The 57,671-nt window shown below is 50.6% G+C and carries 43 protein-coding genes, 2 tRNA genes and 1 pseudogene (1 of these 46 running past the window's edge); 23 read left to right on the forward strand and 23 right to left on the reverse strand.

Going from position 1 to position 57,671, the window contains the following annotated elements; translation table 11 throughout:
- The first annotated feature begins 370 nt into the window (after positions 1–370).
- A complete protein-coding gene (locus HYT76_07860; GenBank protein ID MBI2083473.1) occupies positions 371–733 on the forward strand; it encodes a recombinase family protein in 363 nt (120 codons plus the stop codon).
- Positions 730–1,146 (forward strand): annotated as a pseudogene (locus HYT76_07865) (recombinase family protein). Before HYT76_07860 ends, HYT76_07865 begins: the two are co-directional and overlap by 4 nt.
- A 186-nt stretch (positions 1,147–1,332) precedes the next feature.
- On the opposite strand, the gene HYT76_07870 reads toward HYT76_07865, so the two are convergent.
- The 5 genes from HYT76_07870 to HYT76_07890 form a co-directional block, all read right to left on the reverse strand.
- Positions 1,333–1,539: a hypothetical protein gene (locus tag HYT76_07870; GenBank protein ID MBI2083474.1), complete on the reverse strand. Its 207-nt coding sequence runs from the start codon at positions 1,537–1,539 to the stop codon at positions 1,333–1,335.
- A gap of 273 nt (positions 1,540–1,812) precedes the next feature.
- A tRNA-Glu gene (locus HYT76_07875) sits at positions 1,813–1,885 on the reverse strand.
- Positions 1,886–1,890: 5 nt separating this feature from the next.
- Positions 1,891–1,966, reverse strand: a tRNA-Lys gene (locus tag HYT76_07880).
- A gap of 169 nt (positions 1,967–2,135) precedes the next feature.
- Positions 2,136–2,951, reverse strand: a complete 816-nt coding sequence (locus HYT76_07885; GenBank protein MBI2083475.1) for a hypothetical protein — start codon at positions 2,949–2,951, stop codon at positions 2,136–2,138.
- Between the two features lie 41 nt (positions 2,952–2,992).
- Positions 2,993–8,122, reverse strand: coding sequence for an AAA family ATPase (locus HYT76_07890; protein MBI2083476.1), 5,130 nt, complete (start codon positions 8,120–8,122; stop codon positions 2,993–2,995).
- A gap of 118 nt (positions 8,123–8,240) precedes the next feature.
- On the opposite strand from HYT76_07890, the gene HYT76_07895 reads away from it, so the two are divergent.
- From HYT76_07895 to HYT76_07910, 4 genes are all read left to right on the forward strand, one after another.
- Complete coding sequence (locus HYT76_07895) at positions 8,241–8,621, forward strand: response regulator (GenBank protein ID MBI2083477.1); 381 nt, start codon at positions 8,241–8,243, stop codon at positions 8,619–8,621.
- A gap of 32 nt (positions 8,622–8,653) precedes the next feature.
- On the forward strand, positions 8,654–9,604 hold the full coding sequence (locus tag HYT76_07900; protein MBI2083478.1) for a hypothetical protein: 951 nt from the start codon (positions 8,654–8,656) through the stop codon (positions 9,602–9,604).
- Between the two features lie 151 nt (positions 9,605–9,755).
- Positions 9,756–9,965, forward strand: coding sequence for a cold-shock protein (locus HYT76_07905; GenBank protein ID MBI2083479.1), 210 nt, complete (start codon positions 9,756–9,758; stop codon positions 9,963–9,965).
- A gap of 105 nt (positions 9,966–10,070) precedes the next feature.
- Complete coding sequence (locus HYT76_07910) at positions 10,071–10,577, forward strand: cupin domain-containing protein (protein ID MBI2083480.1); 507 nt, start codon at positions 10,071–10,073, stop codon at positions 10,575–10,577.
- Between the two features lie 150 nt (positions 10,578–10,727).
- Here HYT76_07910 and HYT76_07915 read toward each other — a convergent pair whose 3' ends face one another.
- The 4 genes from HYT76_07915 to HYT76_07930 all read right to left on the reverse strand — a co-directional run bounded on the left by HYT76_07915 (position 10,728) and on the right by HYT76_07930 (position 16,118).
- Positions 10,728–12,944: a hypothetical protein gene (locus HYT76_07915; protein MBI2083481.1), complete on the reverse strand. Its 2,217-nt coding sequence runs from the start codon at positions 12,942–12,944 to the stop codon at positions 10,728–10,730.
- A 20-nt stretch (positions 12,945–12,964) separates the two neighbouring features.
- A complete protein-coding gene (locus tag HYT76_07920) occupies positions 12,965–14,056 on the reverse strand; it encodes a hypothetical protein (GenBank protein ID MBI2083482.1) in 1,092 nt (363 codons plus the stop codon).
- A gap of 154 nt (positions 14,057–14,210) precedes the next feature.
- Positions 14,211–15,614 (reverse strand): aldehyde dehydrogenase family protein, encoded by a 1,404-nt coding sequence (locus tag HYT76_07925; GenBank protein ID MBI2083483.1) that lies wholly within the window; start codon positions 15,612–15,614, stop codon positions 14,211–14,213.
- Positions 15,615–16,118 (reverse strand): hypothetical protein, encoded by a 504-nt coding sequence (locus HYT76_07930; protein ID MBI2083484.1) that lies wholly within the window; start codon positions 16,116–16,118, stop codon positions 15,615–15,617.
- An 84-nt stretch (positions 16,119–16,202) separates the two neighbouring features.
- Here HYT76_07930 and HYT76_07935 point away from each other — a divergent pair, with 84 nt between their 5' ends.
- Positions 16,203–16,586: a response regulator gene (locus tag HYT76_07935; protein MBI2083485.1), complete on the forward strand. Its 384-nt coding sequence runs from the start codon at positions 16,203–16,205 to the stop codon at positions 16,584–16,586.
- Between the two features lies 1 nt (position 16,587).
- Here the strand turns inward: HYT76_07935 and HYT76_07940 are convergent, their stop codons facing one another.
- From HYT76_07940 to HYT76_07955, 4 genes are all read right to left on the reverse strand, one after another.
- Complete coding sequence (locus HYT76_07940; GenBank protein MBI2083486.1) at positions 16,588–18,258, reverse strand: MASE1 domain-containing protein; 1,671 nt, start codon at positions 18,256–18,258, stop codon at positions 16,588–16,590.
- 109 nt (positions 18,259–18,367) lie between these two features.
- Complete coding sequence (locus HYT76_07945) at positions 18,368–19,837, reverse strand: hypothetical protein (protein ID MBI2083487.1); 1,470 nt, start codon at positions 19,835–19,837, stop codon at positions 18,368–18,370.
- A gap of 9 nt (positions 19,838–19,846) precedes the next feature.
- Positions 19,847–20,692, reverse strand: coding sequence for a TIGR02147 family protein (locus HYT76_07950; protein MBI2083488.1), 846 nt, complete (start codon positions 20,690–20,692; stop codon positions 19,847–19,849).
- A 220-nt stretch (positions 20,693–20,912) separates the two neighbouring features.
- A complete protein-coding gene (locus HYT76_07955) occupies positions 20,913–21,122 on the reverse strand; it encodes a hypothetical protein (GenBank protein MBI2083489.1) in 210 nt (69 codons plus the stop codon).
- Positions 21,123–21,262: 140 nt separating this feature from the next.
- On the opposite strand from HYT76_07955, the gene HYT76_07960 reads away from it, so the two are divergent.
- The 5 genes from HYT76_07960 (at position 21,263) to HYT76_07980 (ending at position 28,470) form a co-directional block, all read left to right on the forward strand.
- Positions 21,263–21,943 carry a response regulator transcription factor gene (locus HYT76_07960; protein ID MBI2083490.1) on the forward strand — a complete coding sequence of 227 codons (681 nt, stop codon included), beginning with the start codon at positions 21,263–21,265 and terminating at the stop codon, positions 21,941–21,943.
- Positions 21,944–21,975: 32 nt separating this feature from the next.
- Complete coding sequence (locus HYT76_07965) at positions 21,976–23,337, forward strand: hypothetical protein (GenBank protein ID MBI2083491.1); 1,362 nt, start codon at positions 21,976–21,978, stop codon at positions 23,335–23,337.
- Positions 23,338–23,404: 67 nt separating this feature from the next.
- On the forward strand, positions 23,405–25,807 hold the full coding sequence (locus HYT76_07970) for a sodium-translocating pyrophosphatase (GenBank protein MBI2083492.1): 2,403 nt from the start codon (positions 23,405–23,407) through the stop codon (positions 25,805–25,807).
- A gap of 3 nt (positions 25,808–25,810) precedes the next feature.
- On the forward strand, positions 25,811–26,020 hold the full coding sequence (locus HYT76_07975) for a hypothetical protein (protein MBI2083493.1): 210 nt from the start codon (positions 25,811–25,813) through the stop codon (positions 26,018–26,020).
- Between the two features lie 44 nt (positions 26,021–26,064).
- Positions 26,065–28,470 (forward strand): hypothetical protein, encoded by a 2,406-nt coding sequence (locus HYT76_07980; GenBank protein ID MBI2083494.1) that lies wholly within the window; start codon positions 26,065–26,067, stop codon positions 28,468–28,470.
- Here HYT76_07980 and HYT76_07985 read toward each other — a convergent pair.
- Positions 28,451–29,758, reverse strand: a complete 1,308-nt coding sequence (locus HYT76_07985) for a KamA family radical SAM protein (GenBank protein ID MBI2083495.1) — start codon at positions 29,756–29,758, stop codon at positions 28,451–28,453. The genes HYT76_07980 and HYT76_07985 overlap by 20 nt on opposite strands.
- Positions 29,759–29,871: 113 nt before the next feature.
- Here HYT76_07985 and HYT76_07990 point away from each other — a divergent pair, with 113 nt between their 5' ends.
- The 3 genes from HYT76_07990 (at position 29,872) to HYT76_08000 (ending at position 35,369) form a co-directional block, all read left to right on the forward strand.
- Positions 29,872–32,391 (forward strand): M36 family metallopeptidase, encoded by a 2,520-nt coding sequence (locus tag HYT76_07990; protein ID MBI2083496.1) that lies wholly within the window; start codon positions 29,872–29,874, stop codon positions 32,389–32,391.
- 47 nt (positions 32,392–32,438) lie between these two features.
- Positions 32,439–33,485, forward strand: a complete 1,047-nt coding sequence (locus HYT76_07995) for a DUF1646 family protein (protein MBI2083497.1) — start codon at positions 32,439–32,441, stop codon at positions 33,483–33,485.
- A gap of 129 nt (positions 33,486–33,614) precedes the next feature.
- Positions 33,615–35,369, forward strand: coding sequence for a hypothetical protein (locus HYT76_08000; protein MBI2083498.1), 1,755 nt, complete (start codon positions 33,615–33,617; stop codon positions 35,367–35,369).
- Here the strand turns inward: HYT76_08000 and HYT76_08005 are convergent.
- Genes HYT76_08005 through HYT76_08015 form a run of 3 tightly spaced genes read right to left on the reverse strand, consistent with a single transcriptional unit; the run spans position 35,349 to position 38,630 of the window.
- A complete protein-coding gene (locus tag HYT76_08005) occupies positions 35,349–36,032 on the reverse strand; it encodes an ABC transporter ATP-binding protein (protein ID MBI2083499.1) in 684 nt (227 codons plus the stop codon). The genes HYT76_08000 and HYT76_08005 overlap by 21 nt on opposite strands.
- Positions 36,019–37,641 carry an iron ABC transporter permease gene (locus tag HYT76_08010; GenBank protein MBI2083500.1) on the reverse strand — a complete coding sequence of 541 codons (1,623 nt, stop codon included), beginning with the start codon at positions 37,639–37,641 and terminating at the stop codon, positions 36,019–36,021. The genes HYT76_08005 and HYT76_08010 overlap by 14 nt, the downstream gene beginning before the upstream one ends.
- Positions 37,641–38,630, reverse strand: a complete 990-nt coding sequence (locus HYT76_08015) for an ABC transporter substrate-binding protein (GenBank protein MBI2083501.1) — start codon at positions 38,628–38,630, stop codon at positions 37,641–37,643. Before HYT76_08015 ends, HYT76_08010 begins: the two co-directional genes overlap by 1 nt.
- A 110-nt stretch (positions 38,631–38,740) precedes the next feature.
- Between HYT76_08015 and HYT76_08020 the strand changes: the two genes are divergently transcribed.
- Together HYT76_08020 and HYT76_08025 are read left to right on the forward strand one after the other, a co-directional pair.
- Positions 38,741–39,205: a DUF4442 domain-containing protein gene (locus tag HYT76_08020; GenBank protein ID MBI2083502.1), complete on the forward strand. Its 465-nt coding sequence runs from the start codon at positions 38,741–38,743 to the stop codon at positions 39,203–39,205.
- A gap of 153 nt (positions 39,206–39,358) precedes the next feature.
- Positions 39,359–40,165 carry a hypothetical protein gene (locus HYT76_08025; protein MBI2083503.1) on the forward strand — a complete coding sequence of 269 codons (807 nt, stop codon included), beginning with the start codon at positions 39,359–39,361 and terminating at the stop codon, positions 40,163–40,165.
- Here the strand turns inward: HYT76_08025 and HYT76_08030 are convergent.
- From HYT76_08030 to HYT76_08040, 3 genes are read right to left on the reverse strand one after another with little or no spacing between them, the layout of a single operon-like run.
- On the reverse strand, positions 40,162–40,881 hold the full coding sequence (locus HYT76_08030) for an ABC transporter ATP-binding protein (GenBank protein ID MBI2083504.1): 720 nt from the start codon (positions 40,879–40,881) through the stop codon (positions 40,162–40,164). The two genes, HYT76_08025 and HYT76_08030, sit on opposite strands and share 4 nt — an antisense overlap.
- Positions 40,882–40,886: 5 nt before the next feature.
- Positions 40,887–42,500: an iron ABC transporter permease gene (locus tag HYT76_08035; protein MBI2083505.1), complete on the reverse strand. Its 1,614-nt coding sequence runs from the start codon at positions 42,498–42,500 to the stop codon at positions 40,887–40,889.
- The gene (locus tag HYT76_08040; protein ID MBI2083506.1) at positions 42,500–43,516 is read right to left on the reverse strand and encodes an extracellular solute-binding protein; all 1,017 of its coding nucleotides are present in this window, start codon (positions 43,514–43,516) and stop codon (positions 42,500–42,502) included. The genes HYT76_08035 and HYT76_08040 overlap by 1 nt, the downstream gene beginning before the upstream one ends.
- Before the next feature lie 110 nt (positions 43,517–43,626).
- Here HYT76_08040 and HYT76_08045 point away from each other — a divergent pair, with 110 nt between their 5' ends.
- On the forward strand, positions 43,627–47,106 hold the full coding sequence (locus HYT76_08045; protein ID MBI2083507.1) for a proline dehydrogenase family protein: 3,480 nt from the start codon (positions 43,627–43,629) through the stop codon (positions 47,104–47,106).
- A 71-nt stretch (positions 47,107–47,177) separates the two neighbouring features.
- Positions 47,178–50,198: a hypothetical protein gene (locus tag HYT76_08050; protein MBI2083508.1), complete on the forward strand. Its 3,021-nt coding sequence runs from the start codon at positions 47,178–47,180 to the stop codon at positions 50,196–50,198.
- Here the strand turns inward: HYT76_08050 and HYT76_08055 are convergent.
- Positions 50,188–50,769 carry a MarC family protein gene (locus HYT76_08055; protein ID MBI2083509.1) on the reverse strand — a complete coding sequence of 194 codons (582 nt, stop codon included), beginning with the start codon at positions 50,767–50,769 and terminating at the stop codon, positions 50,188–50,190. The two genes, HYT76_08050 and HYT76_08055, sit on opposite strands and share 11 nt — an antisense overlap.
- Positions 50,770–50,818: 49 nt before the next feature.
- On the opposite strand from HYT76_08055, the gene HYT76_08060 reads away from it, so the two are divergent.
- Positions 50,819–52,051, forward strand: a complete 1,233-nt coding sequence (locus HYT76_08060) for a nucleoside transporter (protein MBI2083510.1) — start codon at positions 50,819–50,821, stop codon at positions 52,049–52,051.
- Between the two features lie 58 nt (positions 52,052–52,109).
- Entirely contained in the window at positions 52,110–53,786 is a 1,677-nt protein-coding gene (locus HYT76_08065; GenBank protein MBI2083511.1) for a carbon starvation protein A, read from the forward strand.
- Here HYT76_08065 and HYT76_08070 read toward each other — a convergent pair.
- Both HYT76_08070 and HYT76_08075 read right to left on the reverse strand, forming a co-directional pair.
- Positions 53,764–55,137 carry a HAMP domain-containing protein gene (locus tag HYT76_08070; protein MBI2083512.1) on the reverse strand — a complete coding sequence of 458 codons (1,374 nt, stop codon included), beginning with the start codon at positions 55,135–55,137 and terminating at the stop codon, positions 53,764–53,766. The genes HYT76_08065 and HYT76_08070 overlap by 23 nt on opposite strands.
- Positions 55,134–56,057 carry a PhnD/SsuA/transferrin family substrate-binding protein gene (locus HYT76_08075; protein MBI2083513.1) on the reverse strand — a complete coding sequence of 308 codons (924 nt, stop codon included), beginning with the start codon at positions 56,055–56,057 and terminating at the stop codon, positions 55,134–55,136. The genes HYT76_08070 and HYT76_08075 overlap by 4 nt, the downstream gene beginning before the upstream one ends.
- 29 nt (positions 56,058–56,086) lie before the next feature.
- Between HYT76_08075 and HYT76_08080 the strand changes: the two genes are divergently transcribed.
- Positions 56,087–56,491 carry a Rieske 2Fe-2S domain-containing protein gene (locus HYT76_08080; protein ID MBI2083514.1) on the forward strand — a complete coding sequence of 135 codons (405 nt, stop codon included), beginning with the start codon at positions 56,087–56,089 and terminating at the stop codon, positions 56,489–56,491.
- Position 56,492: 1 nt separating this feature from the next.
- Positions 56,493–57,671 carry the 5' portion of an ATP-dependent helicase gene (locus HYT76_08085; GenBank protein MBI2083515.1) on the forward strand. It continues 663 nt past the right edge of the window, so only the first 1,179 of its 1,842 coding nucleotides appear in the window; it begins with the start codon at positions 56,493–56,495; its stop codon lies off the right edge, out of view.

The raw sequence follows: 57,671 nt of genomic DNA on the forward strand, positions 1-57,671 counted from the left end.
TCGAAAAAAATATTTTCCAATCATCCAAAAAATCCCGTCCAATTTTTCTATAGATTTTCCTCGTAAAAGGTTCGAACTTGGGCCACTAATTCACGCAAATTGCAAAACGGGGCCGCCGCCGCCAAATGCGACCACGGCAAGTTATAGGAAAAAAAGAGGGTTTTGGCCGCCAGCCGGAAGTTCCAAATCTCCCTGCGGGATTTATCCGGTCCCTTCGGGACCTTTGGCGTCTCCGCCGGTGGCGGATCCGCGAGCCGATTCCTCTTGTTGAAAAAAAGGATTCTAAATCTCCAGAAAATCAGATAGAGATCGGGGGCCTTTCACCAACTGCCCAAAGGCGACGAGATTTCAAATTGAAAGGGGGGCCGTCATGGCGACAGAGTTCTTTCTTTACGCAAGAAAATCGACCGATACCGAGGAAAAACAGGTCCTCTCCATTGAGGCCCAACTTGTAGAACTCCGCCAATTCGCCTCAAAGGAGAGATTAAAGATCAAGCAGGAGTTCGTCGAGGCCATGACGGCCAAGACTCCCGGCCGCCCCATCTTCAATGAGATGATCTCAAGGATTGAGAAAGGCGAGGCGGAGGGGATTATCGCCTGGCATCCGGATCGCCTCGCCCGAAATTCTATTGATGGCGGCCGGATCATTTACCTTTTGGATACCGGGCACATATCAAATTCCTCAAATTTCCCACCTTTTGGTTCGAGGCGACCCCCCAAGGTAAATTCATGATGAATATCGCCTTTGGGCAGTCCAAATATTTTGTCGACAATCTTTCGGAGAACGTGAAACGAGGCCAGCGTCAGAAATTACGCCGTGGTGAGTGGCCCTCATTTCCCCCGATCGGTTACGTCAAGGATCCCAATTTCCGAAAGCTTGTCGTCGATCCGGTGAAAGGCCCCCTTGTTAAAGAAATCTTTGAATCGTACGCGACCGGCCAATACACCTTGAAAGACTTAAGGAAGGCCTCTTTCCAGTGGGGCCTGGTGAGCCGGACGGGGAGGCCACTTTTCCAATCCCAAATCCAGCGGATGCTGGGCAGCACCTTCTACTATGGCCTCATGAATTTTAACGGCGAGATCCATCAAGGGAACCACGCACCGCTGATCTCCAAGGAGCTATTCGACGACGTTCAGAAGGCCCTCGTCCGAAACGGGAAGCCCCATAAATATAAAAAGAACAAATTTCCCCTCCTTGGCCTTGCAACTTGCGATCGGTGTGGTTGCTCCATCACGGCAGAGCGACAAAAGGGTCACCACTATTATCGGTGCACCAAGAAAAAGGGGGAGTGCACCGAACCGTATGTCCGAGAGGAAAAATTAGCCGGGCAACTAAAGGACGCGATCGCCAAGGTCGCTCTGCCAGCAGACACCTATCAAAAGGTTTTGGTCGAACTGGCCAAGGAGGCGGCCGAGGCAAGCCAACCCGTTGCCGCCATGAAGGCCAATATCCAGGAGAAACGCTCCGAGGTTCAAGGCAAGCTCGATCTTTTGCTCGATGCCCATCTCAATCGGTTGGTCACCCAGGGAGAATATCAAGCGAAACGGGAGGCGTTACTCAACGAGAAGATCGAGGCAGAGACTAAAATGGCCCAATTAGAGGCGGGGGCAACGGGTTGGCTCGAACCGACTCAAAGGTTCTTCCAAGCGGCTCACCAGGCCGATCAGGTGGCGGCGAGTGGAGATTTAGAATCCTTCAAAGAAATGGCGGGAAAAATCGGCTCGAACTTCCGGCTGGCGGCCAAAACCCTCTTTTTTTCCTACAACTTGCCGTGGTCGCATCTGGCGGCGGCGGCCCCGTTTTGCAATTTGCGTCCCCTACGGGATTCGAACCCGTGTTACCGGCTTGAAAAGCCGATGTCCTAGGCCTCTAGACGAAGGGGACCTTTATGGTGGGTCGGCCGGGGCTCGAACCCGGGACACCTGCCTTAAAAGGGCAGTGCTCTACCGACTGAGCTACCGACCCGGGGTTGACGAGAAAAGTCCATCTACTTCGTCGCCTATCCTCGGCACTCCTTGCGACGTACATTACAGTACGCCTCAGTCGGCCTCGTCAGGCTCCTTGTATCTGGACTTTTCTCGTCAACCCTCCCTTTAGTTTGAGGTCGACTAGCATATCCAACCAATTCGTCAACTCATCGGATTGATTCTGCGATCGCCTCTCCAAAATAGCCGGCAGCGACGACGGCAAGAGCCGGAGTTAAATAAGAGGCGAGCGAAACGAGACATGTTAGAGCGCCCAAAATAGGCTCTTTACCTGTTCCGAGTCTTGCCAGATGAAGCAGGGCAAAAGAACTAGCCCGTATCTCCTCGTACAAAACGGGGCCGCTATAAACAAGCGCCAGGAGGGACCCGAGTAACCAGGGAGAGGAGTTGTCAGCTGTTGGATCGGTTCGACAGTAAAAGAAATTAGCTAACGAAAAGACTCCTATCGCCCCTAACAATCTTATTTTCCCTTGGCGATGAAAGAAACCTCGGATCTCATCTGTAATTTTAAGATATCCCTTTGGGACACAATGACCCAACTCATGCAGCTGTGAGAAGGCATGCGAGCTGCCGTGAGGAATGACGACAATGTTGCCGGTTCTAAGCCGGATAATCTGTTCTGCCTCCCCTCCATAGAGGATTCTCACTGACTCCTTGAGTTGATATCTTGTGAGGAAATCCTCCCTATGCCGAACAAACCGTCTCCCTTCCTTAGATGTCATAAATTGGGTAAATCGAGCATCAGGAGAAACAAACGGATCCCGTGTAAAATTCAGCGTCCCTCCCTGCCGATGAAAACGGAATATTTCCCCTGCGGGAGAGATGTAGCGATCAGCCTCTTCGGTCAGTACCGTTTCAAAACGGTTTGAAATCGCATTTACCGCCTGATTGAGTCCACTGTAGATCTTCAGGGATCCAAGAGCAGTAAACACAGTAAGAAGACCTTCGATGGCAAAGAAATTCATCTTGTCTTCTTGATCGATCCTGTCGTGGAATTAGTTGCTTGCTACCTCTTCTGCTCGGGAGGAAACGGGAGGGTCGCGATAAATCGGCTTCCCCCTCCGGGTCGGTCTTCCGTCCGGATCTGCCCCGCATGGAGGTCCATGATCTTCTTGCAGATCGCCAGTCCCACTCCAAATCCACCGGTTTTCCAGATCCCCTGATGATAAGCCTGACTGAAAATCTGGAAAATCTTCCCTCGATCTTGCGGCTTGATACCGATTCCAGTGTCCTCGACGATCACCTCATACCCCTCGGGCAACTTCCTGGACTCGATCCGGACCTCTCCTCCAGCAGGGGTAAACCGGATCGCATTTTCAATCAGATTCAAAAAAACTTGCAGGATACGCTCCGGATCGCACCAGACGATCAGCGGATCGGGAAGGTCGATTTCAAAATGGATCTCCCCCTTCTCGATTTCAGGCAGGAGAATCGAATGTGCCTCACGGACGATCTCTGCCAGATCTTTCAAGCGGAAATGCAGAGGCCCGAGACTCGAGCCGAGTTTCTGAAAATCGAGGACATTATTGATCATCCTCCCCAGTCTTTTGATGTTTTTCTTGACCCTCGTCAGAATCTCCGCCTGTTCCTGATTCAACAAATCGCTGATTTTTTCCAACGTCAGATCCAGTCCTTCCGTAACGACGGCAAGGGGGGTGCGAAGTTCGTGAGTCACCATCGTGATGAACTCATCTTTGATCCGCGAGAGACCTTCTAACGCCTCATTTTTTTCCTTGAGGATCCCTTCGATCGACTTTCTTTCCTCATTTTCCTCCCGGAGACTTGAATAGAGGCTCGCATTTTCGAGTGAGATCGCCGCTTGGGGAATGAGCAAATTGAGGATCGCATTTTTCTCCGGCGTGAAGGCCCCGGAAACAAGGTTATTCTCCAGATAAACAAGGGCGGTCACCGCCATCCGCCGGATAATCGGAAGACACAAGACAGATTTCGGCCTCACCTTCCGGATATAGGGATCGGCAGAAAAAATCCCATCATCAGGGGAACCGGTCAAAAGGACTGATCCCTGCGTCTGGACCGCATGTTGGAGAATAGAAATGGGCAAAGAGGCGGATGATACCGGGACGCTTCGAAACGTCCTGGTCCGGATAGAGGCCCCCTCCACCTCCGCCGCGGCCTGCAAAAGAAAACCGTTGTTCTGAACGAAAACAAAATACCCCCTCTCAGCACCGGCCTGTTCCAGAATAATCTGCAGAAGTTTTTCCCAGAGTCTCGAAAGAACGATTTCGCTAGAAATCGCCTGCTGCGCCTTGGCCACCGAAAGCAAGTCGATCGCCCCGGCCTCTGTCACGAAAGTGGGACTTGGAACCGGCCCCTTTTGGGGAACCAAATGAGGGAACAGCCTGTCCAATTGCCTGACCTTCCCAACCGCACCCCAGAGGAGATAGCAACCCCTGGATCTTCGCAAATAAGCCTCCGCTGTCGTCGAGAGGCCAGATTCGTGATGGAAGCGGGCCGCCATCTCGCACACAATCGCCTCGATCTGAATCAGACCGTAACTTCGGGCCACCGCAGCCGCTTCTTCATAAAGACGGATCGCCTCGATCTCTTTTTTCTGGAGTCGGGCGATCTCGGCAGAAAGGTGCACTTTTTTGCAGAGAAAATTTTCCGGGCAGATTTTTGACCATTGTTCGAATTTTCGGTGACATTCCATCAAGGTCTCAAGGACCTTTTGTTGTTCATCCGGCGAGAGCGAGGAGAAAGAAGAGGCGAGAATCAGGCCCATATAATAATAGGCCTCTGGGAGGAGGATATTGGCCTGCGTCGGTATCAGCGCCGTCTGCATCTTCCGGGAAGTCTGGTAAGCCTGAGGGAAATCTCCGAAGATTAATTCCGCTTCCATCTTATGGACGTAGTGAACCCAGAGCATGAGGGGAAAATGAGTCTTCAGGTGAGCCTCATAATCCTTCAGCTCATCATCATTTAGATCGGAGAATTGGGTCGTTCGTCCCATCAAGAGATCGATCTGCCGATGCAACGAGACCAGCGCCTGATTATAGTCCTCAAATTTTGCATTTTGAACAAAATCGAACCTTTTTTCGAGTTCCTCGTTAACCTCATTTAAAGGTTCCCCACGATTGAACCGGAACAAAACCCGGTTTACCGAGGAATAACAGGCGTAGTTGAGATCTCCAGCAAGCGAAGAGATCTCAATCCCGGTGAGAAGGTAATCCGCTCCTGTGGAGTAAGGCTGAGTCCAGAAGGAGACCATCGCCCCAAAAATGAAACAAACTTTTCCCTGCAAATCCGGAATCCCACGCTTCTCTGCCATATGACAACCAAGCCTAGCAAAACGATACCCCTCCTCATACCTTCCAAAGACAGGCCCCAGGATCACTCCCAGGGAGGCATAGATCGGGGCAGCGGCTGGAGACTGCCCATATTGGAGAAAAAGATTGGCGGCACGAAAATGAATCCAGGAAAAAAGGTTCATGTTCCCGAAGTAGGCAGGAGGGATCAGGGCAAACAGGATCTCGGTAATAGCAATCATCTCAGGATCGGTCATTGCAGGCAGATCAATCAAATTCTCAATCTGCCAATCCCCGAGACGATGCCATAATGTTTCATATTCGTTCCGGATTTCAATTTCCGACGGTCGGGGTGAGACCTGAATTCCAAAAACCCGGATCGCCTCAATCCCTGCCTCAAAACAGCGGCTCGGCTCCCCCCTCGTCATACCCATTTCGATCTTTAGACGATACACCTTCGCCTTGGCTATCTTGGACCCGCTCTCTTCCAGAAGTTCCGGAAAAAGACTCTCCGCCTTCTCAAAATCACCCGTGAGGTAGGAACATTCGGCACACCCAAAAATAAGATCGAAGGCAAGCTGATGATCTCTTGACCACGCCTCTTTCCCCAACAAACTGATTCCAGTTTCCAAATAACCGAGGGCCGTCGCCCAGGCTGTTGATTCTTTCGCCTTTCGCCCTGCTATGCAAAAGAGGTTCGCGAGGTGGTGTTTTTCATCGGGATCGGTCAGGAGTGAAAGTGCTGCATGGTATTGATTGATGACCTCGAAAACCAGGGATTCATTTTCTTCCGGCTTGAGAACCGCATAAAGGAGCCGTCCCATCTGCAGGTGCGTCTCTCCCCTCTTCTCTTCAGGGATCAAGGAGTAGGCGGCCTGCTGAACCCGATCATGAAAAAACTGGTAAGAATCCTCTGTAGAGAGAAGAAGCCCTTCTTTAAGCGCAGGGGCTAGTCTTTTCCGAACTTCCCCCGCTAACTGAGATTCGATGAAGGACAACGTCTCCAAAGAAACCGAACCTCCCAGGCAAGCGACCTTTTTGACAATTTCCAGCGTTTTGGGTGGAAGCCGGCTTAATTTTTTGACCATCAGGTCGATCACATTTTCGGCAAACCCTACTTTCTTCAGTTGCTCCGCCTCCCACACCCAGCCCCCTTGATCCTGCCGGATCAACTCTTCCTCACAAAGAAGTGACAGAAACTGGATGGTAAAAAAGGGATTCCCGAGTGTCTTTTGCTCGGTCACGAGGGCGAGTGATCCTGCCCTCTTGCGGGAGACATGAAAGGTATCGGCAATGAAATCGGTCAGGGCCTCTCGAGACAACGAGTTCAGGTGAATGGATGTGATCATCTTTTTCTTTGTTTTGATTCTCTCCAGCATCTGAAAAAGCAATTGAGAGGAATGGGGATCATCATCCCGGTAGGCACCGATAAGGAGCAAATGGGGAATCGGGATCAGAAGGTATTCTATCAATTGGAGGCTGGCGGGGTCTGCCCACTGCAGGTCATCTAAAAAAAGGATCAAGGGATGTTCGGGTTCCGCAAACGTCCCAAGAAACTCTGAAAAGACACTGCGGAAACGCGCTTCGGTTTCGGCCGGGGAGACCTCTGGCAAGGGGGGAGGTCTGCCGATCGTCAACTCCAACTCCGGCATCAGTTGAACGATAATCTGCCCGCTGACCCCCCATCTCTTCGCAAGCCTCTTTTTCCAGCCATCTATTTTTTTCTCTCCGCTACTTTTTATATCCTGAACCAGATCCCTCAACGCCTGGATCATCGGGGCATAGGGCCTGTCATGTTTGAATTGGTCAAACTTTCCGGAGGCAAAAAAACCTGATTTTTCGGCAATCCGTGTTTTCAGTTCCTGAATCAGGGCCGACTTGCCGATACCGGCGGCCCCGGAAACGAGGACAGGTGCCACCTTCCCTTTTTCGATTAACTCGAAAAACTTTTTTTGCAACTGTTCGATCTCTTTCTCCCGACCATAGAGTTTCTCCGGCCAGGAAAACTTTTGATCTTTCTTTCCCAAATCAAAAACTGGAATCCGCTGACCTTCCTTCCAGAAATGAAGGCAAGCCTCGAGATCTTCCTTGAGACCGGATGCCGTTTGATAGCGATCCTGAGGCGCCTTGGACAAAAGCTTCATGACAATATTCGAAAGAGTGACCGGAATAGAGACTCTCCTTTCGTAAGGGGAAGGCGGGACACGCGCAATATGGCAATGAATCCACTCCACAGGATCATTCGCCTCGAAAGGAAGAGATCCCGTTAGCATCTGATAAAACGTAACCCCCAACGAGTAGAGATCGGAACGAAAATCGACCGCCTGGCTCGTTCGACCGGTCTGTTCGGGGGACATATAGGCAAGCGCCCCTTCTACCAAACGGTAATTCCTGATCCCGGCAAATTCACGCCCCTCCCTGGAGGCGATCCCAAAATCGATGATTTTGATCCCATGGACAGGGGTCACAATAATGTTTTGCGGCTTGATATCATGGTGAATGACCCCTCTTCGGTGAAGATCCGCTACCGCTGCAGAGAGTTTGATCGCGAGGTCCAGAAACATCCCGATATCCATCGGAGACTCCACGAAATTTTCCAATGACTTGCCACTGCAGTCCTCCATGACAAGCGCCTGCTGACCGTCATAAAGGCCCAGTTCATACGGTTTTACCACGTAAGCACTCTTCAACTCCTGTTCAATTTCATATTCGTGCTGCAGACGCGCCACCATTTCCGGTGGAGAATTCTCCCGCAGAAGCTTGATAATGAAGGGACGTCTGTTTTTTTGATGAATTCCCCGAAAGAGGCTAATCCACCCCTCTGTTTTCAGGGTTTCCGTAATGAGGTAGGGACCAATTGTGGAAAACATAACCCCCCTAGGCTTGATTAAGTTACTCCCCGAGCCCGGGACTGTCAAACTGACAAAGATCATTTAAAACCTTGAGAGGTTATCCTATCTGGCATAGAATTCCTCGCTGGAGAAATTGATGTCCCAGAAGAAGATTCTGCTTGTTGATGACGAACCTGATTTTCTGTATTTGACAGGAATCTGTCTGAAGGATTTTGGATTCCTTGTCGAATTGGCCGAAAATGGAAAGAGCTGCCTTGAAAAGGCGGCGGCCTTCCAGCCGGATGTGATCCTCCTGGATATTCGAATGCCGGAAATGGATGGATGGAAGGTCTGCGAAGAACTCTTGAAATTTCCAAACACCCAAAAGATCCCTGTCTATTTCCTCACAGCGCTCGTCGGAAGGGATCTGGAGGAACGGGCCGTGAAGACAGGCGCCAGAGGAATTCTCCGGAAGCCTCTGGGGTCCAATGAACTTTTACAGTCAGTCAGACAAATTCTCGGCGAAATATCGCCTTGAATTTTTCATGGCAGACGCGTTAGGTGCAGATGATGTCTTACCCCTTAACAGAGGCGCTGGTTTTTCGAGAGGCAAGCCTCTCGCTCGGTAACCTCCTCGCAGAACTCCAAAGAGAATTCGCCGAAAAACCCTGGCAAGAGGCGGTCGAGCGCTACAAAAGTTCTATTCAAAGAATGCCGAAGGCATTTCGCTGTCATCCGTTGGTCAAGAGATGCCTCGAAGCGATCGAATCATTTGAAAGAGATCGTTCCTCACGCGATCTTCATGAAAAACTTCGCCATGTCGCCTCGCTGATTGCCGAACTCGAGACGAGCCCCCTGATGCAGAAAATTCTGCGAGGAGAACCACTCCTCCCCAATAAAAAGGTGATCCAGTGGAGGAGAAAATTAACCCATATCTCGATGGGACTCTCGTTTCTTTATCTCTTTGTCTATTCGGGATGGTCAGAGACGATTATCTGGGGAGTCACAGGACCGTTTATTCTCTGGGCCTTTGCGCTCGAAACGATCCGCCACTTGAATCCGAAGGTCAATCGATGGGTCTTACGATTCTTTGGCTCGATCATGAGGGAGGGAGAAAACGAAAAGATCACCGCAGCGACCTTCTATATCCTCTCGATGGCGATTGTTTATTTCATCTTCCCGATTGAGGTCGCGACGTTGACACTTCTCTTTATCGCCGTCGGTGATCCGCTAGCGGGTATTGTCGGAACACTCTATGGGAAACACCGGATTTCACCCCATGTCAGTTGGGAAGGATCCCTCATCTGCTTTCTCGTCTGCCTCGGGTTGGCGGCACTTTCCGCCGGAAGACTCTTTCCTGATCCGATTGGTGGGTGGTCACTGATAGCGTTTTCAATCTTGAGCGGGCTTGTCGGTACCCTGGCCGAGGCTTCTTTCAAGAGACTCGATGACAATCTCGTGATGCCTCTCCTCTCGGCCCCTGCTCTGTGGGTATTGATGAAGCTCTTTTCGATCCTGTAAAAAGGATCCTGTGAAAAGGAACTTGCTATTTTCTCTGGATGCCTGTACGGTGCGTCACAAGTTGTACTCAGGAATTCGAAGTTTTCGGTAATCCTACCTTAAATCAGATCGCAATCCCAGAGCAGTACAGCAAGAAATAAGGAGGACATTTATGTCCAAAAAACAAGGAACCGTCAAATGGTTCAGTGATAGCAAGGGGTATGGTTTTATTACCCCTGAGGATGGTGGCAAGGATCTCTTCGTCCATCACTCCAACATCCAAGGTGAGGGTTTCAAGACACTCGCCGAGGGTCAGAAGGTCGCTTTCGACGTCGGCGTTGGGCCGAAGGGTGAACACGCGACTGAAGTCAGCGCCGCTTAAGTTTAAAAGAAGCGCATGATACAAAAAATGGCGCCCCGCCACTGGTGGGACGCCATTTTTATTTTCTGGCTTCTTGTTCCCAGTTTTCCTAATGAACGAGGTGAGATGAACCGCTCAAGCCTCACCGCTGCTAAAATCATCCAGTTGTTCGATCTCAAACCCCACCCGGAAGGAGGCCACTATCGCGAGACCTACAGGGCTGTTGAGAAAATTTCGAAATCGGCCCTCCCTTCTCGATTCGTCGGAGATTGCGCTTTTTCAACTGCGATCTATTATCTCCTGGCCGAGGGAGAAAAATCAAAACTCCATCGTCTCAAGACCGACGAGCTCTTTCATTTCTATCTGGGAGATCCACTCATTGTTGTTCAGATTTTTCCGGATCGTGTTGAGAAGGTGACGCTGGGTCAGGATATCCTGACAGACGAGAAGGTCCAACATCTGATTCCCGCCGGCTGTTGGTTCGGTGGTTATCCCGCGAAGGGAAGCCGGTTTAGTTTTATCGGATGTACCGTCGCCCCCGGCTTTGATTTTGCCGATTTTGAAACGGCCAACACCAAAAGGCTTTTGAATGACTTCCCCCACGCCAAAGAAGAAATCCTCAAGATGCGCTAGTGTAGTGTCCCATAAATTCCTTTACGCTTCGTTGCCCACTCCCTCGCGATCCTCACGTACCACAAAGTACGCTCTGGTCGCTCGCTCGCGGGCGCCTCGCTTAAAGAAATTTCTGGAACACTACTGTAAAGAAGTGTTAGGGACAGTACACTAGCTTCCAGTCAGCTCCCCTTTAATCACAGCAGGATCAGCAGTAACATCCGGCATCGCACCAACATCTGGATCAGTATAATCTTGAGCAGGTGTCGTGAGTGTCTCAAATGTCAAATCAGAACATTCGCTGGAATCATCCTCAGACATCCTCTGTTCCATTTCGAGGGCCCGAACATAATAAGGGGTTCCGTTTTCACCGGTTACCTCTGTTCCATCTGCAATGGTCAGTTGAGGATACCAGCGATCGGTCCCTTCGACCTGTGTCCATGGAATCCCCTGCAATTCGCCGAAGCCGGCATATTCCAGGCCATACAGGACCCCATCCGTATGTTTGTAATTGAGTCGCAGAGGAGGATCAAAAGCGACCGCCTTGTTGTCTTTATCGAGAAGTCCCATGAACCGGTTCCAATCGTTCGGACCTGTCTCCCAGGTGTAGTAGACAGACTGTCCCCAGACCTCCCAGGTATTCCTCAGATCTGATGTCGATGTGAGCATCGGTCCAGATTGAATCCCCCACTGATTGGGTCCGGAGGCGGTAACCCCCTCTTTCACTCGAACCACTTCCCCTCCATAAGTCAGCGTCATCGTCGATGGATCAAAAGAGTATTGATACGCTTCGGTCACACTCATGGAATCATCAAAATAAGGTCTCGCTCCTTGCCAATTGATTTGTGCCTCGGTGATCTCGGAACGTAGACAATCCTGATAGCAGAAGAGTTTTACAGAACCATTCGTAAAGTCACTCTCTTGACCGGTCATGATCTGCGTCTTGTCAAAGGTAATCTTCGTGGAGTTGCTCAAGGCGACGGCCGGATATTCAAAAAAGACCCCTCCCAAACCATCGCGCCAGAAATTTAACCATTCACCCACATTCGCCGTGAGATTCTGCGCAGTCACCTCCTGCCAGCTACAAGGGGCGTTCGGCTGACAGACCTGCACGGCATCTTTGACGAGACTGGTCCCGTTCCAGGTCACACGATAGGTTTGCCCCGCCGTGTTATCCCAATAATTCATCGGGGCCCCCTTGATATCTCCAAGTGTAATCTCCGTCTTCGTATGCTTGACCAGTTTTCCAGGACCAACCCTGACGGTGTACGTTTCCCCTGAAGATTCGTCATTATTCGAACGCTCGACGGCGAGCCCATTCACAAGCTCTACCTCCTCCGGAAACCAGATCCCCCAGTAACCGGCCCAACCATAGAAATCGTTGTACTTGATCCCAAAACCGGGGTTCGTCACCGCCACGCGACTTCCATCGGCATTGTAAACACCGTAACGAAAGACGTAGTTGTCAAAATTCTGCCTATCGAGGCATTTCCTTTCTGCCAAAACTGAATCGCTCGAAAAATAGTGGGCCTCATCAAAAGCAACCTGAAAGGCCCCTTGCTCCGTATGCCCGCCAAAACTAAACTCAAACGAGGTCAAGGCATGACCTGCCGTCCCATCAACAGTTGTCACGACATGGGCATTCTCACTCACAGGGAACTGATCCCCACCTTTCATCGAAAATTGGAATTCGATCAGGTCGTCATCCCGATCGACCGTCTCCAGATAACCCTGTGCGATCGGCGGATCGGGAAATAACGGATCAACCATTTCGAAATCCATGTGGAATGATCCATAAGGCCGTGTATCACTCTTTCCCTCGGTAATAGTCATTTTTGCCTGAATAATCATCGCCGGCTCAAATTCAGTCGCCTCTTGTTGGATCCAGGCCTTCACAATCTGTGGTGAATCATTGTCAACTCGACTGGAATTCAGAACCCACGTCTCGAAACTTTCAGCGGCACTGGCGGATTGATCGTTTTGGTCAGAGCTATGATCAGTATCCTTTGAACACCCCTCAATATCAATCAGGGCGATATAATCCCCCTTGTTCACCATGTCTGCATATCGGGTCTGATCAAAGGAGCAGAGGATTTCGTTGATGATGCTTAGAGATTCCATCGATTCATCGAAGACCCAGACATCGAGAGGATCTGTATAATAAGGAGTCAGCTGATCTGCGGTGATCCCTCTTTTGATCAGTGAAGCAAGGACTGAAAGTGAACCGCTGGTTGTCCCTTCTTGCGCCTCAACAAGAGACATCTGGCTCGCAATTTCCAACCCCTCCACAGCCGTGCCGGTGGCAGCCCTCGTGGCAGCGGTATTCCCGCAAGCGGACAAGAGAAAACCGCTCAGAATAACAATCAACAAACCGTTTCTTTTTTTCATAGATCCCCCTCTTCGTTAGTTTATTCCAGACTTTCAGGCAGCGTCGTCGTCTCCAGATAAAACTCGCTTGGCACAATCCAATCTGTCGCCGGACCATAATCCGCACTCCCTACCGCGGCATCCAGAGAAGAGCAGTCATTGTCCCAAACCGCATCGAGAGTCGAGGTCGGGTTGCAAAATGAATTTTTATAGTTCGAGGTCTTATCCTTTGTCGAAAAATTAATCGGGAATCGATCCATCCCGAAATCCTCTATATCAGACAAATCACTCTTGGTACGCGGCAAGAGATAGACACTCGCCTTCGCTGCCACATCATTGGCAACAAAATCGGTGTAGAAATTAATCGCCAATGCATCTGATTCTGAAGTAGAGCAAGAAACGTTATCGGCCTTCCATCGTCCATTGTAAAACATCGCCTTTCCCTTCCAAAAATCTTCAGTCCTGGCGACACGGATATGAATCCTTTCAGGGGCACGAGGATCCGAGGAGTCACAATCCATTCCGGAAATGAAAATCACGATCGACCAGGATTTTTCACCTTCATAGGTCACCACGATCTCGAGCTTGCCGGAGGCATCCCCCGCCTCTTCGAGTTTATCCAGATCCATCTTCAGTGTGTAGACAGTCTCGTTCACATCAAAGTAAGCAGCGGATCCTCCCGTCCCCTCAAGAAGGAGTGAAAAATGAGATGCCGATTCCTTGGAATAATGAACCGTCTGCCCCTCAAGTGTCTCGGTTCCGCTGCTTCCATCGGAGAGACTTCCGAGCCCTGAACCGATCTCTGAAACAATCGTTTTCGTCATATCAAGAAATTGCTGGGCCATGTCGATATACATGCGAAGAAGAATCGGCTGACAGTCATAAAGATCAGCCGCATCGGCACAGGGATCATCACCAACATTTTTGGTCAATGCGCTCAGAGCAGCCGATGCCTTTGTCTCGAGGGAATCCGGCGTAAAACCGTTGCTGATCGTTTCGAGATTCGTTGCGACATCTGAGGTTGCACTGTCACCACTGCCAGAGGCCCCTCGCGTTGTCCCCTCCGGGAGGAGACACCCATAAAAACTGAGCATCATAAGAAGGGCCCCTGTTTTATAGATAAGATGATTCATCATGTCTCCTTTACCCCGAGGTTAACAATGCAAGAGAGATTCCAGAAACACTAAATACGTTAACCTTTTGAAATGTAAATACTTTATCAGTTGATTTATCTGCCTTTATGGGTTCAATACTACCCCAATATCCGTCATATTTTTGACAGCCACGTTAGACCAGGTAACGTGTCGCCCACTGAATGAATTTCCGAACCCGCCTTGTATAGGGGGGATAAAACAATCTCAGCGTATCAATAACCCCATGACGGAGGACAGCGCGCTCATGCGAAAAGGTGCGAAATCCAAAAAACCCGTGGTAGTTCCCCATTCCACTCTGTCCGACACCACCAAACGGGAGATCGGGATTGGCCAGATGAATGACAAGGCTATTCACACAGGTCCCGCCGGCTGATGTGGATCTCAAGATCTCTTCGATCGCCCGATCGTTCCTTGAAAAAACATACAGGGCCAGCGGCTTTTCCCTCTTCCGGATGATCTCAATCGCCTCATCCAATGTCTGATAGGTCAGGATAGGAAGGATCGGACCAAAGATTTCTTCTCTCATAACCGGAGAACTCTGCGTCACTTGCGTCAAAAGGGTCGGCGAGAGATAACGATCCTGCTGATTGATCTCTCCCCCGATCTCGACCTTCGCCCCTTGACGAACCGACTCGTCCAAAACCTTTTTCAACCCTTCAAGATGCCCATCACTGACAATCCGGCAAAAATCGGGACTCTGCTGACGTCCTTCTTCTGTCTTCCCGTAGCGATGGGCGATGACCTTCTTCGCCTCCAGCAGAAATTCTGGCAGGCGCTTTTCGTGGATCAGAAGATAATCAGGGGCGACACAGGTCTGACCGGCATTAATAAATTTCCCCCAGACGATTCTTGCGGCAGCCTTTTTGATATCGGCAGATTCCTCGACGACAACAGGAGACTTCCCCCCCAATTCCAATGTCACCGAAGCAAGGTGCTTTGCCGCAAAACCCATCACCTTCTTTCCAACCCCAGGACTCCCCGTGAAAAAGATATGGTCGAAGGGAAGCTCCAGGAGTTGATCGGCTACCTCGTGATCCCCCTCAAACAACGCGATCTCCTCTTCCGGAAAGAGATCGGAAATAAATTTTTTCATAAAATGAGCGGTATGCAGCGTCTTGGCTGACGGCTTCAGCACAATACAATTCCCGGCAGCGATCGCCGTAATCAGCGGCGTCATGAGGAGCTGAAACGGGTAATTCCAGGGGGAGAGGATCAGGACAATCCCTTTTGGCTCGTAACGAATCTCGCTCCGGGTCCCGAAAAGGACAAGCGGGGTCTTGACCGGATGCGGCTTCATCCATTTTGGGAGATGACGAATCGTATGATTGATCTCCGAGATGGTTGGATAAACCTCGGTCAGATCAACCTCTCCCGGATTTTTTTTAAAATCGTCAAAAATCGCCTTCTGGAGCTCACCCTGCCGCTCCAAAAGAGACTCTCGGAGCTTCCGAAGCTTCGCAACCCGTTCCTCAGCCAACGTCCGTGCCACACGCCATCGATTTTCTCGTTGTTTTTCAAAAACCTCGTGGGCAGTCATTTAGAAATAGAATCTCCCCCCCAAGCCACCTGTCAAATCAAATTCTGTCGCCGGTGTCACCTCAACACCGGGTGCCAGTTCGAGAAAAACCTCGATCGGGTAACGGGCCCACTGCCCACTCAATCCGACAGGGATCCGAATCGCCCCAGAGGTTTCATCCCCACCCCTTCTTTGCTTATTGATAGCGACCTTTCCCCCGACTCCTGCATAAAAAGGGATCGTCACGACATTCGTATCGACAGGCAATTCGACGAAATCATGCGTGACATCTCCGATGATCGTAAAGGCCTCTTCGATAAACGACCAAGAGAGATGGGTGTCGATAGCGAGACGAGGAGCCAGGTAACCTTTCCCTGTCAATCCCGTAGGATCCCCGAGGATAATACCGAGTCCAAACCGCTTCTGCTCGGGACCATAGGGAGCGACCGCTCCCGAGAATCCAGTTGAAGAAACGGACAGTTGGAGAAAGAAGACGACGAATATAAAAAGAGTTATTTTTTTCATATCCTCCCCCCTTTCGTTTCGGGTACTTTACTCCGAAATTCCTCTCTTGTCACTCGACTTAAAAAAGAATATTATGACACCGCTATGGAGACAAAGGAGACAAAAAAAAAGAAGGTCCTCCTGATCGATGACAGCCCTGAAACACTTCAATTGGTAAAAGAAATTCTTGAAGATCATTCTTTCATCTGTCTCACGGCACCCACCGCCATGAAAGGTTTGGAAGTCGCCAAAAAGACGAGACCCGACTTGATTCTTCTGGATCTCATGCTGCCCCAGATGAGCGGTTTTGGTTTTGTTCGTCAGTTAAGAGGCAATACGGAACTTTCAAAAATCCCTATTGTTGTCTTAACGGCGGTCGGTGACGAAGAGGTCGCCAGGGAAGTGATCGACATGGGGGCCAATAGCTATCTCCGAAAGACCTGTGGAACGCGAGAACTTGTTTCCACTATCAGTAATTACATTGCCTGATTCAGGCGTTCGCCCTTTTCAGTCTGGTCGGAACTGTCGGGAGAATCACGGTAAAAACAGTTCCCTTTCCCAGTTCGCTGCGAAACTGAATCTGCCCCTTGTGGTGTTCAACAATCTTTTGACAAATCGCAAGACCGAGTCCGCTTCCTTCAAATTCCTGTCTTGGATTCAACCGCTCAAAAGGTTTGAAGATGAGATTTGAAAATTTTTTGTCTATTCCGATCCCGTTATCCTCCACATGAATAGCGATCGATTCAGAATCAAGCGGTCCACTCGAAATCTTCACGCGAGGTGACGTATCTTGCTTGCGAAACTTGAGCGCATTTGAAATCAGATTCTGAAAAAGCTGGTGTAATTGCAACCGATCTCCATAGACATCCGGAATTTCTCCGATTTCAACTCGGGCCCCCGTCTCTAAAAGACGAACCTGAAGATCGGCGACAAGCTCCTGAATGACTTTTTTAAGTGAAATCACCTCAAAAACAGCCGGCTTTCGGGTCACGCGTGAGTAGGTGAGCAGTCCATCAATCAATTGACTCATACGCCAGGCAGCGGTCCCGATCCGATCAATGTAATCTCTTCCCTTCGACTCAAGAGAATCCTCGAGCTTGAGTTTGAATCGCTCAACAAATCCGATGATGGTATGGAGAGGCTCTTGAAGATCATGGGAGACCATATGGGTGAACTGTTCCATTTGAAGGTTGGAGAGACGGATCTCCTCTACTTTCTCTTGAAGATCCTCGTGGGCCTTCTTCAGATGGATCTGACCTTGTCTTGATTCATACAAACTTGAAGAAAGCAGCAGACCGGTAACCACACTGACCCCGATAAAAGCCTGTAAAATAAGAAGTGCGGGGTTCAGAAATTCAATCATTAAAGACCCGGCCATTTGAATAGTCGTGAGAATCGCCAGGAGTGAAATGATCATCGTCACAAACACCATCGTAAACTGGCGAAATCGAAGGGCGGCCCAGGCAACAAAGGGAATATAGGGGAAATAAAGCGGGATCGGAACAGTGAACACCCCTGATCCCATATGAATCAGCGAGGATGTCCCAAAAAGAAGGGCAAGAAAAAGAGAAAATTCCCAACTCTTTTTCCATCGAATGGAAAATTTTCCTTTTATCTCCTGCTTCCAAGTCAGGACAAGGGGGGTAAAAAGGAGAACGCCCGCAGCATCACCGAGCCACCACGTCAGCCAGTTCATCCCATAAACGGCAGAAGAAATATAACCTCCCACCAGTAATGAGGTCGTTCCAATAGTCGCAGCAATCAGGCAGCAAGAAAACCCAATCAAGACAAAACGAAGGACATCCGCTATTTTTTCAAAAATAGAACCGACAAACTGACGTATCAGATAGGCGCCTGCCATCGCCTGAAGCGTCGACCCAGCGGCAATACTAGAAGCGATGACGAAAGATCTGGCAACATCAGAGAGGGTTGATGGTTCGTAGAGCGTCCCGATATTCACAAGAACCGATCCCAAAAAAACACCAGGCCAGATACGATTCCCCCAAAAAAATAACGCGGCCACCGCCATACCTGAAGGGGGCCAGACCGCAGTGGCAACCCCGGGAGGGATCGCGAACATCGTCCCAAGTTTTCCTGTCACAAAATAGGCAAGGGCGACGATAAAAATCCGAACAAACCGGTTTTGTAATAATTGATTCATGGAATTCGGATGATTGTACTTCTTCGAGGGAGGGCTTTCAATGACGAAGTCAAAAAGGGTCGGTGCCAGGCTTTTGCTTTCAAGCCTGGCACCGAATAAGGGGGGTTATTTACTTACCGCAAGTTCCACTCGCCTCATCAATACCGGGAAAATACCGCATCCCTAACTTGTCATCATAAGAAACAGCGAAATGACAAATCTGGGTTGTTTTCACCTGATCGAGCTCTGATTGACTCAACGACCCGGTCGCTTGGGAGACCTTCCACTCAATATCTCCGGATAGTGCTGAACTGGGAATGGTAAACCCTACGGCACGACTTGAATCGTTGTTAATATAAAAGGAGATAAATCCACCATCATCATCCACGAGAAGCTTCAATTCTGTCTCTGAAGCAGCGGTCCAGCCCTCTGCAGTCTTTTTCATCCATTTATAAGAGATGGAGGAAAGGGTGCAGTCCGTTTGGCAACTCGAGTCTTTCTTGTTGAACCGGATGAGTGGAAAAATTCTCCCGATCGGGGCCTTCAACTCAGCCAGTGTTGGTGTCTTGACGTTGGTGAAGGTCAATTCCTTCCCACCAAACGAGAAGACGATCTCTCCCGAAGGCAACTCAGAGGTATTGACGATGTTCGGACCATACTGATTGTAATTGGCATAAGGGCTCGAGGTCACCGCACTCGTTTGTTTGCCAGCAGGAATAGAACCCCCCTCTGACGTTGTCACACTGGAATTCACAAAGGTTACCGATCCTTTCGACGCCGATGAAAAACTCTTCTGATAGCCGACATAAACACCGGTCATATCGTACTCTGTCGTTAGTTTCGTTTCGTCAACAAACCGGTCGATCAGATCAGCCACAGTGACTCTTTTACTATTTTCATAGGTATTGAAACGAACATGAAAATCGAGCCGAAAATCATGATCGGTTTGACCACAATCCAGCTCTCCATCACCATCGACATCAGGATTGGAATACCGGGAGGCGAGATCATCGAGATCTCCCAAATCCTCTGCGGTATCTGATTCCAACCCGAGTCCTTGAAGAATCTCCTCGTGATCCTGATCCGAGGCTGCCTCACCGGCATCGGTGTCGATCGTCACGGTCCCAAGATCAAGCTCTCCCTCATCTTTATTGGCAACAATAGCATCGGTCGTCGAGGAGCGGAATCGCCCCAGGAACATTTCGCGACCGATTCGATACCGATTGATAAAGAAAACAGACCAGAAGTTCTGCGCCGTGATTTTGGCATCGAAAGTCCCATCCTTTTCTACCTCAACCGTTTTGCAAGAGACATTTCCGGTCTCAGGATTGGCCAGGTAAACATCTGTCACCTCTTCGGAAACAGCAAGCGCCTGGGAATCACCGGATTCCAGTGCAAGTCCTTGGGCAGAAATCTGCCCCTTCACATGAAACCCGTTAGCGGTTGTTCCGTCTGAATCACCATCACTGGTATCCTCTTCATTACCGGGGTTGGTCGAACCGGTTTCAGTTCCCCCTCCCCGTTGTGTCTGTTCCAGACATCCGACCGAAAGACCGAGCACGAGCATCACAACAAGTAACCGACTGATAACCGACCTCATAAAGACCTCCTATTTGTCTTCAACCCTTGTCACCGGGAAAAGCTGCATATTAAGCAACACAACCTCCTCCGGTTCCACGTCCGCTGAAGCAAGTTTTAGTATTTCCTGCCGAAACTCACGAATCTTTGTCCGAAGCTCTCCCAAGCGTTCCCGTTTCACACCAAGTGTAAGCGAGCTCACATCGCGATATTGCAAAGAAAGCTGATCCATGACCTCTTTTGAAAGATCCAAGAGACTCTTATGATAATTGTGAACAACGACAGAGGTCAGCTCAGGCCCGGTCGAGACAAGCGTACTCACCTGCTCCCACCGTCCATCGCCATTCTTTCGGATAAACTCCATCTTCTCCAAGAGCTCGATTGACTTTAAAACATGGGCTGGAGCAACCGAGGGGAAGATCTTTTTTGCAATCCATTCAGGTGTGCCGTCGAAATCTTTTGAAATAACCAACTCACGGATGACCGGGTGATACCAGGTCGAATAGTATTCGTATTCTTCCTTCTCGATCGGCTTGAGCTGGTTTAATTTTTTCGATTGCAGGAGCTTTTGATAATAGAAATTCTTGTCGTGGTGTGTTTTTGCCTGATTGAAGAAGACAAGATTCCTGAAAAATTCTTGCTCCTGTTTATTAAGACCGAGCCCCACAATGAACTTCTTGAGGCTCTCCTCTGTCAGGTTCCTTTTTCCCTGAATCACAAGCATCAGGAAGTTACTGGTCTGAAACCCCGCCTTCTTAGCAAAGGCCCGAAATGAAAAAGAGCCCCTCGCCTCTTTGGCCGCCTTGTACCAATCACGAAGGAAGACCCGATAATCCCGATACTCAAAAACGCTTACTGGGTTTTGGTTCCGATTCATGCCCCTGATTGTAGAGGGATCGAAAAAGGAAAACAACCGATAAAAACAAAAAATGTGTTCATTTGAACACGTTAATAATTATAAATATTTGAATTATAAAAGTTTTTATTAACTAAGTTTAATGATAAACAAATAAAGAACACATTATTGGCGTCCAAACACAAAGGGCCCCGTTTACGGGGCCCTTTGAATCTCTTTAAAGAGAAAACCGGAAAAGCAATTACTGAGCCTTCTGCTCGGTTGGCTTCTTCTCGGCAACCTTGAGCTCTGAATCAACGCAGGCCTCGAGGTCCTTGCCAGTCTTGCCCTCCTTCGTGCATTTCTCAACAGCCGCCTTTCGGGCTGGATTCTCAGCCTTCTCTTCGGCAATCACGCTGGCGCTCATCGCGAAAACGACTGCGAGAGTCACAGCAATTAAAATCTTCTTCATGGTGTATTCACCCCCTTCCTTTCCTTTTTAGGTTTGAGCCTTATAAAGGAGGCGTATGATTCTAATATGATTAGGGGATTAATTTTTTTTAATGCACACCCCTTGCATTCTTTCCCTCAATATTAGATAGATGCGCCGTTATGAAAATTTTGGTTGCCGAGGACGAACCCAAGGTCCGCAATTTCATCAAAAAAGCGCTCGATGATGCCGGATTTGTTACCGATACCGTCGCAGAGATCCTCGAGCTCCTGACGAGCCTTAAATCAACCCCCTACGACATATTGGTACTGGATCGCCTCCTGAAAGGACGGGATTCACTCGATTTCCTTTCCGACATTCGAAGGTCCGCTAGCGGGACGAAGGTTTTGATCTTAAGCGCCCTTTCCGATGTGGAAGATAAGGTGAAGGGTCTCACGGAAGGAGCCGATGACTACCTCTCCAAACCGTTTCATGTGGCCGAATTGATCGCCCGGATCCGGGCGATGCTCCGACGTGACGAACAGAGAAAAAAGGCGATCAAGGATACGATCCTTGTCTTCGAAGACCTGAAAATCGATCTCGAAACTCAAAGGGTCTATCGAGGCAATAAAAAGGTCGACCTCACCGGAAAGGAATTTCGGATCCTCTACCTACTCGCCAGAAACCCGGGCCAGATCTTTTCAAAAACAAGCCTCCTCGATCAGGTCTGGGATATGAATCACTATCCGGAGAGCAATCTTGTCGAGGTCACGATCGCCAATCTTAGGTCCAAGATCGATCGAGGGTTCAAGGCGATGATTCAGAGCCGGCGTGGGTTAGGTTATTGGCTCGGCGAACCGTGAAATTTTTCCCTAAAATACGATCCGATTCCTCTTTGGCTTCCAGAATTACGTTGACCATGTGGGTCATGACGACAGTCAGCACCTTGACCGCTGCCCTCTTGATCGGGAACCTCCTTGTTCGGAGTCATCGCGAATCGATCCAGGCGCAGCTTCAGGCGACCGCCACGAGTCTTATTACATTAGGCATTTCTGATTTTTCCGAATTGAATGATTTTGAACAACTGGATCGCTTCATCGAAGATGCGCTTCAGATGGACAAGGTCGACAAGATTGTTCGTATCTTCAACCGATCAGGCAAACTCATTTTTACGACGGTCAAGCTCGGTTATGACCATCTCTCCATCAAACTGGGGGACAAAAGCAAAAAACCATATTTCATCCCGCTCGAAGGAAGCACACGAAAATATGAAAGCCTCGTTGTCCCTTATGAAGAAGGGGGCCGACTCAAATTTTATCTCCAGATCGCCATTCCACTCCCGAAATATCATGAAATGCTCGCCTCCCTCTGGTGGCAGGCATTCCTGATCCTGGGACTGTTGGTCGGTGTCTCTCTCTTCCTCGCCAGACAGCTGTCGGCACGTCTCTTGAAACCGGTCACAACGATCGCCACCCATCTGCAAAAGATTGATCCGGAAAAAATGGACGAGTGGAAACCGCTCCCGATGGATGAAAAGGGGTATTATTTGAAAGCGATCATCGATGGGATCAATCTGCTCGTCGCCAAAACAACCGCAGCGGTCAGGCAACTCCGCAAGATGAGCCGGTATGTGGCCCACGAAATGAGGACTCCGCTGACCGTCCTGCAGGGCGAGGCCGAAACGGTCCTTCAAAACCAGGCCGCTTCCAGAGACGACTATGCAAAGGTCCTGAAGAGTTCATTAGAAGAGGTCCAGAGGATGTCCGAGATTGTCACGACGGTCCTGACTTTGGGCGAATCAAAAATCCGACAGAGCCTCCCGATACTTCAGCCCGTGAGTCTGATCGCCTGGACAAAAGACAACCGACCGTTGTGGGAAAAAACCCTCGGTCGACCCCTGCAACTCTCTCTTCCAACTTCTCAAGCAGGGGTGGTTGTTCCGATGGAACCTCATCTTCTTTTTCAACTCGTCGATAATCTGATGCGCAATATTGAAGAACATACCCCGTCACAGACATCGTGTACCGTTGCTATCGAGTCGTCTGAAAAAGAGATTTCCCTGATTATCGGTGACGATGGTCCCGGACTCCCGGCTCCCCTTCTTCAGGCATTAAATGCAAACGACATCACCGATGAAAAGATCGGTATCGGTCTCCACCTCTGCCAGAAGATTGCCGAGACCTGCGGACTTAAGCTTCATTACAGTTCTGGCGCCGATGGAAAGGGACTCCGTATTAAAGTTATTTTCCCATTTTAACTTTTGACAACTTCAACAAGACTGATAAAAAGTCCCAGCTTTTAAAACTGAGGAGGATTTCATGAAAATGAACCGATTCTTCACCTTCATCCTGTTCGTGGCGGTTTGTTCCCTCTCAAGTGCCGCTTCTGCAAGTGAGGTGGAACTCAAAATCCCGGAGCTCCTGACAACCTATTCTCTTTTCGGACACCTGATCGCCGGAACCACCTTGCTCAAATGGGGTATCGGTATCTGCCTCCTCGGGATGCTTTTTGGTCTTTGGGAATATTCAAAGATCAAACGACTCCCGGCCCATCAGGCGATGCTGGATATCTCGAGCCTCATTTATGAAACCTGCAAGACGTATCTTCTGCAGCAGGGAAAGTTTCTCGTTCTGCTTGAGATTTTTATCGGCGCCGCCATTTTTTATTATTTCCTTATTCTACAACACCTCGCTTTCCCCCGTGTCCTCATGATTTTTCTGTTCTCGATTTTGGGGATTCTCGGCTCGTATGGAGTCGCCTGGTTTGGGGTCCGGATCAACACCTATGCCAACAGCCGGACCGCCTTCGCCTCCCTCTCTGGCAAGCCTTACCCCGTCATGGATATCCCGCTTAGGTCCGGCATGTCGATCGGTGTCATGCTGATTTGCGTTGAATTATTCATGATGATCTCGATCCTGCTCTATGTACCGAAAGAGAGTGCGGGAGTCTGCTTCGTCGGGTTTGCGATCGGTGAATCGCTCGGCGCCTCGGCCCTCCGGATCTGCGGTGGTATTTTTACGAAGATCGCCGATATCGGATCGGACCTCATGAAGATCGTCTTTAATATTAAGGAAGACGATGCCCGAAATCCTGGTGTCATTGCCGACTGCACCGGAGACAACGCCGGTGATTCGGTCGGACCGACCGCCGACGGTTTCGAGACCTACGGTGTGACCGGCGTCGCCCTGATCAGTTTCATCGTGCTCGCCGCCGGGATGGTTTTCGGAACCGATGGTAAACTGGCGGCAACCGCCGAGGCGAACGCGATTCAGTCCAACCTGATCATCTGGATTTTTTCGATGAGGGTCTTGATGATCGTCACCTCGATCGGCTCCTACGCGCTGAACAAGGTCGTCTCTCACACCCTTTACGCCGGAAAATCAAAGTTCAACTTTGAGGCCCCACTCACGACACTGGTTTGGATGACCTCTATCCTTTCAATCATCGTCACATATACGGTCAGCTACCTTTTGATCTCCGATATGGGAGATCTCTGGTGGAAACTCTCGACGATCATCAGCTGTGGGACACTGGCCGCTGCGATCATTCCTGAATTCACGAAGATCTTTACCTCCGCAAAATCCAAACATGTTGCTGAGATCGTCAGCGCCGCTCGAGAAGGAGGGGCGTCACTCGCCATCCTTTCGGGTCTTGTCGCCGGAAATTTCAGTGCCTTCTGGAAGGGGATGGTAATGGCGGGATTGATGCTCGTTGCCTTCATGACCAGTCTCACTGGGCTCGATGCCTATATGGTCTATCCAACTGTCTTCGCCTTTGGCTTGGTCGCCTTCGGATTTCTTGGGATGGGGCCTGTTACAATCGCAGTTGATAGTTATGGACCGGTTACCGACAATGCCCAATCGGTTTTTGAGCTTTCCCAAATTGAAACCTCACCAAACGCCTCTCAAGAGATTGAGCGACAATTCGGATTCAAACCGAACTTTGCGCAAGGAAAGCATCTTCTCGAGGAGAATGATTCTGCAGGAAATACCTTCAAGGCGACCGCCAAGCCGGTCTTGATCGGCACCGCGGTGATCGGGGCAACAACGATGATCTTCTCGATTATCCTGCTCCTGAATCTCCGACTCGATCTGTTGGATCCACGTGTCTTGTTGGGACTGATCTGTGGGGGAGCGGTTATCTATTGGTTTACCGGCGCGTCGATGCAGGCGGTCACGACCGGGGCCCATCGAGCGGTCGAGTTCATCAAGAAAAATATCCGGCTCGAATCAAGCGAAAGCGCATCCGTCAAAGACTCAAAGGAAGTCGTGAAGATCTGCACACAGTACGCCCAGTCCGGGATGTTGAATATCTTCGGCGTGATCTTCTCGTTCACATTGGCCTTCGCCTGTTTTGATCCGACCTTTTTTGCGAGCTACCTGATCTCAATCGCCGTCTTCGGTCTCTTCCAGGCGATCTTTATGGCGAATACCGGTGGCGCCTGGGATAATGCGAAAAAGGTGGTCGAGGTCGATCTGAAGGAAAAGGGAACCCCGCTTCATGCCGCAACGGTTGTCTGCGACACGGTCGGAGATCCTTACAAAGACACCTCATCCGTTGCACTGAATCCGATCATCAAGTTCACGACCCTCTTCGGTCTCCTCGCGGTCGAGATCGCGGTCTCGGCACACGATATCGCCCTGAGAATTGGGGTTGTGCTCTTCATCGTCGGTCTCTTTTTCGTCTGGAGATCATTCTACGGGATGAGAATTGGAGCGAAGGGGTAATCGATGTCTTCTCGGAATCAGACACAGCTCCTCGAAAAAATCTCCAAGCGGGATCCGTTTGGTCGCACCCTCTTTCGTACCTCACGACCAAAAAGTACCTTGGCCTCCGCAAGGCAGGCCGGTTACTTTCTGGTCAATAAAAAAGAGCCCCCTGCAAGCAACGTCGCCCCTAAGATCCAGTTCCAAGGGCAGATGATCCTGCTTAAAAAATAGAAAAACACAACTTTCCGTATTGATTGCCGACAATGAGGCCATCTATGAGTCTGGAAATCGGCCCTTTTTATCGACACTCCTCTATTGCCTCTTTACCCGCTATCCCTTTTGACAAGGTAATGGGTACTGATGATCTTATCGATCTGGGAAAACAATTTCTCGATTGGCTACAACCTCCCTGTTCGTCGGTACAAATCTCTCTTTATTCCTCTGCCTCTCTGATCGGTCTCCTGACGGGATTGGTGACCGGCAAGATCACCCACTATTTTACCCGCTCCTCGGCAGGATCTTTAGGGGTAGGGATCACTGTGGGACTGCACCTTGCCTTTCTGATTCCGATCCTCTGGAATCATGATCTCTCACCCCTTAATCCTCCTATCTTTTCAGAATTCCCCTGGAATCATTCCGAAGGAGAGCCTGTTGAGGGTCAACAAGAGCTGCCGATTGAACCAAAGAAGAAAATTAATCTTAGGACTCACCTCTCATTCAGCAAAAAACCAAGAACCCAAAAAGAATTAATCAAGGTAGCCCAAAAAGCGCTAGAGGAGTGGAAACAGGATCGCTCCAAACAACATGACATTGGTCGTTTTCTGATCGAGGCCGAAATGGCTGCTGAAAAGAGCCGTTCGAGAAGGGCCCTGTATGGGGCCTATCTGGAGCGTTGGGAAGAAGGGATAGAGACGATACGGACCGACCTGCAGCATCTTCGAGATCAGGACACAAAACGAAGTTGGGAAGATGATCTGGAATTCATGATTGGAGCTCTATTCGACGAATTTCCCGCCCTTCATTCCTACCAAATTGGAAAGGCAAGAATCACCGGTATTCTCGGCGGGGGGGGAGGAAAATGTAACGCCCACTGCCGAACAGAAGTTTCTGCAGGCTTGGCCCTCCCGTTGACACTCCCTCCCGGATACCTTTTGGCATTGCAACGATCAGAAAATCCCCACTGCCAGGCGATTGTTTATGACCAAAAGGAAAAGAGACTTCGAGACCCGAATATTCCAGAGAGAAACTGGAGCACAAAGATTGAGGCAACCATCTTTGATCCACATGTCATCTATCATGGCTACCTGAAGGCACTCTATGCCCAAGGGATTAGAGAGGCGATCTCCCCACTCCAGGATGAGGATTTTATTCTGGCGGAACCAAACATGGAGACAGAAGGCCAACCGGTCCTCTCTCGTTCCGATGATGACATCCTGATGCTTCCTTCCTCAAAGGGATTTTTGTCTAACCTTCCGAACTCAAATCCTGAGGAAGGGTATACTCCTAACCCCTATAGGTCAATCGTCCCCAGTGCGAACCGCTCTTCAGGAACTGCCCTTGTCGCCAGATCGCTCAGCTCACTCCCGCCTGACTCAAGTTTCTTAAGTGAGATGGAAAGGAGCAAGGCCCCATTTATCATTATTAGCAATCGGGATGGTAATCGATCGGAAGTACTTTTCCGCACCGATGAGGAGGTCAGACACTACAATGAAGAAGGAAAAGATTTTTACTTCCCGCTCCTTTTGAGATCCCTCGACGAGAGATTCTCATCTTCTTCCACAAACGACCTCTTAAGATTTCTTGAAGATCCAACAATCGCAATGAACTACCCTCTTCAAAGACTGTGGGAGATTTTTGGTCTCTTAAATCAGATCAGCTATCTTGTGACGACCCTCTATCCATACGCCGCTCAAGGCAGTAACTATTTGACACTGGATCGAAAAGAGGCCATCGCCTTCTTCCGCCATCATCACCCATTGTTTCGAACCGTTTCGGAAAAGGCAGAGGCGCTCCATTCAAAAATGACCCGAAATCCAGAAGATCTGATCCTGCTCCTGGATCAACTCTCCCAGGAACAACGTGACGTAGCGCTCACAATCTTCTCACAGGGCTTTTCGTCAGTCGTTCCCCCCAAGGACCCACGGATCGATGCACTGCAGAGGTCATTGCGAAGGACGATCGAGGACCCAACCCTCTTCGGTATTGGGGATAAGGTGGCCACAAGAATAGAGGAAACTGACAAAACGCCGGAGGTTATCGGCAATAGACCTCAAGGATTTCGTTTTATTCGAGCCCGATTGGAAATCGATCCGAAGAGAAAAATTCAGGAATGGGCTGATCAGGGGACCACCCGCCATCGTATCTCCGCGGCAACCCTGCTTGATCTGATCTTCTATACCGATGCACGCCGATGGAATGAAAGACTGACCGATGAGATCATTCGAAGTGATCGGAAAGGACGTTATGATGACTCTTTCATAAGACATTGTTTTGCTTTAAACCGGCTCGTCCCGTTGGAGGCGAGAACCCACTTTATCACCACTGAGGAGAGACAGTTTTTACTGGAATTTGGTTTTGATCGTGAAGATCTGAGGGTCTTGAGAGACCATCGCGGACGTCTGCGTCTCTCCCCTGATTTGGCACGAGCCCTCCAGACGATTCTCAAACGCCAAAAGGCTTAATTTGAAGCGCCTCCTCTACCATCTTCTCATGCTCAGAAGGATTGGCCCAACGGGCCTGACCCTCCTTCGGAAGCAGGTGGATCGGGTCGAAATAAAGATAGAGCTGGTTTGGATTGATATTCGGTGAGCGATAGACACTGATCCCGGTTGTCCGGTTGTAATATTCATAGGAGTGCACTTCCCGTTTCCCACCACCACCCGGCGCATCGACGACAAAGGTCGGCGTGTTGTAGCCGGCGGTCGCCCCACGCACCTCTTTTTCTAATTCGACCGCCGTCGCAACAGTGGTCCGGAGGTCTTCGACCCCCTTCACCATGTCATGCTGATACACGTAGTAAGGGTGGATATTGAGATAACCCAATTTTTTGATCAGGAGTTTCATCGTCTCTACATCGTCATTGATCTGCCGCAGAAGAACCGACTGGTTCCGAACCACAACACCATCCTCGAAAAGCTGATCCATTGCCCGCTTCGTGATCCCGGTCATCTCGTTTGGATGATTAAAATGGGTATGGAGGACAACATCTTTATGCATCTTTTTGCCACGAGTCACGACACCGAGGAAGGCATCATACCACTCACGATCGGTCAGGATCTTCATCGGCATGATCGCGAGCCCCTTCGTCGCAAATCGCATCCGCCGGATATGTGGGATATCGAGAAGCGTATTCCCGATCAACGTAACCTGATCCGGCCTGAGATTGTAGGTATCTCCCCCACTCACGACAACATCCTCAATCTTCTCATGCGCACGCAGATAATCAAAAACCACCTTCCATCTCTCAAAGGTGCCACTGACGTGGATCTTCTCGACCTCCTCCGTATCCAGACCGACCGCATAACTCCGCGTACAGAAGCGACAATAAACAGGACATTTATCCAATGTCAGAAACAGAACCTTGTCCGGATAGCGATGGGTCAATCCCGGGACTGGTGAGTCTTTCACCTCCGACAGTGAATCGAGACGAAGCTTCGGGTGATCCGGCATCAAGACAGAATTGAACGGCAAAAACTGGCGGCAGAGAGGATCCCCATAGGGATCCTTCCAATCAATGAGCGAAATCAGATAAGGGGTCATCCGGACAGACATCGGGACATGATGCAACCCCTCCGCGATATCGGCATAGACCGGCTCTCCGATCAACTTGCCAATCGTCTCACGAAGTTTTTCGACATTCGTCACCGCATGACGCGACTGCCAGTGACTATCGAGAAATGTTTTTTCGTCAACCTCTGAATAGGCAGGGATCTTCCGCCAAAAACCCCCCTCGAGAAATTGACGATGCATAACTCAAATTTATTCCCTCCTCCAAAAACTGTCCAGCTCAACTTTTTATCGTGCAGAATTTAGGCCGAAACTCTTCTGGTCAAAAATCGAATGAGCTGATAGGGGGACAAAAAATGGGTTCGATCTCCGGACTCGGCTTCGATCTTCCGATGGGTTTCACCCCACGGTCCGATCTGCCAACTTATCAGCCACAACCAACAAACTATCAGGTCACGACTGGTCTTTTGGCGGCAAACCCTTATTTCATACAGAGAAGGGAGGCAGATCACTTCCTCGCCTGGTGGGAAGGTTTCAAGGCACGCCTCACAACAAGAGAAGGGATCTACGAGTCTGCCAAGCTTGTCATCGGCCTCAATCTCGGGATGAAACTTGCGATGAAGGGGATCCTTTTCGGTCTCACAAAGGCATTTTCGGCCAATGGGAGACAGACCCCTAAGGGTCTCTATTGGATCTCGAACCTCCTCCTCTGTGGCGTTATCTCCGGAGCGATGACGTTCTATCAAAGAAAAGGAGATAGGTCTCACGAAGAGGGGTTTCTGAGGCAATGGGCTGTTGCATTCGGCTCATCTCTCCCCTCGATGCTGATCGGCATGAGGGCTTTGCCAAAATTTGGGCTTCGCGCCACGATCCTCCAGGATGCCGCCCTTGAGATCCCTCAGGCAATTGCCGCGATGGGGGCTGGGTATCTCCTCGAGGGGGTTGGGGCAAAAGAGGAAATGAGGATGGGATTTGGTGAAAGATTTCTGATGGAAATAACCGAAGGGCTCTTCTTCATGGGGGCGGGACATGCGGTTGGGGCAACGCTTGATCTCACCTCAATCATTCCAATTCCGGACATTCCGATCCCGGACAGGATACGACGGGGAGGAAGAGAGTCGGCCGGTGTCGCGCCAGGGGAACCAAAGAGTTTCAAGGCCTGGCTCCCTTTTGGAGGACTCTACCCTGCCCGTCGGCCCCAACCGGTAAAAAGGGTGCAGAGTCCGGGACCGGAGGCGGTCGTCTTCAGCAAAGAAAATCTCGTCTCAAGCCTTCAAGAGGGTCCTGACGGAAAACAGCAACTCATCATGCAGAAGGTTTATCTCCCGGACCTTCCTCCAGACGCCACAGAACTCCAGGGGGGATATATCCATCTCGTCGGTCAAAAGGAATTGAATGGAAAATTCAATCAGGAACCGTTTGAACCGGGAACGACGACGCTACGAGATGAATTCGTCCAGGTACAGGCGTATTACTATCTTTCGAAGGCGATCCATCGGCTCGAGGAGCTGGGATTCAAGATCAAAGAGATTCATGGGTCGATTCATAACGGTCGACTCCATGAAATCCGAGTCATCATCAACGCCTTCGATGAGGCAAACGCCTTTTTCAGTCCACCAAAAGACTTTCTCGCCTTCGGCATGCATGTCGGTTCCGATGGAGATGTTGTCGTCCATGAGTTCGGTCACAGCCTGCTGCATCATGCCGATCCCCGACTCATCTCCGAATTCGGGGGGGAGGCAGGGGCGATCCATGAAGGGACAGGGGATGCTCTGGCGACATTGATCCATGACGATCCCCACCTCGGAGAATTTTTTGCTGCCGCATTCCTTGGACAAAAACCGCGACATGACAGCGGACTTCGACGTGTCGATCATCACAAAAAACTAAGTGAGGTGGGCACAGAGGTTCATGATCGCGGAGAGGTCTATGGTGGGTTCTGGTGGTCCCTGAAACAGCGCTTCATCGAGAATTTGGGGCTATCCCGTCAGGAGGCGAATAGTCTCGCATTACGTCTGTTGATTAATCATGCCTTCAGTTATCCGACGGCAAGCCCGGCCCCTCATGATTTTGTCGATGCGATCCTGCGTGGCGCGCGTGGGGTGGAGAGGGCTGGATTATTACCGAAAGAGTCGTCGATGATGGAGACAATCAATAAAGAGGTCCTCGCCGAGGCGACCGCGCGTGAATTGTGGCCACCGCCAGAAGTGACCCCTCCTCCACCACCGACAACACCTCAACCCGGCTCAGCGGCCCCCTGGTATCTTCGATGGGCCCATGGGGCGCGGGACTATTATCATAGCGTTCTGCTCCCTCCAATCTTTGATAAGATCTCATCCGCCCCTCACCTCGGCGGGAGGGCTGATTTTTACCAGCAGAGACACGCAACGCCGTATGGACAGGTGGAGGTGGTCGGACATGGGACAACCGAGTGGCGTGGGATGCGTGGAGAACCGGTCGAGAGCGCCAATCGGGATGTCCGACCGATTCAGGATGGGGAGATTTCGCATCAGGTCGATGTCCGGTTCAGTGAGGCACTGGATGTCGTCAGAACACAATTGATCCAGGAACGTGAACAACTGAGAGGCGCTGTAGAGGAGCTTCGAGCCCAACGTTCCCTGGAAGAATTAACAGAAGACGAGGCTGAGAAGATTCATATAGCGGCGAAACGTTTTCAGATCCTCGGTTTCGCACTCGAATATCTCGAGAAAAACGCCCATCAGATCCCCCGTGAGCTGGTTGTCTTCAAAAAAGAGACCCACCTCTCTTACTGGATCGATCTTGGCTACGCGACCTTCCTCGTCCCGGCGACACAAAGGGCGTTTAGGGAGCAACAGCCTCTCTGGGGACTTGGTATTTTTGATTGCGCCCGCTAACTTTTTCCCTTGAATGAGTCCTCGTCGGTATTCTACTTAAAGGAGTAATGCCAGCCATCCACTTTTGGGGTCTCATCCTCTCTCTCCTTCTCGTCTTGTTCCTTCCCTTCCTAATTCATAAGATCGAACAAAATCTGGAGATCTTTCTTTTTCTGATGGGTTGTTTCACCGTCACACTGACCGGCTCCTGGAATCTCCATCTCGTGAAAGAAGGGTTTGTCGAACCGATTTCAATTACCGTCACCGTCCTGATCGCAGGACTGGTCTTTCGTTTTTTTCGGCAGCGGATCCGAAAAGAGATCTTCTCACTGGAAAAACAGCTCGGTTATCCCCTCTTCGCCTTTCTGCTCGTCACCATCCTGGGGCTTTGCTCGAGTGTCATCACCGCCATCATCGCCGCCCTTGTCCTGACCGAGGTTATCAGCGGCCTGCGTCTCGATCGACGTTCGGAGATCCTCCTCGTTGTGCTCGCCTGTTTCGCGATCGGACTTGGGGCGGCGCTGACCCCTGTCGGTGAGCCACTCTCAACAATTGTCGTCGCGAAACTCAGAGGAGAACCGTACCACGCCTCATTCACATTCCTCCTGAAACTCCTCGGGGCCTACGTCGTCCCCACTATTGTGATTACAGGACTCATCGCCGGTTTCGTTCATACTCGAGCGGTACGAAAGGAAGAGAGTCTTCAGACCGATACGGCAGAAACGATATCATCCATTTTTGTTCGGTCGTTGAAGGTCTATCTCTTCGTGATGGGGCTTGTTTTTTTGGGTCAAGGTTTCCGCCCGATGATCGACACCTATGTGAGCCATCTCCCATGGCAGGTCCTCTATTGGGTCAACTCTCTTTCGGCCGTTGTCGACAACGCGACACTGACCGCCGCCGAGATCTCACCGGATATGACAGTCTTCCAGATCCGCTCAGCGTTAATTGCACTCCTTCTCTCCGGTATCGGCCTGATCCCAGGAAACATCCCCAACATCATCTCAGCAAATAAATTGGGAATTAGCGCCAAGGAATGGGCGAAATGGGGGGTGCCTCTCGCCTTGCTTTCGATGTTGATCTATTTCGTGATCCTGACAGGGCTATCAAATTGATAATATTATCAATTTGATAGAGGCCTCCTTCTTGCGAAGCTACCATTTATGTCCATGATTTTATGACCATTTTTTAGAAAATCCCTTCTACTATCCGCTTGGCATACATATTGCTCCTCTAAGGTAATAATGAGGCTTATTACCGCCGTTTTTCTCGGGTGCCTTCTGTTCTCATTTTCAGCCAGCACAGCCCCCCTCTCTCAGGACAAGGCGATCAGAAAAGTCCGGCCGCTCAAAAAAGAGATCCGGAAGGGAAAACCTTTCACGAAGAGATGGCGCCCCACCCTCCTCCCCCAGAAAAAACTCTTCATGATCACCGACAGGAATTGGCAAGATGTCCTGTCACTTGTCCCGATCGTCACCAAGAAAGGGACATTCGGCGGACGACTCCGCTATGCGATGATCGTCTATCATCCGGAACGAACCCCTTCCCTCCAGAGACCGATCGCCCGATTTATTGATGATTTCGAACCTTTCAAAATCTACACCTTCGGAGAGATCCCTTCTTCAATCTTCGAGGAGGCTGATTTCGATCTGGATGACGTGGAGGCGAAGACTGTTTCGGAATACCTCGACAGCTGGAGCGGTTATTCAACCGTTATCTATGTCGAAAACAACTATTCCTTGGCACTGCTCGCGAGCTCCTATGCCGCCTTGAGGGAGGCCCCACTTATTGTTGTTGGAAGTGCCCTGGACAGACCGAACCGCATGGAGGGAAAAAACGTCGTTCGGGTTGGCACTGTTTCGTGTCCCTCAGGTGCCGCTTCCTGCGAAGGACCTTTCTCTGCCAATGAGATCAGCCGTGACTATGTCACACGGTCCGGCACCAACAAAATCATCCTCGTGAATTCAAACGACCTTAATCAAACAACAAAGGTCTCGCTTGTCGCCCCAATCCTCGCAGCAGGCAGAAAAGAGGTTCTCCTCAGCACAACATCCACGGATCACCTCGTGATCGATTCCTATCTGAACGATATGTTTGGTTACCTTGGTTTCCGATCCGGATATCTCACGATCCTGGCCCATCCCTCTTACGTCCCAATGAAAACAAACGTAACGATACGTAGCGAATCTCGAGAGAGGCGTGGCGAATATATCGATCACGACTATCCGGTTGACGTCGACAACCGGTTTTATGGCACGCCCGGTGAGAATCTGATGGGGCCTGTAGAATTTGCCGTCGGCCGCATCTTCGGAAAAGGATCAAGCCTCTATGTCGCACGAAGTCTCTTTTTCGGAGAGCTTCCTCGAGCCCATGAGAGGGCACTATTCGCCACCCTTTCCAGTGAAGAGGAGACCGATGACATTCAGACAGGGTGCGGTTTTTTTGCATTCTGCCCTTCCCCGAGAATCTGGTCGGAAGAGACCCGTCTCGCCATTGAAACGGCATTCCCGGAGATGAACTTCCTCGAGGGAACTGACACTGAAATCACTGAAGCTGAAAGCTTGACCCAAGAGGAACGGAATGAACTCTACCGCACGAGCCACTTTATCTACTACCATGGGCATGCCGGTTCCGATGGGCTTTCCTCCTTCTCAATATTCTCTCCTGATGTGACGGATCTCAGTTATCCCTTCCTTTATCTCGTCGGCTGTTCAACCTGTAATACCGATTCCAATCCAGAACCTTTCTGCGCAAGGAATCTTCAGGAAGGGGCGATGGGTCTGATCGGAACCTTCGATGATGGTCTCAACATGGGGTACACGAATGGAATCCTCCGAGATATGTACCTGAACGGACTCCCGATGGGAGAGGTCATCAAAAACGTGAAGAATAGCCGGGCCTGCACGGAGCGATTTGATACCTGCATCTATGAAGGGCGCGCCGGAAACATGCGTCAGATCCTAATTGGCGACCCGCTTTTACAAGCCAAGTGGTGGTAAGATCTCCTCGACCCTCCCCTCGCGCATCAAGACTATCCGATCAGCCAGATCGGTCGCCTCATCCTGATGGTGTGTCACATAAAGACAGGTCATCTGGAATTCACGATGGAGTTTCTTGATCTCCGCACGCATCTGGACCCGAAGCTTGGAGTCCAGATTCGAGAGCGGCTCATCAAAAAGCAGGATAGACGGTTTCAAAACAAGCGCGCGGGCAAGCGCGACTCGTTGCTGTTGGCCCCCGGAGAGCTGATCGGGATGACGATCACCCAAATTCGTAAGTTCCAATTCCTTCATGACCTGGGCAACACGCCGGTTCTTTTCATCCTTTTCTACATGCCGGAGCTTGAGGCCATAGGCGATATTTTCCACAACCGTCATGTGTGGAAAGAGCGCATAGTTCTGAAAGACAAGCGGAAGCCCCCGTTTGTGGGCCGGAAGCCGTGTCACCTCCTGGCCATTCACAAAGATCTGACCCGATGTTGGTACCTCAAAACCGGCAAGACACCGAAGGACAGTTGTCTTTCCGCAACCGGAGGGACCAAGCAAACAGACAAATTCGCCTGAATTGATTGAGAGGGAAAAATGATCCAGGGCAACGATCTCCTGTTTCCCATTCTTGTCAGGGAAATATTTGGTGAGTTCTACGAGTTCAATTGCGGACAAACTCCCTCCTCCTCCCCCTCGTCGCTATCCGAAGAAAAACGAGAACTGCTGAAACAACCATCATTACAAAGACACAAAGCGCCGCTGCCTGCGAAAGTTCGCCGGTCTCGACGTAACCCAAGATCGCAATCGTAATCAAGTTCCATCGCCCGGAGACGACAAAAATCACAGCGCTGATCGCGACCATGCATTTGATAAACGAGTGAGCAAGACTTGAAAACAACGCCGGCTTCAGAAGCGGAAGCGTGATATCTCGGAAAACCTGAAGACTGCTCGCTCCCAGCGAGTGGGCCGCCTCTTCAATCCCCTTATCGATCTGTTTCAAGGTCGCGATACCGGCTCGAACCCCTACCGGCATATTTCGAAAGATAAAAAGAAGGACGATAATGAGCCAGGTTCCCTGCAGCAGGAGAGGCTTTGTATTGAAGGCAAGGATATAGCCAATTCCAATGACGGTACCCGGAACCGCAAATGTCAGCATTGAAATAATCTCCATCGCCCCACGGCCGGCAAATTTTTTGCGAACAAAAAGATAGGCAAGCGTCAATCCTAATAGCGTATCCAGCGGTGTCGCGATCGCGGCAAGGATGAAGGTATTGCCGACATAATCAGCCCCTTCCCGAAAAGTGGTGAGGAAGTGACCCAGCGTCAGTGCATGGTTCACCCCCCAGATCTGTGTGAGAGACCCATAAAAAACAGTGCCGTAGAAGAGGATCGTCAGGCTCGAGATCAGGAGGGCGATCGCGGCGAGGATAATTTTCGGGAACCTCCCGACATCCGCAATCCGGGCGGTTGACGGTTTTCCGGTCACGGTGGCGTAGGGTTTCCTCTCCAGATAGAATTTTTGAATAAAAAATGCGGTCAGCGTCGGTACGAGCAGGAGAATCGCCAACGCTGCCCCACGGGAGAGATCCTGCTCAGCCCCAACTATTTTGAGATAAGATTCGACAGAGAGGACACGATAATTTCCTCCCAGGATCAGTGGAGTCCCGAAATCAGCGAGTGATTCGATGAAGGTCAGAAGCATTGAACTCCCCAATCCGGGAAAACTCAGAGGGAGCGTGACATACCAAAATGTCTGCCAGCCTGTCGCCCCCTGATTGATCGAGGCCTCTTCGATCGACGGATCGATCGTCTCCAAGGCACCGAGAACAACGAGATAAGCGAGCGGGAAGAGATGCAGGGATTGAACAATCAAAAGCCCCCAGAAACCGTAGATTGAAAAATCCCATTCAAAGAGGCGCGTGATAATCCCCTGCCGGCCGAGGAGGATGATTGCGGAGAGGGCGACAATAAAAGGAGGGGCAATAAGAGGAAAAGTTGCCATCCCGCGGAAGAGAAATTTCCCGGGCAGATTTGTCCTTCCGACCAGATAGGCAAAAAAATAACCGATGAGGGTTGAAATACAGGAAACAATAACGCCGAGCAGGAGGCTGTTCAGGACAGGTCTTCTCAAGACCGGATCGGTAATTAGTTTTTGGTAAACGAAGATTCCATCAGTCGACGCGAAGCTTGTCTCGATCACCTTGAAGAGGGGGTAGACAATGAAAACGGTCATTAAAAGACCAAGGAGCAAGATCGCTAGCCTAACAGCAGGTTCTTTTGTCATTATTTCCCAGTGACTTGTCTCCACCGAGCGAGCAGTTGCTGATGCCTCTCCACCGATTCATAAATATCGACATCGATCTTTTTGACCGTCTCACTCCTCACAATAAAGGGATTTTTCTGAACGCCGGGATGAATAGGCGTCTGATTCCACTCTGCCAGGAGATTCTGGGCCGTCGGGCTGAAAAGCCAATCAACAAAACGTCTCCCCCTCTCGAGATCGGGTCCTCCCTTGATCAGCGACGCCCCCCCCACTTCAAAACCGACCCCCTCTTTCGGAAAGGTGAGCTCGAGCGGATACCCCTGCTCGATCCCCTTGTGCCTGATGTCATGCGAGAAGGCGATACAGACAGCGACCTCTCCAAGGCCTGCCTGCGTGACACAGGCTGAACCCGACTCGCTGTAGTGACCAATCTGACCGTCCAGCGCCTTCACAAATTCAAATCCCTTTTCTTCCCCCATCAACGAGATAAGACTTGCGAGGATCGTATAAGCAGTCCCCGAGGTATAAGGATAAGCGACCCCGATCTTCCCCTTGAACACCGGCTTCAGGAGATCCTGATATGAGGTCGGTGCCTTCATGTTATGTTTTTTGAGAAATTCTGTATTCGCCCCAAAACCGATCACGCCGATATACCAACCGTTCCAACCATTCATCCGACCTGTCAGTTGAGGAGAAGGAGGGAAACTACGACGCGGTTGATACGGTTCGAGAAGCCCCGCCCTCTCCAGGATCACATGCTCATTTGATCCGCCACCGATCCAGACCGCCGCATGCGGATTGGCCGACTCACTCTGGATCCGGGTCAACGCCTCACCGGTGGATAGACGGACAAACTCGACCTTTTCACCGGTCTCCTTCTCAAACGCCTCGATGAAACCCTTCGTCTCTTTTGCATCCATGGAGCTGTAGATGCGAAGTGGTTCGACCCGTTTTTCACAACCGAAAAAGAGAAGTGAAAAGAGAAAAAAGGAGACAGAGATCCATCTCATCGATCTCTGTTAGATCTAATTTTTAGGGGGTCGTCAACTCAATCCCGGAAAGGATCTGCTTGACTCCTATCGTGGGAGGGTTACTTCCTGTGACACTTACCCAAAAAAATATGATGCTTGGAAAGACAATCTCCTGCTGGCTCTTCGGCCTCCTGAAAATCCCGTTGATCTTCTATGTCCGCCCGCGCGTGATTTCAGCCAACACCGATCACTGTGAGGTGAAGATTCCGCTGACGCGGAGGACACAGAATCACTGGCGGTCAATGTATCTCGGCTCCCTCGCGATCGGCGCCGATCTGGCAGGAGGACTGATCCTCATGGAGGTGATTAAGTCCTCACACGAAAAGATCAGTTTCATTTTTAAAGATTTCACCGCGAATTTCCTGAAGAGACCGGAGGCGGATGTCCATTTTATCTGTAAAGAAGGTCACAAGATCCGTCAGGCGGTCGAAGAGACGATCAAAACCCGCGATCGGGTCAATACAACCATCAACATCATGGCCAATACCCCAAAATTAAGCGGCGAGGTCCCGGTAGCGACGTTCGCGATTACACTCTCCCTGAAGGCCAGGTAATCAAGCCGGTAAACTTGTGACCTAATGTCACAAGGCAAACGGCGCGATGATCCAATGATTTTCAAAACCTCGCTGGACACGACGCGGGGTTTTGAAAATACCTTATAAAAAAAGCGCAACAAAATTCCTTAATAATCGAGAAGATAAGAGATTATGAATACCGACCTTAATTTAACAGACCTGATCCAGCTTCTGACCACTGAGCTCGGGTTTGGATCAGAAAGTCCTACCTTCTCCAGAGACGAATCTGATTGGGTGGCACGAAAATTCCATCATGATGAAAAAGGCTCTGTCTTCATCCATGCCGGCAAGGATCGCTATTCACAATATGTTGAGTTAATACGTCGAACAGACACCACCTTCCGTATCCGTGCCGAGCTGAGGCCTGACGGGACACTTCGATCTATTGAAAAGGAATTTTGGTGGCCGGAAGGGAGGGATCTCACCATTCGAGAGGTCTTTTCGCCACCGATTCCGGGAAGGACCTCGACAGAGGGAGACCTCCCCTTCCTGGTCAGTTTCTGGAGAGATTCGAGCCCCCCGCCGCATGGAACCCCCGATCCTTATAGCCCAAGGGTCGATTTCCGTACCCCCAGTGAGACTTTTTGCACGAATTCGCGTATGAGAGGACCTGTTCAACTGAAACTCCTGCCCGAAGGGAGATTCCTCGAAGTTATGGGGGAAGGAGTTCCAGACATCTTTGGTGTTTATCACCGCCGAGAGGCGTTGAGAATCCGGATGGCCTCCAATCCGGGCCCGCAGGAGAATGCTGTGAATACGTTGTTTGTTGCGCTCAAAAGGGCAGCCAGTATCACCGTCGAGGTTCCCGGTGAAGACTATAGAAACGGCCCGCCGGGTTTCCGAAGGTTTGGCTGGTCCAAATTCCTGATTGGGGCAGGAATCCTAGGAGGTTTTCTGCTCGCTGCAAATCTCTCTTCTATTTTTTCTCAAGACGCCTAACTCAGGAACTCCCGGACAAACTCAGTCGCCGGTTTGTGTCTCAGTTCCTCTGGAGTTCCTTGTTGCTCAACCTTCCCCTTGTTCATCACAATCACCCAATTCGACATCTCCATCGCCTCTGCTTGATCGTGGGTCACATAGACCACAGTCGTCTTAAAATCCTTCTGGATCTGCTTGATCTCCTGACGCATCCCGATACGAAGCTTCGCATCGAGATTCGAGAGTGGTTCATCCAAAAGCAGCATCAAGGGTTCCATCACGAGCGCACGACCGAGCGCCACCCGCTGTTGCTGACCTCCAGAAAGCTCATCCGGATGCCGCTTTTCGAGTCCCTCCAGATGAAGTGCCTTCAGGACACGACCGACACGACTGATCACCTGATCCCGAGACATCTTTCGAACACGTAAAGGATAGGCGATATTATCGAAAACATTCATATGGGGCCAGATCGCATAAGACTGAAAGACCATCCCCAGGTTTCTCTTCTCAGGGACAATGAACTGACGACCATCGGCAACGATCTGGCCATTCAGATCAATCGTCCCCTCCGTCGGTTCTTCAAGCCCCGCGATCAGACGAAGCGTCGTCGTCTTTCCACACCCTGAAGGTCCCAGCAGGGACAAAAATTCCCCCTTATCAACCCTGAAATTGATCTCCGACAAGACAAGGGTCGTCCCATAGATCTTCTGAACATTCTTGAATTCAAGTATCGGCATCTCTTTTAAACCCCGAGTCTTCCTCGACTCAATCTTTTGACCAAAAAATTCAGCCCCAAGACAAGAAACAAAATAACCACCGCCAGCACAGAGGCGAGAAAAGGGCTTTCATACTCCTGCAGATGAAAAAGCCTCAACCCCACCGTCGGAAAATCAGCCGCGCTCAGGATGACCGACATCGTCAATTCAGAGAAAAGGGGGGCGATCAGCAGAAAGAGCGCCGTCGAGAAGGTCCCTTTCAGAATCGGGACCCAGATCGAACCCAGCGTTCGAAACCACGAGGCACCACACATCAAAGACGCCTCCTCAAGACTCTTGTCAACATTACTCATGGCCGGTGAAATCACACGGAGCCCGTAGTTCAGATACTTGGCGACATAGGCAAAGAGCAATAAAAAATAAGCGGGGGAACCTAAAAAACTAAAGAGGATCGCAAAGGCCAAAATCGTCCCCGGCGCGGCATACGGCAAAGAGGCAAATGTCACCATGAGGTTTCGGAACCGATAGCGCGTCTTTTCCCGATAATAGGCGATAAAAAAACTCAAAAAAACGATCAGGATCCCTCCCCCAAAGGCGAGCAGGAGGGAATTAAGGATCGCCTGTTGCATATCTTTTCGCATCAGGACCCAACGGTAATTATCCAGAGAAAGATCCCAGTGTCCGTAAACCTTCATGAGACTCGTGACCAGAACTGTTAAGAGAGGCATCCCGATCGCGAGCACAGAGAACAGGATAAAAACCGAAGTCATCGGAAGACGCCAGTGACGAAGATTAATTTCCAACTTCCGCGTCTGTTTTCCCCCGAGTGTCGCATAACTTTTTCGATTCAACCATTTTTCAGAAATATAGCCGAGGCCGAAGGCAAGAACCACAATCGGCACAGAAAGCATCATCGCCTGACTCAAGGCGTTCGGACTCCCGATCTTGATCCATTGATAAATCTTTGTTGTCAGCACAGTAATCCTGCCGGGTCCCCCGATGATCGCCGGCACTGCAAAGCTCGATATCGAACAGAGAAAAACCAGGATCGACGAGCCGATCAGTGCCGGCCGCAGAAGCGGCAATGTGATCGTGAAAAAAACCCGGAAGATCCCCGCCCCGCACATACGTGCCGACTCCTCCAGTGAACCGTCGATATTTTCCAGGACGTTGCTGATATTCAGCATCACGAAGGTGTACCAATAGAGCGCCTCGACAAAAACAATCCCGCCTATCGAGTAGATATTAATCCCCGGCAAAATCTCCTTCAGCAGCCCCACACTTGGATTTGCGAGGATCGCCCATCCGATCGCGATGATGATGGAGGGGATGATATAGGGATAGAGGAGGAAGCTCTTGATCCCTTTTTTCAGAAAAAGATTCGTCCGGCAGAGGACAAAGCCGCAGAATGTCCCCAACAGAAGAGAAAAAAAAGTGGTCAGAGCGGCGATCAGGAAGGTGTTCCAGATGATCCGGACGAGACTTGTATCAAAAAGTGAGAGCTCAATCCTGGAAAGCGCGAGTTGTATCAGATTAAAGAGGGGAAGACCACTCACCAGGATCGTCACCAAAACGGTCAGCCAGAAGACGGACCTCTTGGTCGTCATCCGGTATCGCTGGTGAACGACAGGTAGCTGCATTATCGGAGCAGAATCTCGGCAAATGTGTCTTTAAAGGTTTTTTCTTCCTTCTGGGCAAATTCGAAAAATTTTTCTGAAAGTTCAAAAGAATTTGCCTTGAGTTCGGAAAATGGGCGTGCCCCCGGAGGGATCCCGGCTCGTGGATCCGGGACATGGAGATGACCGGCGATCGTGATCTTCTGCCCCTCCTCCGACATTAGAAAGTCATAGATCTTTTTTGCAATTTCTTTATGTTTGCTCGCCTTCGGGATCCCCATCGGACCGGGGGTAATCACGACCCCATCCGAAGGATAGATGATCCCCAGATCGGGATTCTTGTTCTTCCTCATTTCAAACAGCATGCTCTCTTCCAGGATCAGTCCGATCGGCCTCTCCCCCATCACCATCCGCTTCATGACCGCCGAATTCCCACCGGCAGAGATCAAATCGTTTTCGCGTAATTTCCGCAGAAAATCGTATCCATATCGATAGGCAAAGTTCAGCATGAGGGTATAGTTCGTTCCTGATTCCAGCGGGCTTCCCGATGAAACCTTCCCCTTCCATTTCGGGTCGATCAGTTCCTGAAACGACTTTGGGGCCTCCGCCTCGCTCAGGAACTTCTTGTTATAACCGATGACCATCACTGAAATGCGTGGCGTGGTAAAGGTCCCCCCCGGCCCTTCCATCGCATCGGGCACATCGTAATCCAGCTTGGGTTGATACGGCTCCCAGAACCCCTCTTCCGCCTTTTTTCGACACCAGAAAATATCGGCGAGCAAAATGAGATCCGCCTTAATATCACCGGCAAGTTCCTCCAACGCGAGCTTCGCCGCCAGGTTTTCAGAACCGTTCTGGAACCATTTGATATTCAAACCGGGAAACTTCTGCTTTAGCGCTCGATCGTAAATCTCGACTGTCTCCGGATAGACCGAGGCGTAGATCCAGACCGGTTCTGCACTTTTCTTGGTACAAGCCACCAGAAAGGATGAGACGACAATGGCACTAAAAATCAAGAGAGTGAGATACTGTTTACGCATGGAACCTCCTGCTCGTGTGAGTGGTCGTCTTAGCCCTGGAGGTCAGGGACCGTCAATTCAATTCATTCACTTCTGGATCTTTAAAGAAGATTGCGTATAAAACCGGAACAATGTCCGGGGGGATACAAGAGTCTGTTTTTGAGATTGGCCAGAGGCTTATCGATGAGGCCAAAAAGTTTCAGCCGACCCTTCATGAGAGAACGGTTCAGTCCCTCATTAATGTCACACTGAAGGACCCGAAAATCCGTTCGAGGTTACTTCGCTTTATCTGCGCCCTCCCCCAACTCCAAGATTCACCAACCGATCTCTTGCGATTTAGCCGCGACCTTTTTCTGCCGATCGTCGACTCATTTCCTGCCAGACTTCGTCCGCTCCTCAAATTAGGCCTGAACCGGTTCACCACCCCCCTTCTCCGACTGGGACCGGTATTTATGAGCCGTCAATTCTTGGGAGGGACCAACGATCAGGAGCTCCAGACGATCGTCAAAAAACTCAAGAAAGAGAAGATCGATGTCACGGTCGACAATCTTGGTGAGTTTGTCACCTCCGAAGAGGGGGCCGAGCGATACTTCAAGAGGGCCCAAAGGCTGATCACCCTTTTGGAGAAAGGGAGTTCCGTTTCACTGAAGGTCACTGGCCTGACCCCTCATTTCGATCCCTACGCACCCAACTTTATACTGGACCCAAACCGACCTCTTTACCGGAGGTTCAAGGAGCTCATGACAATCTGCCACGAGAGAGATCTGATCGCCTTTATCGATGCCGAACATTTTCAAAACAACGCCTTGATGTATGAGCTCCAGAGAAGGGTGCTCGATGAACTCTCTTCCTATCAAAAGGCCGGATTTGTCGTTCAGGCCTATCTTCGCGAGTCACCACAGTATCTGGAAAAAATCGCTCAGTGGGCGCAAAAACAGCGTCGTTGTTATGTCCGACTCGTGAAGGGGGCCTATCATGAGCAAGAGGTTTGCTTTGCCCAGCAGCGTGGTTCTCTGATCCCTGTCTTCATGCAACAGGAAGAGACCGATACCAACTTTCGGAAACTCACCGATCAACTCCTTTCACTCCATGAATTTATCACCCCCTGTATCGCTGGTCACAATGTCCGTGAGATTGCCTACGCAATCTCGCGTGCCCAGCAAATGGGAATCCTCCATAAACTCGAAATCCAGTGCCTCTACGGAATGGCACAAAATCTCCAGACGGCACTGGTTCGGATGGGAGTTCGGGTCCGCGCGTATGTTCCGCATCTCACCGCACTTGATCCAAGATCCCCTGCCGATCCTGCAGAAGGAATTCACTACCTGGGCCGACGCCTCATCGAAAATGGATCGATTTCGTTTCAAAAAATCCAGATCACGAAGGAAACGGATCCTAAGAAGCTGCTTCGGCTGAATGATGTCCCCCTTGAGAACGATAAATTGGCAAGGGTCGATTCCCTCCCGAAGGAATACCAGACCACCCTCCCCTCCTCCGGTTTTCGTCCTACCGATTATCTCAATCCTGTAGAACCGGGACGGTTGGAAAAATTTTGGGGGGAATATGAAAAAGCAAAGAGGGCGGGTCCTGCCTCGGGTTCCGCGAGCGAGGATGATCTGAATCGTCTTTTTGAAAATACAGCCCCCGCCCAAAAGGAATGGAGCCAACTTCCTGTCAAGCGCCGCACTGATATCTTGCTCAAAATCGCCGATGAGATCGAGAAACGCCGCGACTTTTTGGCCTCGATCATGATCCTCGAATCGGCCAAGCCGATTGTTCAGGCTGATGCCGATATCAAGGAATGCCTCGACGCGATCCGCTACGCCGCGCTCGATGCCCGGAAAAAAGAGGCCGAAGGTTTCTTTGAAAGATACGAACCACGCGGTATCGCCGGGATCATCTCCCCCTGGAATTTCCCCTCTGCGATCCCTTTCATCGGCGTCTCGAACGCCCTCGCGAGTGGGAATGCAGCGATCTTGAAACCTTCTGAACTCGCTCCGAGGATTGCGATCGAGATCGTGGAGATCTTCCGAACGCATTTGAGAAATGAAAATTTAAATCCCGACACCCTGCAACTGCTCCTCACGGATCAGGTCATACGGAGCCAACGCTTCGTTTCGGATCGGAGGCTTGAGGCGATCTCCTTCACTGGCTCCAAAAAGGTCGGGCTCGAGATTGCCGCTGCAGCCAAAGGGCGTTCCGTGACGACCGAAATGGGGGGAACGAATGCCTTTGTTATCGGAATCGATGCCGAGGTGGATCAAGTGGTCGTGAATATCCGGTATGGCGCCTTCGGCTACCAGGGACAAAAATGTTCGCATATTCAAAACATTTTTATCCCCCACCGAAAATTTGACCTTTATGTCGATCGGCTTCGCGAAATGGCCGCTTCGTGCCTCGTCGGACCCGCCGATCGGCCAGAGACATTGATCGGACCTTTGATCCATGAGCGAACTCAAAGACATCTCGATCAGATATTAAATGAGATGCCCCCTGAAAATATTATTTATGATGGCCAACAAAAAAAGGTTCCGGCCTATCCACGTCTCGTCGGTCCAACGGTCATTTTAAATAATGAAAGGCTCCTGACCGAGGAGTTTTTTGGTCCCCTGATCAATCTGATCCCCTATGAGACACACGAAGAGGTTTTGGAGAAAATCCGGCGTTCGACCTATGGGCTGACCTTCTCGATCCAGACCGCTTCACCCAGAATCAGGGAATTTTATTTAAAGAGGGACCTTGAAAAAAATACCGGGGTCCTCGCTGGAAACCTCTACTGCGAGATGCCACCGGTCGGCGCCGAGATCGCACTAAATCCGTTTGGTGGTCCCGGCATCAATCTCTCGGGGACTGGCGGAAAGACCGGTGGACCGGAAAGTATGATGACGTACTTAAAGCCTCGGGCAGTGGCTCATGAGTTGGAACGTCTCCCAACCGACGAGGAATGGAGATCATTGGCTCGGAAAAAAGGAAATGACTTCCGATTCATCGACCCAACAGAACTTCAGTACCCCGGCCGCACCGACCTCTTGGAAAGGACGCCGATAGGCGATGGAGTGATTGTCGTTGATCCCGAGATGGATGAGTCAACCCTCCTGCGACTTGTTTATAGCTACCTTTCGACAGGAAATACCCTCTCACTCCTTGTCCATCCCTCTAAATTCAAACAGACGGAAAACTTTGTGAAAAAACTGGGGGGGTATGGTTTTGGATCTGTTCTGATCCGAATGGCCCCGATGTCTTCTCTCGGAAGGTCCGAGAACCTGTCTGAGAGCCACCTTGAATCCGGACGATTTTCCGTAGGGAAGCCTTGGACCGAAGGAAAATCGTCCGACGGAACCGCTCGAGTTTCGCAGGACCTGGAGAGAGGAGACGAGGGGCCATTCGGATCACCACGATGGATCCACCTCCGTCACGGATTCCAACCGGGCGACAACTTCTACGCGATGATCCACGATCCAGCGAGAACCGAACGCCAGGGTTTCGTGACACGAGTCAGCGATGCCCCTCCCTGGATCGACGACCCTCACTTCCTTGCAAAGACACAGATCCATCGGGTCATCAGTATCAATACACTCCATTCAGGGGATATAGAAAAGGTGGAGATTTAAAGGAGGAAAAAGGGCAACTTATTCGCCTCCAGCACGATCATATTAACATTGAAGGAAGAAGAGGAGGACTTATGGCAGATCCAGCAACTCCACCAAGCCGTATAAGCGTCGCCTTGGCGCGATTTGATGTCGATCCCGACGAAACCTTACCCTCTGGCGGTCCACCAGAGGAGGTCATCATTATCCCTGACGGTCCCCTCGAATGCCCTAATTATGTATACTTGAGGGCAGATGAGCAAGAAGACGAGTCTGTCTCCCCAACGGGACTCAGGACATTGACCCTCGCCACGAAGGCACCAGCGATCCGGCTCATGGGAACGACCACGAATGTCGGACTGGCCAAAGAACACCTGACCCGTGTTGCACGTGACCGAATCCCTCTGCAATGCCGTACCGCTGAGTTTGTTAAGGGATCGATTGAACTGGGGGATGCGATTGACACCGGCTCGGTTTCCGAATTGGTCAAAGCACTCGCCCGTGAGCGTCGCTTGGAGGCGTGGGATCGGCTCATGCGCATGGTTGCGATAGCAACAGGGAATCATGATATGGTGATGCCCAACGGCGTCACAGATAGCGGTGAGTTTTATACTGGATTCAATGCAGTCGGGACGCTCATGGGGGCCGATGGACCGGGTGAGAGTTGGCGCAGCGAGATCGTCAGGGAAGAGGTGGGATCTGAAGAGAACATGGGTAATAAATTAAAATTCCTTAAAATGATTCAAAAACATCTTGGTCTCCCGTGGCAACCGGTCCTTCTCCAAGATGCCGACGACACCGTCTATCACGTTGCTGGTGAGCCTCAAACTTATCAATGGTCGGATGAGAAGGCCACTGTAGAGAATTTCTGGAAAAGCTACGATAATGGTGAATTTTGGCAGGCGACAATAAAATTCAAACCAGACAAAAAGCTTCATCCGGATCAGCAATATTTCGGTATCTCCGCCGTCAAACTGGATGAGAATACCTATTCGATCCTCATGGACACCACAGACCTCCTGGAGGACTCGAGGAAAAAAGGTCTACTTCATGGGCATCTCTCTTATGTCCAGGTCCGAATGATTCAGGGACTCATGAGACATCTGAAAACTCTGAATCCTAAGGCAAAGTTCGTGCTCAATTCCCATTTCCCGCTTGATGATCTTGATGGTACCATCTACCAGGTTTTTAGTTCAAACAATCACCTTGAAGAAATCTTGAATGACGAATCGGTCGTCGCGGTCATCGTCGCCCACACCCACGAGTGGGATATGAAGGATCTGAATTCCGGCAAACTCCGAGACAAATTGAAGATCAACCGACGCACCCCCCTGCTGCAATACAATGTCACCTCGATAATAGATTGGCCGGTCGGTGCAGCCCAGATGACGGTCCAGTCAGATCCAGAATACCTGACCCTAACCCTGCATCGAATTGATTTTACGGATACGCTTCCGTCGATGGATGCCGATGCCCAGAAAAAATTCGATGACATCGATCCCGAGCTCCTCTCGTTCGCTACCGCCTGGCACGACATGACTGATGCAAGGTTTAAAGTCCTCGGCCATCCAAGGGCAAAACTGGGTGAACAACTTTTTGTTGCAGGTGACATCCATGTAGGCTTGGTCCCGGAACCGGGCAAATTTTACTATTCCCTCATGACCCACGATGCGATCCCGGTCGATGTCGTCCGGGGGATGCTCACAATGCGGCATGAACAGGATATCTTCGCCCTTGAGCTAAATACCGTTACGGTCCAGGATCCCTCTGGAAATTCTACACCCTTACGTCCCGCGGCAACGGTTGTTGATGAAGAATCCAAAAAATACCTCCAGCATCTTCGCGCCTATTATACCAATTCCCTGATCGCCCATCGGAGCAGGGATAAAAAGAAGGCGAGTGAAGCGCGATCCGCGATCCGGGCTCACCAGAAGGCTATCGACGAATCAACCAGGACCCTGCTCCACGCCTATCAAGAAGTAATGCAGCAATTAGAAATTGAGATGCTCCCCCTCGACGATAAAAAGAAGGCCAAGAAGACTTCGGATGCAGAAAATTCAAGGTTGAACTACCTGAAGAACCTCCATGATATCGCAAGGATCTCTGTGGAGCGGGCTGTTGCAGCAAAGAACTGGTTCCTGCTCTTTAATATTAAATTGGCCCAGGGACAAAAAGAAGACGATCTCGCCACGATGAATAATTTCAGGTCTCTCGACTACTGGCGCGACATGGATAGATTCATCCAGAACCTCCCTTACAACCGATGGGGAACCAATGAGGTTAGTCCGGCAACCGCCTATCGACTCCATATCCATGAGCGATCGGCTGAGCGGAGGGCGAATTACCTTGGGGACAAACCAAAGCGGAATGTCCCGCCGGTCGTCACGATTAAAGTCAATCTGACAACCAATGAAATCGTAACACTCACCGATCGCCTCCCTGACTACACCCCGGCAGAACAGCAAGAGATCGTCGCCGGCTGGCGTGGGAAGAGAGATTCAAAGGGTCGAGAGACCGATCTGACGGAGGGAGAGCTGGATGAGGCCCGCCAAGCGGTCGATGAGCAAAACCCTGATTTTAGACATCACCCCGCGTTTCAGGCCGGTGGCCGATTTGGAAATGGGGCAAGTGCGGCACGTTTTGGGGCGGGATGGCAGCTCCATTGGTCACTCCGGAATGGTGAAGGCAATAAGAGCTGGCCACGTGTCACTGTGGTCCCCGCTGTCGAATATGTCTCGAATGGTGATGAATTTTTACGTGTCGACAATCGGGTTCGCGAGGTCGGTGGATCTGTAGCCGGCTACTACGAGGCACTTGGCTGGCTGGGAGTCGGCGTCTCAGTCAATGGTGCAGCCCACTGGAACAGTGAGGATCGTACACTCCGTGAGCCAGGGGGGCGAGTCGGTGGTGATGTTCGAGCCCATATTGCCGATGGGGCATTGATCGGTTACTTCGGTCATGATTGGTACCTCGGTGAAAGGGACGGCTGGGTTGGTGGCTTCATGCTCGATCCGTACGCACTCTTCGACACATTCAATGTCAGAATCCCGTGGCTCGGGATCGACTTCGGAAGAAAACCAAAACCACCGCAGTTGGACATTAATCCTACTGAATAAAGCCCATAATCCCTTTTCGGATGATCATGACCGCAATAGAGGCGAGGATCAGGTTCGAGATCTTTGCGATCGTCTGAGTCCCTGACTTTCCCAAGGCGCGTGTGATCGCACCGGAAAAACTGAACATAAAGACGGCGATCAAGACATTCAGGATCGTCGCGATCATCGTCGGAAAATGACCATGCTGTTCCGCAAGCAGGAGGACCGTCGTCAAGACAGCCGGCCCCACAATCAGCGGAACCCCGATCGGCACCGCCCCGAAGCTTTCCGGATCGACCGATCGCTCACGGATCGTCCGGCCTGTGGTCAAATCAGTCATCGCGATAATAAAGAGGAGCACCCCCCCTGCCACCATGAAATCAGCAACGGTAATCCCTAAGAGGCGAAAGGTTGCCTGCCCCACAAAGATAAAGATCGAGGCAACGATCGAGGCGGTCAGAAACGACTGAAACAGGATCCTTCGAATCCAGGGCTTCCGGACAGACGAGGTCAGGCTCACATAGAGCGGCAACATACCGATCGCATTGACCGCCACGAAGAGCGGGACAAAACAGAGCCAAAAATTTTTCATATTTCTTCCCTTGTCATTTTTTTGGGAGTGGGTCAATAAGGCCTTCTGAATGTCGATTCAGCGACTCATTAGTTTTTCGGGAATTTTCACAATCCTTTTGGTCGCCTGGCTCTTCTCAAGTCACCGAAAGAAGGTCTCACTCAAAACGATTTTTGCAGGAATTTTGATCCAGCTCCTGATGGGTATTTTTGTTTTTATCACACCGATCGGTGTCAAGGTTTTCTCCTTCTTGAATGATGCCGTGGTCCATATCCTGAACGCCTCTTATGAGGGGGCTCGGTTTCTCTTCGGCCCCCTTGCGATTCCACCCGGAGAAAATGGATCGTTCGGCTTTATCCTGATCTTTCAGGCGCTCCCAACGATCATCTTTTTCTCCGCCCTCATGGGAGCGCTTTATTATCTCCGGGTCATGCCGTTCATCATCAGACAGTTCTCCCGTCTTTTCACCAAACTGATGGGAACAAGCGGTGCGGAATCACTCTGTGCAGCAAGCAATATTTTCGTCGGCATCGAGGCCTCGACAGCGATCCTCCCCTATCTCAAGAAAATGACCCGTTCCGAACTGATGGCGGTCTTGACGACCGGTATCGGCACGATCGCCTCGAGCATGCTTGGTTTTTACACGATTATTCTTCACGAACAGTTTCCCCAAATCGCGGGGCATCTCGTCTCGGCCTCACTGATTTCAGCCCCAGCCTCTCTCCTGATGGCCAAGGTTTTGCTTCCAGAGACGGAAACCCCTGAAACCCTCGGAACTCATCTGACTGATAAAAGTCAAAGCGCCTCAAACCTGATGCAAGCAATTATTGAAGGAGCGATGGCAGGTGGAAAATTGATTTTCGGGATCGCTGTGCTTCTCGTCGCCTTTTTAGGATTGGTCGCACTGATCAACATCGGCCTCTCGGGAACTATTTCCATGAAACTTCAGGACCTGCTGGCTTATCCGTTTTACCCCTTCGCCTTGATGATCGGTGTAACGCCGGCTGATGCGATGGAGGTCGCCCGTCTTCTCGGTTCCCGCGTGATCCTGACCGAAGTCCCCGCCTATCAGGAGCTGGCCCGGTTGATCGCGGAGGGGGTGGTACAGCCTCGTAGTGGCCTGCTTGCGACCTACGCCCTCTGCGGATTTGCGCATGTCTCGAGTGTCGCAATTTTTGTTGGCGGTACCGCTGCGCTGATCCCCGAGCGAACCAAGGAACTCGCTTCCTTGGCCTTCCGCTCCCTCTTCGCCGCAACTCTCGGCTGCCTCATGACCGCCGCCGTCGCTGGGACGTTTTTATAAAAGGGAATTAGAAAAATAATTTGCGAAATTATTCATATGAAATAGAGCTATAGACATCATGTCATTACCGGTACTTGCAGCGATTTTTTTAATCACGATCGGGCTTGGCTATCGATTTTACGGGAGACTCGTCGCGCGTCAGTACGCCTTAAACAACAACCAACGAACGCCGGCCCATGAACTGAAAGACGGGGTCGACTTCGTCCCGACCAAGCCGTTTTATCTCTTCGGCCAGCATTTCAGCGCGATCTCGGCCGCCGGTCCGATCGCGGGACCGATCCTCGCCTGCCAACAGTTCGGCTGGCTTCCTTGCCTGCTCTGGATCGGGCTTGGTGTGGTGCTGATCGGCGCGGTTCACGATTTCTCAGCCCTGATTGCCAGTGTGCGACACCGCGGCAACTCGATCGCGGAGATTATCAAATTGAATATTGGCCATAAGGCCTGGCTCGCGATTCTGGGATTCATCTGGTTCGCCCTGCTCTATGTGATCGTTGCCTTCACCGACATCACCGCAGCGACCTTTGTCGGTCGGATCGAGGAGCTCGACGGAATGCAGGTCGGCTTTGAAAGAGGAGGCGCCGTCGCTGCTGCCAGCACGATGTATTTGACACTCGCGATCCTGATGGGAATTATCCAAAAAAAATGGAACCCACCACTCTGGCTCATGACGCTCGTCTTTGTCCCGGCAACACTCGCGGTGGTCTGGTACGGAACAGAGCTCGCCCCCTATTTCTTGCTCAGTAAAAAGGCCTGGGGAGGGATTATCCTTCTCTACTGCCTCATCGCCTCGCTCTTGCCGGTCTGGTTCCTCTTGCAACCACGAGGTTACCTGGGCGGTTTTGTCCTCTATCTAACCCTGGCCGTCGGTCTGATCGGAATCTTTCTCGGCGGTTATCCAATCCAGCAGATCCCTTTCAAGGGTTGGCAGGCGGCCGGTCCGACAGGTTCCCTCTTCCCGTTTCTTTTTGTCACGATCGCCTGCGGCGCCTGTTCCGGATTTCACGGACTTGTCTGCTCCGGCACCACCTCCAAACAGATCGATAAAGAGACCGATTGCCGACCGGTCGGCTATGGGGCGATGCTGCTCGAGGCTTTTGTCGCACTGATCGCGCTCGCCACAATCATTATTCTCTCAGACAACGAAATCAAAGGGGCACCCGGGGCGATCTTCGGTCAAGGGATCGGCCGGTTTCTGACACTTGTTATCGGAAAAGAAAACCTGGTCTTTGCGATCACGTTCGGGGCGATGGCTTTTTCAACCTTTGTCTTTGATACGTTGGATGTCACAACCCGATTGGGAAGGTATATTCTTCAGGAACTGACTGGGAAAAAAGGGCCTGTCTCAGCGACACTGGCAACTCTCGCGACCGTCGGAGTCCCTGCCCTCTTGATCGGAATCGCACCGGAGGGGGGATGGCTGCACTTCTGGATCCTGTTTGGAACCGCCAACCAACTCCTCGCCGCTCTGACACTGCTCGGTATTACGGTCTGGCTCTATCGGAGTGGCAAGCGTTACTGGTTCACTCTCTTGCCGATGCTCTTTGTCGGGACGATCACGCTCTGGTCTTTTATCAGTCAACTAACAAACAGCTACCAACTCGGCCTCACCGAAGGTTTTCATCTCGATATCCGTCTGATCAATGGGATCGTCACACTAACCCTCGTCACACTGGCGATTTTTATTCTTCTGAATGCCGTAAGATCGCTCCGCATCAAGCGCTCGACCTCGTCGTAAAATAAAAAGTTGACCCCCTGCCGGGCTCACTCGTGAGCCAGAGCCGCCCCCCCATCATTTCAACAATCCGTCTCGCGATCGCAAGCCCAAGCCCTGTCCCCCCAAATTTCCGGGTCATGGAAGAATCAACCTGGATAAAAGGCTCGAAGATCTTTTCATGATGATCTGAGGGGATTCCAATGCCGGTGTCTTCGATCTCAAAGACCGTCTCGAGCCCCTTATCATTCGGATAGACGCGAAGCGAAATCTGTCCCTTCTCGGTAAATTTCGCGGCATTGATCAGCAGATTCAAGAGAACCTGCCGAATCCGCGCCCGATCCCCCCGAATCGGGCTTCCTTTAAGGACAGGGACCACCTCGGTTTGGAAGGAAACCGATTTCCCTTGAAGCCTCATCTCGACCAGAGGGGCGATCTCGGAAACCAGATCATCGATAGAAAAGCTTTCCTCCAGAACAGTCATCTTGGCCGCTTCAAGCTTGGAGTAGTCGAGAATGTCATTGATATTATCCAGGAGGATCTGGGCGCTTGTCCGAACTGTCTCCAGACTCTGGCGCCTCTCGGGAAAGCTTTCTTCCTCAAGCAAAAGATCGGTGAATCCCAAAATCGCATGAAGTGGCGTCCGGATCTCATGGGACATATTCGCCAAAAATTCGCTTTTGAGCCGGGAGGATTCGAGGGCTTCAAGGCGAGAGGTCTCCAATTTATCGACCGCTTCACGCAGGGAATCGGCCATTTGATTCAATGATTCCTGAAGAAGCCCCATCTCATCCTTGGCATGGACCTGAATCCGATGGTGATAGTTTCCCAAGGTCAACGCCTCTGAAAAGGAAACCGCTTCTCCGATCGGCTTTAAAACCAGACGCTGGACGAGTCGATAAAGCCCCAATCCCAAAACAAGCCCCGCCGCAGAGATAAGGATAACGAGCCTCAAGAGTTCCCGAAATCGCAGGGAATGCAAGGCATCTTCCAAGGAGAAATAGATATTGATTTTTCCGACCAATTTCCCTTCAAGATAGAGATTTCGATCTACCTTCAGGTCATACGACAGTTGGGAATCTGTCCTCTCATAGACGTAGATTCTTTCTCCCTTCTCATCGAAGATTTCGACAACTTGCAGTGTCCTCGCAGCGACCTCTTCAATAATCTTACGCATCTTCTTCGCATTGAGATTCAAGAGGGCACCTGGAAGGGCTGATTCAAGGTAGGTTGAGGTGGCCTGAACCTCCCGATCAAGAATCTTCTGTTGATCCTGAATTCGCTGATAAATGATGATCGATCCAAGCCCCCCCAAGATCAAAACCAGAAGGGAGATGATTCCGTAAAAAATCTTATCGGCGATCCGTTGTCTCATTCAAAGGTCCCCACGAATTTCACAACCTCCCGAACCTGATCATAGTCACTCTCCGGCAAAACCATCCACCCCTTGTCCGGCGTTCCTTTCAGAAGTTCTTTTTTCAGAGGTGATTCATTGAGAACCATCTGTACTTCCCGAATCTTCTGGATCAATTCAGAGGAAACCCCTTTCGCGGCCACCCAGGCAATTCCAGGCATCTTCCCTGTCACCTCAACTATTTCAAAAATATCTCCATGTTTTTCGCGTGCCTGTTCGAGGTTGTATTCCCATGTCGCCCCCAGATCGATCTCACCCGATGCGATCGCATCCGTCACAAGGGTGTGGTTCTCAAAAAAAATGACCTCTCGAAAAATCTCATGAGGATCCACCCCTCTCTTCTTCATCATCGCCATCGGATAAGCCCACCCTGAAGAAGATTTCCGGGTCACAAACCCAAGACGAAACTCCTTCACCCTTTTCAAAAAATCATCGAGATGCCAACCGGCATGCCTTGATTTGAGGGCAACAAGATACCCTTTATAGGTAGCAAAACTCCCTCCTTCGCGTTCCCGAACCTGAGTAGAAATATACTGGAGGTTCGGTTCACGTTCCCTGGCGACAACATAACTGACCGGTGGAAGGACAAAGATATCAATATCCCCTTCGACAATCGCCTCAATGGCCGAATCATAATCCTCCATGACAAGAAGCTGAAATTTCTTCCCCACTTTTTGGCCAATAAAATTGAGAAGCGGATCGTAAACTTCTTTCATTTTTTTAGAATCCCCCCAGGGACTCACCGCAAAAAGAACCGTATTCTTATCCTGTTTGAGATGAAAGGTAGTCTGAAACCCCGAAGGGGTCCCAAAAAAAGTCACGAGTGAGATTGTTGCAACGACAAGGACAAGAGAAAGGAGAACAAAAATCACCCTGTTCATATAAACCTCGAATCTGTTATGTTCCCCCCATGGCCAAGAAAAGAAACTCCGAAAATGAAGTCAACGCGCCCCGTCCCTTTGGCCTCCACTATGTCCCCAAGGAACGGAGGATTCAACCGGATTATTCAAAAGGGGTTTATGTCGGCAAGGTCTCCGAAATCCCCCCCGGCCGTTCCAAACAGATTTTGCTCGCTCATTTTAACATTGCTGTCTTCAATGTGGATGGAAATTTTCACGCAATTAAGGACGCCTGTCCTCATGCTGAATACCCACTCTATAAGGGAACTCTGGAGGGATTTGTTGTTCAATGTGCGAATCATAACTGGAAATTTGACCTCCGGACAGGGGCCTGTGTCAAAGGTCAACCTGATGTTGCGGTAAAAAAATTTGAGGTTGAGATCCGAAATGAGAATGAGATCTGGTTAAAACTCTAACATGCCCTCCGTAACCCCTCTTCAGAGAGAAGCGATCGAATTTCTGGGTGACTCGGGAATCATCGCAGCCCCGGGCTCCGGCAAAACCTTCGTCCTGGTTCAGAAACTGGCCTGGCTCGTCTCCACACATAAGGTCCCGTTGAGTCGGATCCTCCTCGTGACCTTTTCAGAAAAGGCCGCCTTGGAGCTTCGAACAAGGATTAACGCCCCTTCTCTATCTGTCGGAACGATCCATGCGACACTCGCCCTGTTGCTTAGAGACAATGGAAAAGTCTTAGATCTGAACCCTGATTTCAAAATCCTCGAGGAGACGCTCGCGGGTCTCCAAAAATTAAGGATTGTCGAAGAGTTGCTGACAAGGTCATTAAAAGAAAAAAACGAGGAAACGCTGCGGTTTGTCAATCATTTCGGTTACCATCGATCGATCCGCCTCGCGACGGAACTTCTTTCAAAACAGGTCGAAGAGGATCACCCTTACAGATGGATTATTGCGAACCTTCGATCGGCTTATCAGGAGAAAAAAAGAGCCGGCTCCTATCTTGATTTCGATGATCTGGAGACTTATGGCCTCGCCCTGCTTCGGCAAAAAGAGATCCAAAAAAAAATTCAAAACGAATTTCAGTGGATCTTTGTTGATGAGTTTCAGGACACAAGCCCGATCCAATGGGAAATTATTAAGTCTCTCCATGAACCCGGGCTGAATCACCTCGTCATCGTCGGAGACCCTCGTCAATCAATCTATCGGTTCCGCGGTGCGCGCCCTGAACTCTTTTGGAAGGCGATCAAGCGGATCGAGGCCTCCAATGGAAGAATTTTCCACCTCGACGAAAATTTCCGCTCCACACCAGCAATCATTGATTTCGTCAATCGATTGGCACCGACGCTCTTTCCTGATTTTCCACGCCCGATGTTTGCCAAACGCCCTTCTCAAAACTCTCAGGTAATTCATCGAATCCCCTTGAAACAGGAGTCACTGGAACAACAAAGAATCGAGGAGGCAGGTCAAATAGCAACGACCCTCAAGCTTTTTCACAATCAGGGGATCGACTGGAACCAGATCGCGCTCCTTTTTCGGACACGTCGCGCGATGCCCCAGTTTGAAAAAGTCTTCCGTGTCGAGGGAATCCCATTCCAATCCGCCAGTGGAGAACCGCTTCTCGAAAACGCTGAGGTGATTTTA

Source organism: Deltaproteobacteria bacterium (assembly GCA_016180845.1).
Lineage (GTDB): Bacteria > UBA10199 > UBA10199 > JACPAL01 > JACPAL01 > JACPAK01.

What these genes read in the sequence shown, in the direction of transcription:
- HYT76_07860 (MBI2083473.1), top strand. Translation starts at nt 371, where the DNA reads ATGGCGACAGAGTTCTTTCTTTACGCAAGAAAATCGACCGATACCGAG.
- HYT76_07885 (MBI2083475.1), bottom strand. Translation starts at nt 2,951, where the DNA reads ATGAATTTCTTTGCCATCGAAGGTCTTCTTACTGTGTTTACTGCTCTT.
- HYT76_07890 (MBI2083476.1), bottom strand. Translation starts at nt 8,122, where the DNA reads ATGTTTTCCACAATTGGTCCCTACCTCATTACGGAAACCCTGAAAACA.
- HYT76_07895 (MBI2083477.1), top strand. Translation starts at nt 8,241, where the DNA reads ATGTCCCAGAAGAAGATTCTGCTTGTTGATGACGAACCTGATTTTCTG.
- HYT76_07900 (MBI2083478.1), top strand. Translation starts at nt 8,654, where the DNA reads ATGTCTTACCCCTTAACAGAGGCGCTGGTTTTTCGAGAGGCAAGCCTC.
- HYT76_07905 (MBI2083479.1), top strand. Translation starts at nt 9,756, where the DNA reads ATGTCCAAAAAACAAGGAACCGTCAAATGGTTCAGTGATAGCAAGGGG.
- HYT76_07910 (MBI2083480.1), top strand. Translation starts at nt 10,071, where the DNA reads ATGAACCGCTCAAGCCTCACCGCTGCTAAAATCATCCAGTTGTTCGAT.
- HYT76_07915 (MBI2083481.1), bottom strand. Translation starts at nt 12,944, where the DNA reads ATGAAAAAAAGAAACGGTTTGTTGATTGTTATTCTGAGCGGTTTTCTC.
- HYT76_07920 (MBI2083482.1), bottom strand. Translation starts at nt 14,056, where the DNA reads ATGAATCATCTTATCTATAAAACAGGGGCCCTTCTTATGATGCTCAGT.
- HYT76_07925 (MBI2083483.1), bottom strand. Translation starts at nt 15,614, where the DNA reads ATGACTGCCCACGAGGTTTTTGAAAAACAACGAGAAAATCGATGGCGT.
- HYT76_07930 (MBI2083484.1), bottom strand. Translation starts at nt 16,118, where the DNA reads ATGAAAAAAATAACTCTTTTTATATTCGTCGTCTTCTTTCTCCAACTG.
- HYT76_07935 (MBI2083485.1), top strand. Translation starts at nt 16,203, where the DNA reads ATGGAGACAAAGGAGACAAAAAAAAAGAAGGTCCTCCTGATCGATGAC.
- HYT76_07940 (MBI2083486.1), bottom strand. Translation starts at nt 18,258, where the DNA reads ATGAATCAATTATTACAAAACCGGTTTGTTCGGATTTTTATCGTCGCC.
- HYT76_07945 (MBI2083487.1), bottom strand. Translation starts at nt 19,837, where the DNA reads ATGAGGTCGGTTATCAGTCGGTTACTTGTTGTGATGCTCGTGCTCGGT.
- HYT76_07950 (MBI2083488.1), bottom strand. Translation starts at nt 20,692, where the DNA reads ATGAATCGGAACCAAAACCCAGTAAGCGTTTTTGAGTATCGGGATTAT.
- HYT76_07955 (MBI2083489.1), bottom strand. Translation starts at nt 21,122, where the DNA reads ATGAAGAAGATTTTAATTGCTGTGACTCTCGCAGTCGTTTTCGCGATG.
- HYT76_07960 (MBI2083490.1), top strand. Translation starts at nt 21,263, where the DNA reads ATGAAAATTTTGGTTGCCGAGGACGAACCCAAGGTCCGCAATTTCATC.
- HYT76_07970 (MBI2083492.1), top strand. Translation starts at nt 23,405, where the DNA reads ATGAACCGATTCTTCACCTTCATCCTGTTCGTGGCGGTTTGTTCCCTC.
- HYT76_07975 (MBI2083493.1), top strand. Translation starts at nt 25,811, where the DNA reads ATGTCTTCTCGGAATCAGACACAGCTCCTCGAAAAAATCTCCAAGCGG.
- HYT76_07980 (MBI2083494.1), top strand. Translation starts at nt 26,065, where the DNA reads ATGAGTCTGGAAATCGGCCCTTTTTATCGACACTCCTCTATTGCCTCT.
- HYT76_07985 (MBI2083495.1), bottom strand. Translation starts at nt 29,758, where the DNA reads ATGCATCGTCAATTTCTCGAGGGGGGTTTTTGGCGGAAGATCCCTGCC.
- HYT76_07990 (MBI2083496.1), top strand. Translation starts at nt 29,872, where the DNA reads ATGGGTTCGATCTCCGGACTCGGCTTCGATCTTCCGATGGGTTTCACC.
- HYT76_07995 (MBI2083497.1), top strand. Translation starts at nt 32,439, where the DNA reads ATGCCAGCCATCCACTTTTGGGGTCTCATCCTCTCTCTCCTTCTCGTC.
- HYT76_08000 (MBI2083498.1), top strand. Translation starts at nt 33,615, where the DNA reads ATGAGGCTTATTACCGCCGTTTTTCTCGGGTGCCTTCTGTTCTCATTT.
- HYT76_08010 (MBI2083500.1), bottom strand. Translation starts at nt 37,641, where the DNA reads ATGACAAAAGAACCTGCTGTTAGGCTAGCGATCTTGCTCCTTGGTCTT.
- HYT76_08015 (MBI2083501.1), bottom strand. Translation starts at nt 38,630, where the DNA reads ATGAGATGGATCTCTGTCTCCTTTTTTCTCTTTTCACTTCTCTTTTTC.
- HYT76_08020 (MBI2083502.1), top strand. Translation starts at nt 38,741, where the DNA reads ATGATGCTTGGAAAGACAATCTCCTGCTGGCTCTTCGGCCTCCTGAAA.
- HYT76_08025 (MBI2083503.1), top strand. Translation starts at nt 39,359, where the DNA reads ATGAATACCGACCTTAATTTAACAGACCTGATCCAGCTTCTGACCACT.
- HYT76_08030 (MBI2083504.1), bottom strand. Translation starts at nt 40,881, where the DNA reads ATGCCGATACTTGAATTCAAGAATGTTCAGAAGATCTATGGGACGACC.
- HYT76_08035 (MBI2083505.1), bottom strand. Translation starts at nt 42,500, where the DNA reads ATGCAGCTACCTGTCGTTCACCAGCGATACCGGATGACGACCAAGAGG.
- HYT76_08040 (MBI2083506.1), bottom strand. Translation starts at nt 43,516, where the DNA reads ATGCGTAAACAGTATCTCACTCTCTTGATTTTTAGTGCCATTGTCGTC.
- HYT76_08045 (MBI2083507.1), top strand. Translation starts at nt 43,627, where the DNA reads ATGTCCGGGGGGATACAAGAGTCTGTTTTTGAGATTGGCCAGAGGCTT.
- HYT76_08050 (MBI2083508.1), top strand. Translation starts at nt 47,178, where the DNA reads ATGGCAGATCCAGCAACTCCACCAAGCCGTATAAGCGTCGCCTTGGCG.
- HYT76_08055 (MBI2083509.1), bottom strand. Translation starts at nt 50,769, where the DNA reads ATGAAAAATTTTTGGCTCTGTTTTGTCCCGCTCTTCGTGGCGGTCAAT.
- HYT76_08060 (MBI2083510.1), top strand. Translation starts at nt 50,819, where the DNA reads ATGTCGATTCAGCGACTCATTAGTTTTTCGGGAATTTTCACAATCCTT.
- HYT76_08065 (MBI2083511.1), top strand. Translation starts at nt 52,110, where the DNA reads ATGTCATTACCGGTACTTGCAGCGATTTTTTTAATCACGATCGGGCTT.
- HYT76_08070 (MBI2083512.1), bottom strand. Translation starts at nt 55,137, where the DNA reads ATGAGACAACGGATCGCCGATAAGATTTTTTACGGAATCATCTCCCTT.
- HYT76_08075 (MBI2083513.1), bottom strand. Translation starts at nt 56,057, where the DNA reads ATGAACAGGGTGATTTTTGTTCTCCTTTCTCTTGTCCTTGTCGTTGCA.
- HYT76_08080 (MBI2083514.1), top strand. Translation starts at nt 56,087, where the DNA reads ATGGCCAAGAAAAGAAACTCCGAAAATGAAGTCAACGCGCCCCGTCCC.